This window comes from Streptomyces ruber (assembly GCF_014648075.1).
In the GTDB taxonomy this organism is placed as follows: Bacteria; Actinomycetota; Actinomycetes; order Streptomycetales; family Streptomycetaceae; genus Streptomyces; species Streptomyces ruber.
In genome coordinates, this window is the sequence record NZ_BMQK01000005.1 from 1 (window position 1) to 57671 (window position 57671).

The following is a 57671-nucleotide window of genomic DNA, read 5'->3' on the forward strand; positions in this document are numbered from 1 at the left end:
AGAAGAAGGCGGGTCTGCAGTTCTCCGGCACCTCCCCGGACGGCAAGCTGGTCGAGTACGTCGAGTACCCGCGGGACGTCCACCCCTACCTGGTCGCGACCCAGGCCCACCCGGAACTGCGCTCCCGCCCGACCCGCCCGCACCCGCTCTTCGCCGGACTGGTCAAAGCCGCCGTGGAGCGCAAGACGGGCGCGACGGCCGAGTAAGACCAGGTGACACGAGAGTTGTACGGTGACCGGGGTACGCGCCCTTCGCGGGGCGCGTACCCCGGTTCACTTTTTGCACGGCCGGCCCGCCCGGCACACTCGGAAGGACAGGGCATGACCATCAAGGACACCGCCGAGGAGTGGGAGGTCCGGGCGAGCGAGACGCCGTTCACGGGCAACAAGACCTCCGTACGCACCGACGACGTGGTCATGCCCGACGGCTCGGTCGTCCGCCGCGACTACCAGGTGCACCCCGGCTCCGTGGCCGTCCTCGCCCTCGACGACCAGGACCGGGTCCTGGTGCTGCGCCAGTACCGCCACCCGGTGCGGCAGAAACTCTGGGAGATCCCCGCCGGGCTCCTCGACGTCCCCGGCGAGAACCCGCTGCACGCGGCCCAGCGGGAGCTGTACGAGGAGGCCCACGTCAAGGCCGAGGACTGGCGGGTGCTGACCGACGTCTACACCACGCCCGGCGGTTGTGACGAATCCGTGCGGATCTTCCTCGCCCGTGATCTCTCCGAGGCCGAGGGGGAGCGGTTCCTCGTCGAGCACGAGGAGGCCGACATGGAGCTGGCGCGGGTGCCCGTCGACGAACTCGTGCGCGGTGTCCTCGCCGGCGAGCTGCACAACAACTGCCTGGTGGTGGGTGTGCTGTCGCTGGTGGCCGCCCGCGGCGGGGACGGGCTCGAGGCGCTGCGCCCGGCGGAGGCGCCATGGCCCGCACGGCCGTTCGACGCCTGAGCGCTCCGCCGCGGGGCCGGTTGCGCAGTTCCCCGCGCCCCTCGGCTTCGGGCGCGGGGCTGCCGCCCACGCGCCCGACCCCGCCGGTCCTACGATCGGCTGATCCGATCGAGGGACCTCTCCGCCGCGCTCCACGGGTTCGTCGCAGAGCGTGAACTAGGCTCTACCAAACGCCCGGACCGGAGTCCCGGCGGGCTCGCACGTGCAGTGGGACGGGAGCGTGACCCGTGACGGATCAGGCGGTCGACACGGAGAGCACCGGGATGGCCGAGGAGGGACGGGCCGCGGCCGACGGCGCCACGACCGGGCACCGGTTCCTGGGCCGCACACGGGAGCTGAAGGAGCTGTGCGCCGACATCGAGCGCGCGGGTCTCGACACCATCTCCGGCCGGAAGGCGCCCCGCGCGCGCGTGCTCCTCATCGCGGGACGCCCCGGCTACGGCCGGACCGCGCTGGCCGAGGAGTTCGTCCGGCAGGTGTCCGGCCGCTATCCCGACGGCGTCCTCCGCGCCCGTCTGACCGAGCCCGGCGGCACGCCCGTACCGACCGAGCGCACCGCACGCGACCTGCTCACCGCGCTCGGCCTGCCCGCCCCGGCCGGTGCCGACGAGGACGACCTCGCCGCGGCTTTGCGCGAGGCCCTGGCCGGCCGCCGGGCCCTGCTCCTGCTCGACGACGCGGCCGACGCCGAGCAGGTCGACGCGCTGCTGCCGGACACACCCGAGTGCCTGGTCGTCGCGGTCTCCGACGGCCCGCTCACCGGCATCGCCGACGTCCGCCCCTGCACCCTGGGCGGGCTGGACACCAAGTCCGCGCTGGAGCTGCTGACGCGGGCCATCGGTTCCGTGCGGATCACCGTCGACCCGCGCGCCGCGGAGAGCCTGGTCGAGGAGTGCGCGGCCCAGCCCGCCGCGCTGACGCTCGCCGGGGGCTGGCTCGCGGCGCACCCCAAGGCCGCCGTCGCCGACCTGACCAGGCACCTGCACGCGGAGGACGCGGAGGGCCCGCCGCTCACCCGGCTGCTGCGCCTCTCCCACGACTCGCTGCCCGGCGCCACCGCCCGGATGCTGCGGCTGCTGTCGCTCGCCCCGGCGGGCCTGGTCGATCCGCAGACCGCGTCCGGACTGGCAGGCTGTTCGGTGGACGCGGCCCGCGCCGCGCTGGAGGACCTGGCGGACCTCGGCTTCCTGCACGCCGTCGACTCGCCGCTGCCCAGCTACGAGGTCCCCGGCTGTCTGCACCCTTTGCTGCGCCCCCTCGCCGAGACCCACGACCGCCCGGCCGAGCTGCAGCTGGCCCGCGCCCGGATGCTGGAGCGCACCCTGCGGCTGCTGCAGTCCTGCCGGGCCATCACCGAGACCGACAACCCGCAGGCCCGCGAGAAGCTCCTCGGCATGCCCCGCGCGCTGCGCTTCCCGAGCCCCAGGGCGGCCGAGGACTGGCTGCGCGTGCGGCGGCCCGCACTGCTGGCGGCGGCCCGGCTCGCGGTGGCCGACGGTGAGCTGGACACCCTCGCCCGGCGCCTGATGTCCCAGCTCGTGCGGGCGATGGTCGCCCACTTCGGCACCCACGCCGCCGCGCCCGACCTGTACGGCATCCACCAGCTCGTCCTCGGCGTCGCCGAGCGCCGGAACCTGCCCCGGGAGAAGGCCGCCGCACTGCTGAACCTGGGCGACCTGGACGCCCGCACCGGCCGTACCGCCGCGGCGCTGCGCCGTTACCGGGCCGCGCTGGACGCCGGACGGCAGGCGAACGACCCGTACGCGACCGGCCGTGCGATGGAGTCCGTGGGCGGCGCCCACCAGGATCTCGGGGACCACGACCGGGCCGCCGACTGGTACGGGCGGGCGCTCGCCCAGCGGCTGGCCCGCGACGAGCGCGCCGACGCCGCCCGGCTGCACGGCCGCATCGCCACCGCCCACACCTACGCGGGCCGCTACGGGGAGGCGCTGCGCAACTGGCGGTCGGCCCTGGCCGGTTACCGCCGGCTCGACGACGTGGCCGGCCAGGCGCGGGCGCTGAGCGAGATGGCCCGGGTGCAGGAGTACGCGGGGCGGCCCGAGGAGGCGCTGTACACCTGCCAGGAGGCCGTGGAGTGGGCGCGGCGGGCCGACGACGCGCGGTTGCAGGCGGCGCTGCACCTCCGGCTCGCGGACACGCTGGAGCGGCTCGGTGACCCGGCGGCGGCCCGGCTGCACCGGGGGACGGCCGAGCGCATGCTGGGAGAAGAGCTCAGCGACAACGACAACAAGAACAACCAGAACAACGAGGACTGCGAGGACTGCGAGAACAACGACAACAACCACGGCGACGGCGTCGGTGACGGCGAGATCGCGACGGAACACGAAGCTAACGCCTAAGAAACCTGTAGTGCGTCCAGCGAAGATTGGTGCATTGGAAGGCTAGACAGGGAGAAGACCTTCATTAGACTGGGTGCGCCGCCGGTTCTTCCGCGGTGTCTCCCGGTGCGCTCCTGTGCGTACGGGTTTGTCTGCAACGTTCTGGCATGCGACGCGTGGGTGCGCGTGCGTGCCGGCCCACCCCTAACGAGCCAAGGACCGTGATCCACGTGAAGGTCGGCATCCCCCGCGAGGTCAAGAACAACGAGTTCCGGGTGGCCATCACCCCGGCCGGCGTGCACGAGCTGGTGCGCCACGGGCACCAGGTCGTCGTCGAGCGGAACGCCGGCGTCGGTTCCTCCATCACCGACGACGAGTACGTCGCCGCGGGCGCCCGCATCCTCGACACCGCGGACGAGGTGTGGGCCACCGCCGACCTGCTGCTGAAGGTCAAGGAACCGGTCGCCGAGGAGTACCACCGCCTGCGCAAGGACCAGACGCTCTTCACCTACCTGCACCTGGCCGCCTCCAGGGAGTGCACGGACGCCCTGCTGGAGTCGGGCACCACGGCCATCGCGTACGAGACCGTCGAACTGCCGAACCGGGCGCTGCCGTTGCTCGCCCCCATGTCGGAGGTCGCGGGCCGGCTCGCCCCGCAGGTCGGCGCCTACCACCTGATGCGCCCGGGCGGCGGCCGCGGCGTGCTGCCCGGTGGTGTGCCCGGGGTGGCGGCGGGCAGGGCCGTGGTCATCGGCGGCGGTGTCTCCGGCTGGAACGCCGCGCAGATCGCCATCGGCCTGGGCTTCCACGTGACCCTGCTCGACAAGGACATCAACAAGCTCCGTGAGGCGGACCGTTTGTTCGGCACCCGGATCCAGACCGTCGTCTCCAACTCCTTCGAGCTGGAGAAGGCCTGCCTGGAGGCGGACCTCGTGATAGGCGCCGTCCTCATCCCGGGCGCCAAGGCGCCGAAGCTGGTCACCAACGAGCTCGTGGCGCGCATGAAGCCGGGAAGTGTCCTTGTCGACATCGCGATCGACCAGGGCGGCTGCTTCGAGGACTCGCGCCCCACCACGCACGCCGAACCGACCTTCCCGGTGCACGGATCGGTGTTCTACTGCGTCGCCAACATGCCGGGCGCCGTGCCGAACACCTCGACCTACGCGCTGACCAACGCCACGCTGCCGTACATCGTGGAACTGGCGGACCGTGGCTGGGTGGAGGCGCTGCGCCGCGACCCCGCGCTGGCCAGGGGCCTCAACACCCATGACGGCAAGGTGGTGCACAAGGAGGTGGCCCAGGCGCACGGGCTGGACCACGTGGAGCTCGCCGCCCTGCTCGGCTAGGCCGCGCGGTCGGCCGGCCCGCCCGCGCGTTCGGGCGGCCGGTCGACCCGCACCAAAAGGCGATACGTCAACACGGCGCGTCAACGTCGTCCACCCGGCCGGACCTTGCCCGACAAGGTCCGGCCGAATGTGTGTATGTTCACTGACCTGCGCCGGGTCAACTCGCCTCGAACGTAACCCTTCAACCCTTTCGCGCAACGGTGAAACCTGCCATGCGACGGCCGTACGCCCTTGACAGCGCCATGTTTCAATGCCGACACATCGGGCCGGGTCCGGCGGATTGTGTTGCTGCGGACCGGTGACACGCCATAGAGTCGCCAACCGTCGGCATGGTGCCACGCTGACCTATCTAGATGTTTCCTGGTCACCAAGGAGGTAAGACGACTTGTGAATGAGTCGACATTTGCTCCCGGGGGTGGGGAACCAGGAACGCCCGCGCAGGGTCATCGGCCCACGGGGCTTCAGGCTGTCGGCTCCGTCGCTGTGCGCACCTTCGCAGCCCACCAGGGTCACCAAACACCGGGGGTGACTCAGCCAGGACACCAGAGCATGGATGGCCATCACGTGAACGCCATGGCCGGCGACGGAAGTGGCGAACTCCGCGACCACTTCGCCGACTACGACGAATTGCCCGAGGGACACTTCTACGACCCCGACGCCGAGTACGAGCCCGATCCGGAGTACGCGGCCACGCTCGCGCCCGACGCGGCCCGCCAGCGCCGGGAGCGGATCGGCCCGACGGGACGCCCGCTGCCGTACTTCCCGATCCCGGGACCGCTGACCGACCACGGCCCGGCGAAGATCATCGCGATGTGCAACCAGAAGGGCGGCGTCGGCAAGACGACGTCGACCATCAACCTGGGCGCCGCGCTCGCCGAGTACGGGCGGCGCGTGCTGCTGGTCGACTTCGACCCGCAGGGCGCCCTCTCGGTCGGCCTGGGCGTCAATCCGATGGAGCTCGACCTGACCGTCTACAACCTGCTCATGGAGCGGGGCATGGCGGCCGACGAGGTCCTGCTGAAGACCGCGGTCCCCAACATGGACCTGCTGCCCAGCAACATCGACCTGTCCGCCGCCGAGGTGCAGCTGGTGAGCGAGGTAGCGCGCGAGTCGACGCTGCAGCGCGCCCTGAAGCCGCTCATGGCGGACTACGACTACATCGTGATCGACTGTCAGCCCTCGCTCGGCCTGCTCACGGTGAACGCCCTGACGGCGGCCCACAAGGTGATCGTTCCGCTGGAGTGCGAGTTCTTCGCCCTGCGCGGTGTGGCGCTGCTCACCGAGACCATCGAGAAGGTCCAGGAGCGGCTCAACCCGGAGCTGGAGCTCGACGGGATCCTCGCCACGATGTACGACTCGCGCACCGTGCACAGCCGCGAGGTGCTCGCGCGGGTCGTCGAGGCGTTCGACGACCACGTGTACCACACGGTCATCGGGCGCACGGTCCGTTTCCCGGAGACCACGGTCGCCGGAGAGCCGATCACCACGTACGCCTCCAACTCCGTCGGTGCCGCCGCCTACCGCCAGCTCGCCAGGGAGGTGCTCGCCCGGTGTCACGCCGAGTGAGTCTGCCCGGGGCCGACGAACTCTTCCGTACGACAGGGGGCATGGCGCTCCAGGCGTCCACGCCCCGGCGCCAGGCCAATGGTGAGGCCCGGGTGCCCGCACCCGCGGCGGAGAGCGATCCCGCCGACGGGGACGCGCCGCCGTCGGTGCCCGCCCAGGGCGGCGACGGAACCGAGCACGCGGCCGCCGAGGCCGAGCCGGCCGGGGCGGGGGAGTCCCGCAGCCGGGCCGCCGCCGAACCGCAGGACAAGACCGCGGGTGCCGTGCCGGGCACACCACGTGCCGCGAGACGGCAACCGGCGCAGGACGGTACCGGTGCGGCCGCGCCCGCGTCCCGGCGGCGCGGGCGCAACCCCGCGCGCCGCCCCAGCGGGCGCGAACGGCACGACGAGAAGATCACGGTGTACGTGTCCGCCGAGGAACTCATGGACCTCGAGCACGCCCGCCTGGTGCTGCGCGGCGAGCACGGGCTGGCGGTCGACCGGGGCAGGATCGTGCGGGAGGCCGTCGCCGTCGTCCTGGCCGACCTGGAGTCCCGGGGGGACGCGAGCATCCTCGTCCGCAGGCTGCGCGGACGGTAGGCGCACGGGCAGGGGGCGGACAGGGCGGTAGTCGGCTTCAGGGACCGTACGCGGTAGCCTGCGACCGCCATGACCTCCCACGACACGACAGCCTCCGGCGGCGCCACCAGCCGTCGGCGCGCGCTGGGACACGGACCCGGGACCGCGCCCGCGCGGCCCCCGCGGGAGGCCGAGCCGGAGCCGGAGTACGTGATCGAGGGGACTCCGGACGCGGACGCGGACGCGGAGGGGAACGGGGAGGGCCCGGCGGCCCGGGCCGCCGAGGACGGTTCGCCAATGCCTCCGGCCACGGCCGCGCACGGGTCCGGAGCGGTGGACGAGCCCGCGCGGGCGGCCGGGTCCCGGGGCGCCGGTGGCGGTGCCGGGGCGGGCGTCTTTGGCCGTCTTGCCGCTCCGGAGGCTCCTGGTGTGCGGCCGGGGCATGGAACGGTGCCCGTGGCCCCGTCGGACGGAGCGCACGGGCCGGACAAGGCGGGCGAGCGTGTGCGGGCGGCCGGGTCCCGGGGCGCCGGTGGCGGTGCCGGGGCGGGGGCTCCTGGCCGTCTCGCCGCTCCGGAGGCCTCCGGCGTGCGGCCGGAGTCGGGGACGGTGCCCGTGGCCCCGTCGGACGCGGTGGACGGGGCGGACGGGGCGGATTCGGAGCTCGCGGGCGACGCATCCGGTGACGGGGTCTTCACGGTGCGGCTCGCCAACTTCGAAGGCCCCTTCGATCTGCTGCTCCAGCTGATCTCCCGGCACAAGATGGACGTCACCGAGGTCGCGCTCTCTCGGGTGACCGACGAGTTCATGGCGCACATCAGGGCCATGGGGCCGGACTGGGACCTGGACCGGACGACCGAGTTCCTCGTCGTGGCGGCCACGCTGCTCGATCTCAAGGCCGCGCGGCTGCTGCCCGCCGCAGAGGTCGAGGACGAGGCCGACCTGGCGCTGCTGGAGGCCCGTGACCTGCTGTTCGCGCGGCTGCTCCAGTACCGCGCGTACAAACGGATCGCCGAGATCTTCAGCGGGCGGCTGGAGGAGGAGGCCCGGCGGCACCCCCGCACCGTCGGGCTCGAACCGCACCACGCCGAGCTGCTGCCCGAGGTCGTCATCAGCATCGGCGCGGAAGGGTTCGCGCGGCTCGCCGTGAAGGCGATGCGGCCGAAGCCCGAACCGCAGGTGTACGTGGACCACATCCACGCGCCGCTGGTCAGCGTGCGGGAACAGGCCGGGGTCGTCGTGGCGCGGCTCAGGGAGCTCGGTGAGGCGGACTTCCGGACGCTGGTCGCGGACACCGACGACACGCTGACCGTCGTCGCGCGGTTCCTGGCGCTGCTGGAGCTGTACCGGGAGAAGGCCGTCGCGTTGGAGCAGGAGGCCGCCCTCGGCGAGCTGCTGGTGCGCTGGACCGGCGGTGACGGGGACGGGACGCCGCAGGTCACGGACGAGTTCGACCGGCCGCCCGAGGACCGCGGGTCCGAGTGCAAGAGCGACAGCAACGACAAGAACGATAAGAACGACAAGAACGACAAGAACGACAAGAACGACAAGAACAGCAAGAACGGCAGGAGCGAGGAGAAGGCGTGAGCGAGGAGAGCACCGGAGATCCGGCGGGCCCCGGCCCGCAGACCGTCGCCGCCCTCGGTCTCAAGCCCGCCCTGGAGGCCGTCCTCATGGTCGTGGACGAGCCCGTCGGCGAGGAGCACCTCGCGCGCATCCTGGAACGCCCCCGGCGGCAGGTCGCGGACGCGTTGCGGGAACTGGCCGACGAGTACACCGCGCAGGGCCGCGGTTTCGAGCTGCGGCCGGTGGCCGGGGGCTGGCGGTTCTACACCCGGCCGGCGTACGCGGCCGCCGTCGACCGTTTCGTCCTGGACGGGCAGCAGGCCCGGCTCACCCAGGCCGCGCTGGAGACGCTGGCCGTGGTCGCGTACCGGCAGCCGGTGAGTCGCAGCCGTGTCTCGGCCGTACGAGGGGTCAACTGCGACGGGGTCATGCGCACCCTTCTCCAGCGCGGTCTGGTCCAGGAGGCGGGCACGGAACCCGAAACAGGTGCGATCCTGTACAGGACGACGAACTACTTCCTGGAGCGGATGGGCCTGCGCGGCCTGGACGAGCTCCCGGAGCTCGCGCCCTTCCTCCCCGAGGCGGAGGCGATCGAGGCCGAGACCCAGGAGGGCGTACCGTCGTTCGATCCGGACGCACCGGACGCAGACGACGATCACCCGACGAAGACGACGACGGAACTTTGATGCGAAGCAGCGGCAGCGGCAAGAGCGGCGGGCGCGGTAACTACCGCGGCGCCGGCAACAACAGGGACCAGAAGCAGGGGCAGGGCCGCCCCCGCAAGCCCCGCCCGGAGGAGCGCCGCTACGACGTGGGTCCCGGCGCCTCCCAGGACGGCCCGAAGTCGGGGCGTGGCGGCGCGGCCCGTGGTGGCCCGAAGGGCGGCCCCAAGCGGCCCCAGGAGCCCCGGCGCGGCGCCGGGCAGGGCCGTACGGCCCCCGCGCGCTCCCGCGAGTACGAGGCGCGCGCCGAGGAGCGCAACCGGGAGCGGTACGCGGGCAAGAAGGACGTCAAGCTGCCCAAGACCTTCCCGGGAGCCGAGCAGGAGGGCGAGCGGCTGCAGAAGGTGCTCGCGCGCGCGGGCTACGGTTCGCGCCGCGCCTGCGAGGAGCTGATCGAGCAGGCCCGGGTCGAGGTCAACGGCGAGATCGTGCTGGAGCAGGGCCTCCGCGTCGACCCGGAGAAGGACGAGATCCGTGTCGACGGGCTGACCGTGGCCACGCAGTCGTACCAGTTCTTCTCGCTGAACAAGCCCGCGGGCGTCGTGTCGACGATGGAGGACCCCGAGGGGCGCCAGAGCCTCGGCGACTACGTGACCAACCGCGAGACGCGGCTGTTCCACGTGGGCCGGCTCGACACCGAGACCGAGGGCGTCATCCTGCTCACCAACCACGGCGAGCTGGCGCACCGGCTGACCCACCCCCGGTACGGCGTGAAGAAGACCTACCTCGCGCACATCGTCGGGCCCATCCCGCGCGACCTGGGCAAGCGGCTCAAGGACGGCATCCAGCTGGAGGACGGCTACGCGCGCGCGGACCACTTCCGCGTCGTCGAGCAGACCGGCAAGAACTACCTGGTCGAGGTCACCCTGCACGAGGGCCGGAAGCACATCGTGCGGCGCATGCTCGCCGAGGCCGGCTTCCCGGTCGACAAGCTGGTGCGCACCGCCTTCGGGCCGATCACGCTCGGCGACCAGAAGTCCGGGTGGCTGCGCCGCCTGTCCAACACCGAGGTGGGCATGCTGATGCGTGAGGTGGACCTGTAGCAGGCACGGGCACGCGGCGGCTCCTCTCGCCGCCGCATCCCGCCGCGAACGCGCCTCGACGGCCGGTCCCGGACTTCCGCGACCGGCCGTCGAGGCGCGTTCGCGTTCCTGCATGTCTCCGTTCCCCGTCTACCGTTCCCCGTCCCCCGTCTCTCCCCCCTCTTCCTCTCCCCCCTCTTCCTCTCCCCCCTCTTCCTCTCCCCCCTCTTCCTCTCCCCCCTCTTCCTCTCCCCCTCTTCCTCTCCCCCTCTTCCTCTCCCCCTCTTCCTCCCCTCTGTCCCAGGCGCTTCAGGTGTCCCAGGCGCTTCAGGTGTTCCAGGGCTTGTGGTGAGCCGTCCGCTTTTTTATAGTCGTCTCGACCATTAATGGTGCCGCCGTCGGGCGCGGCGCGCGGGAGCAGGGCCCACGGGGGTGGTCCCGGTCCCGCGCGCCGGCGCCCGGCGGCGGCACGGACAAGGGGGCGGACATGGAGGGCTACGACAAGTACGCCTTCGAACCCTTCGCCGTCACCGTCGACCTGGCGGTCCTCACCATCCGGGAGGGCCGGCTCCAGGTCCTGCTGATCGAGCGCGGACAGGAGCCGTACGCGGGCCGCTGGGCGCTGCCCGGCGGCTTCCTGCTGCCCCACGAGTCCGCCGGGACCGCGGCCCGGCGCGAACTCGCCGAGGAGACCGGCCTCGCGGACGTCTCCGGGCTGCACCTGGAGCAGTTGCGCACCTACAGCGAGCCGGACCGCGACCCACGGATGCGGGTCGTCTCCGTCGCGTACACCGCCCTCCTGCCGGACGCACCCGAACCGCGCGGCGGCGGGGACGCGGCGCGCGCCCGCTGGCTGCCGTACGACGAGGCGGGGCCGCTCGCCTTCGACCACGACCGCATCCTGGCCGACGCCCACGACCGGATCGGCGCCAAGCTCGAGTACACCTGCATCGCCACGGCCTTCTGCCCGCCGGAGTTCACCCTCGGAGAGCTCCAGCAGGTGTACGAGACGGTGTGGGGCACGGCACTGGACCGGCCCAACTTCCGCCGCAAGGTCCTCGCCACCGACGGGTTCGTGGCGGCGGTGCCCGGTGCCGCCCGGCTGACCGGCGGGCGTGGCAAACCCGCCGCGCTGTACCGCGCGGGCCCCGCCACGGGCCTGCATCCGCCCCTGCTGCGACCACCCCGAGAAGGACGCCCATGAGCACGATATCGACCAAGCGCGCCGCCACCGGGGCGCTCGCCGGCCTTGCCCTCGGCGACGCGCTCGGCTTCCCGACGGAGTTTCACGACGTGCCGTCGATCCTCGCCAAGTGCGGTCCCTGGCGGGGGACGGAGCTGCCGAGACCCGCGATCGTCACCGACGACACGCAGATGACGCTCGCGCTGGGCCGGGGGCTGCGGACGGCCCTGGAGCGCGGCCCCCTCGCCCCTGAGCCGCTGGAGCGCACGGTGCGCGAGGAGTTCGTCGCCTGGTCCCGTTCGCCCGAGAACAACCGCGCCCCCGGCCGCACCTGCCTGGTCGCCTGCGGTCTGCTCGGCGACGGGGACCGGCCCTGGCAGGACGCCTCACAGATCCACTCCAAGGGTTGCGGTGCCAACATGCGCGTCGCGCCGATCGGGCTCGTCCCCGGCCTGGACGACGACCAGCGCGCGGGCGCCGCCCAGCTGCAGGCCGCCCTCACCCACGGCCACCCCACGGCGCTCGCCGCCTCCGACCTCACGGCGCACGCGGTCCGGCTGCTGGCCGCGGGCACGGAGCCGACCGGCCTGGTCGGGCTGCTGCGCTCGTACGCCTACGACAACCGCACCCGCTACCACGAGCACTGGCTCGGCGACCTGTGGACGCGGAGCCAGGACCCGGGCCCCGAGCACTTCATCGCGCGCGGCTGGGACGAGTGCCTGGCCGTCCTCGACCGCCTCCGGCAGGCCCTGCGCGACCCGTCGCCCGAGACCGACCCGTGTCTGGCCACGGGGGAGGGCTGGATCGCCGAGGAGGCCCTCGCCACCGGTCTGCTGTGCTTCCTGCTCTTCCTCGACGAGCCCGTCACCGCCCTGCGCCGGGCCGCCTGCACCTCGGGCGACTCGGACTCGATCGCCTGTCTCGCCGGGGCGTTCGCGGGCGCCCACCACGGCCCGGACGCCTGGCCCGCGGAATGGGCCGACCGCATCGAGTACCGGGACGACCTCCTGGCGCTCGGGGCGCTCTGGGACGCCTGAGAAATGACGAACGCCCTCTCGGTCTCCGGCCTGGACATCGACCTCGCGCCCGTCGTCGCGGAGCAGCCCGATCCCCTGTCACGCCCCCTGTCACGCACGCCCTGCGCAGGTTCGTCCGGCTGATGCTCAGGCGCAACGGTCAGGTGCTCGAACAGTCGCTCTCCCCGCTGGTCGTGCACACCACCGACACCCACCGGGAGCTGGCCGCCCTGGCCCCCGGTGTCCTGACCAGCCACCACGGCCACCACTACCGGGGCTTCGCGACGACCCAGTGGAGGCTGTCCGAGAAGACGGGCGGGCCGAAGCGTTGCTCCTCACCTTCCGGGTGCTGGTCCACACCTTCCGGGTGCTGCTCCTCACCTTCCGGGTGCTGCTCACCGGTATCCACCTGATGCGCAGCGGCGAGGTGCGGGCGCATCTTCCCGCGCTGCTGGAGGAGGTCGACGCGCCCGCGTACCTGCCCGGCCTCGTCCGTGCCGAGGCCGAGCGGGAGCACGGTGCCGCCGACGTCGACCACGCGCGCGTGCGGGCCGACGTGGAGCGGTTGCACGTGCTGCTGGACGAGCCGCAGGCCGCCTCAGGGCTGCCGGACGTCCCGGTCGGGTACGACGCCCTGTACGGCCTCGTCGTCCGGGTGCGGCCCCAGGGGGACGGTCTCCCGCAGGGCTGAGGCGCGACGGGTGCGTACGAGGAAGTCCTCCACGCGGGCGCGGTCCGGTTCGGGCGGGAGTGGGGAGCGGGTGGCCGCCTCGTCGGTCTCCGCCGCCAGCCGGGTCATCCACGACTCGGCCTCGGGCCACGGCACCTCGCCGCGCCTGACCGCCAGGAGCCGCTCGCGATCCCCGCCCACGTCGATCACGAGCTCGCCCGTGCGGAGCGCGTCGCGGCAACTGGTCAGCAGGCGCAGCAGGTGCATGGCGTGCTTCCAGCGCGGGGCGCCGTGCGTGCGGACATCGGCGTCGATCTTCTTGCGCTGGGCGAGGGCGTACCTGGCGAAGGTGTCGTGTATCCGGCGGGAGAGGAACGCGTCCCGCAGGGAGAGCAGCTCGCGGCCGGTGGCGTCCACGTGTTCCACCAGTGGGGAGTGGAGGCACTCCAGGATGTTCGGGTTCGCCCGCAGGGCGAGCGAGCAGAAGTGTTCCAGTTCCCAGCTGAACTGCTCCTCGGCCGGTCCCTCCACGTGCGTCGGCGGCTTCTCGAAGCGCCAGTACAGGGAGGTGGGGGCGAGGAAGACGCCCCTGCGGTCGGTGTCGCTGCCGTCCGTGGCCAGGCCGAAGGCGCGCGAGCCCATGACACAGGAGTAGATCGTGTGGTCGCGGACCAGGGCCTCGGGCTGCATGCCCGGGAGCGTACGCGGTCGATCACTGCAGGCGGATCGAATGTCCCGTCACCGTGATCTTCTCCTCCGGCAGTGCCCTCGTCGCCGGTCCGGCCGTCACCGAGCCGTCCGTGGCGCTGAACCTGCTGCCGTGGCAGCCGCAGGTGATCGCACCGCCGGAGACGCCGGTCACCGTGCAGCCCTGGTGGGTGCAGACCGCGGAGAACGCCTTGAAGTCACCCTCCTCGGGCTGGGTGACCACGACCTTCCGTTCCCCGAGGATCTTCCCGCCGCCGACCGGGACGTCGTCCGTTCTCGCCAGTTCCTCGCTCTCGGCCGGGGACTCCCCGCCGCCCCCGTCACCGTCGCCGCCGCATCCCGCGAGCAGCACCGCCGCGCCTGTCACCAGGACGGTGCGCCGTGTCGATCCCGTCGTCATGCGGGACATCCTGGCAGCGAAGGACGCGAAAGCTGCGGTGATACGGGTGGAAATCGGTGATACGTGTGTTTCGTACGCCCGGCAGCCGTACGGCCGCCGTCTCGGCAGGCGGGCGCCCGTCACCGGTGCGTGCCGGGCTGACTACGCTGGTGGGACGAGTCGTGTACGTACATCAGCGAGGAGCACAGCCGTGGCGGTACGAGCTGTCCGGGGCGCCGTCCAACTGGAGCGGGACGAGGCCGGTCACATGGACGAGCAGGTCGGCGCGCTCCTCACCGCCATACTCGAGCGCAACGGACTCACCCCGGACGACCTGATCAGCATCTGGTTCACGGCCACGCCCGACCTGCACAGCGACTTTCCCGCGGCCGCGGCCCGGGGGCTCGGCATCGTCGACGTACCGCTCATCTGCGCCCAGGAGCTCGACGTCGAGGGCGCCATGCCCCGCGTCGTGCGGATCCTCGCCCACATCGAGTCGGACCGGTCCCGCGCCGAGATCGCCCACGTCTACCTCGGCGCCGCGGCCGCACTCCGCAAGGACATCGCCCAGTGAGGACCGCACTCGTCCTCGGCACCGGGCTGATCGGCACCTCCGCGGCCCTCGCGCTCGCCCAGCGCGGTGTGACGGTGCACCTCGCCGACCGCGACCCGGAGCAGGCCCGTACCGCGGCCGCGCTCGGCGCCGGGACCGACGAGGCGCCCGACGGCCCGGTCGACCTCGCGATCGTGGCCGCCCCGCCCGCGCACGTGGCCACGGCCCTCGCCGACGCGATGCGGCGCGGCCTCGCCCGCGGCTACCTCGACGTGGCCTCCGTCAAGGGCGGCCCGCGCCGCGAGCTGGAGGCGCTCGGCCTCGACCTCTCCGCGTACATCGGCACGCACCCCATGGCGGGCCGGGAGAAGTCCGGCCCGCTCGCCGCCACCGGTGACCTCTTCGAGGGCCGGCCCTGGGTGCTCACGCCCACCGCGGAGACCGACACGGAGGTGTTGAACCTCGCCCTGGAGCTGGTGTCGCACTGCCACGCGGTGCCGGTCGTGATGGACGCCGACGCCCACGACCGCGCGGTCGCCCTGGTCTCCCACATGCCGCACCTGGTGTCGAGCATGGTCGCGGCCCGTCTGGAGCACGCCGAGGAGGCGGCCGTACGGCTGTGCGGCGGGGGCATCCGCGACGTGACCCGGATCGCGGGCTCCGACCCGCGGATGTGGATCGACATCCTGTCCGCCAACCCGGGGCCCGTGGCCGACCTGCTCACGGAGGTCGCCGCCGACCTCGAGGGCACCGTCCAGGCCCTGCGCGCCCTGCAGTCCGCCGACGAGGACAAGCGCCGGGAGGGCGCCGCCGGCGTCGAGAAGGTCCTGCGCCGCGGCAACGCCGGCCAGGTCCGCGTCCCCGGCAAGCACGGCAGCGCCCCGCGCGTGTACGAGGTCGTGGCCGTCCTCATCGACGACCAGCCCGGCCAGCTGGCCCGCATCTTCGCCGACGCCGGGCGTGCCGGGGTCAACGTCGAGGACGTCCGCATCGAGCACGCGACCGGCCGGCAGGCGGGTCTGGTCCAGCTGCTGGTGGAGCCGAAGGCGGCGGCGGTGCTGACCGCGGCCCTGCGGGAGCGGGGCTGGGCGATCCGCCAGTGACCCGGCCGGGAACCGGGCGGGCGGGGAACAAGTAACCTTGTGCGGGGCGCGTTCGCGTCCCGCGCACACCGCCCCCCTGCACCAGGAAGGTCTCCAGACCGTGGAAAACGGCGCCGCCCGGACCGCCCCGGCAGTCATTGTCGCCATCGACGGCCCCTCCGGCACGGGCAAGTCGAGCACCTCGAAGGCCGTGGCCGCGCAGCTCGGGCTGAGCTACCTGGACACCGGTGCCCAGTACCGGGCGATCACCTGGTGGATGGTGACCAACGGGATCGACGTCGACGACCCCTCGGCGATCGCCGCCGCGGCCGGCAAGCCGGACATCGTCTCGGGCACCGACCCGGCCTCGCCCACCATCACCGTGGACGGCGTCGACGTGGCCGGCCCGATCCGCACCCAGGAGGTCACCTCCAGGGTCAGCGCGGTCAGCGCGGTGCCCGAGGTGCGGACCCGGATCACCGAGCTCCAGCGCGCCATCGCCGCCGGCGCGGTGACCGGCATCGTCGTCGAGGGCCGGGACATCGGCACCACCGTGCTGCCGGACGCCGACCTGAAGATCTTCCTCACGGCCTCCCCGGAGGCCCGCGCCGCCCGCCGCAGCGGCGAGCTGAAGGACGCCGACGTGGCCGCCACCCGGGAGGCGCTGCTCAAGCGCGACGCGGCCGACTCCACCCGCAGGACCTCCCCGCTGGCCAAGGCGGACGACGCGGTCGAGGTGGACACCTCCGACCTCACGCTGCAGCAGGTCATCGAGTGCGTGGTCACCCTCGTCGAGGAGAAGCGGGCCGCGAAGTGACCGAGGCGCCTTCGGTACGCGGTGCCGAGGTCGGCCGCCGCATCGGCGTCGGCCTGATGTACGGGCTGTGGAAGCCGCGCGTCCTGGGCGCCTGGAAGGTTCCCGTGACCGGCCCGGTGATCCTCGCCGTCAACCACTCCCACAACATCGACGGCCCCATGGTCATGGGCGTGGCGCCGCGGCCCACGCACTTCCTGATCAAGAAGGAGGCGTTCGTCGGTCCCCTCGACCCGTTCCTGCTCGGCATCGGGCAGGTGAAGGTGGACCGCTCGTCAGCCGACCGGACCGCGATCACCAGGGCCCTGGGCGTCCTGGAGAACGGCGGCGTCCTCGGGATCTTCCCCGAGGGCACCCGGGGCGAGGGCGACTTCGCCTCGCTGCGGGCGGGGCTGTCCTACTTCGCGGTCCGCAGCGGGGCGCCGATCGTGCCCGTCGCGGTGCTGGGAAGCACCGAGCGGCGCGGACGGTTGATCAAGGGGCTGCCGCCGCTGCGCAGCCGGGTCGACGTCGTCTTCGGCGAGCCGTTCGACGCGGGCGACGGCAGCGGGCGGCGGACGCGCAAGGCGCTGGACGAGGCGACCGAGCGCATCCAGAAGCAGCTCGCCGCCCACCTGGAAAACGCCAGGCGCCTCACCGGGCGCCAGGAGACACTTGAGTAGTGGATCTCCCGCCCCCGGGCGGTCCACCGATCACCACGATGAACGAGGTACGCACTTCATGAACGACCACATTCCCTCCGAGGGCTCGGAGCACGAGCACGGGGCACTTGGCGACGCCGAGTTCGCGGAGTTCATGGAGCTCGCCGCCGAGGAGGGCTTCGACGTCGAGGACGTCGAGGGCGCGATCGAGGCGGCCGGTCACGGACCGCTTCCGGTGCTCGCCGTCGTGGGCCGCCCGAATGTCGGCAAGTCGACCCTGGTCAACCGGATCATCGGCCGCCGCGAGGCCGTCGTCGAGGACAAGCCGGGCGTCACCCGGGACCGGGTCACCTACGAGGCCGAGTGGGCGGGCCGCCGCTTCAAGGTCGTCGACACCGGCGGCTGGGAGCAGGACGTCCTCGGCATCGACGCCTCCGTGGCCGCGCAGGCCGAGTACGCGATCGACGCGGCCGACGCGGTCGTGTTCGTCGTCGACGCCAAGGTCGGCGCCACCGACACCGACGAGGCCGTCGTGCGGCTGCTGCGCAAGGCGGGCAAGCCCGTGGTGCTGTGCGCCAACAAGGTCGACGGCCCGAGCGGCGAGGCCGACGCCTCCTACCTGTGGAACCTGGGCCTCGGCGAGCCGCACCCGGTCTCCGCGCTGCACGGCCGCGGCACCGGCGACATGCTGGACGCCGTCCTGGAGGCGCTGCCCGAGGCACCGGAGCAGACCTTCACCGCCGCGGTCGGCGGCCCGCGCCGCATCGCGCTGATCGGCCGCCCGAACGTGGGCAAGTCCTCGCTGCTGAACAAGGTCGCGGGCGAGGAGCGCGTCGTCGTCAACGAGCTCGCGGGCACCACCCGCGACCCGGTCGACGAGCTGATCGAGCTCGGCGGCGTCACCTGGAAGTTCATCGACACCGCCGGTATCCGCAAGCGGGTCCACCTCCAGCAGGGCGCCGACTACTACGCCTCGCTGCGCACGGCCGCCGCCGTGGAGAAGGCGGAGGTCGCGGTCATCCTGCTGGACGCCTCGGAGTCGATCTCCGTGCAGGACCAGCGCATCGTGACGATGGCCGTGGAGGCGGGCCGCGCGGTCGTCCTCGCCTTCAACAAGTGGGACACCCTCGACGAGGAGCGCCGCTACTACCTGGAGCGTGAGATCGAGACGGAGCTCGGCCAGGTGGCGTGGGCGCCGCGGGTCAACGTCTCCGCGCGCACCGGACGGCACATGGAGAAGCTCGTCCCGGCGATCGAGACCGCTCTGGCGGGCTGGGAGACCCGCGTCCCCACGGGCCGGCTGAACGCCTTCCTGGGCGAGCTGGTCGCCGCTCACCCGCACCCGATCCGGGGCGGCAAGCAGCCGCGCATCCTGTTCGGTACGCAGGCGGGCACCAAGCCGCCGCGGTTCGTGCTCTTCGCGTCCGGCTTCATCGAGGCGGGTTACCGGCGGTTCGTGGAGCGGCGGCTGCGCGAGGAGTTCGGCTTCGAGGGGACGCCGCTGCACATCTCGGTGCGGGTCCGCGAGAAGCGCGGCAAGAAGAAGTAGACGCGGGTCGCGTCAGACGGGCACGGACGAGGGCGGCTCCCCGGAAACTCCGGGGAGCCGCCCTCGTCCGTGCGGTCATCGCGGGGCGGGCCGGTTGTCGGGGGCCTTCAGGGCGGGCCCTCGGGTGTTCCGGTCAGTGCCCGCGGCGGGGACCCGGTGGCAGCGCGGCGGCGGAGAACTGGTGCGTGCCGGTGTGCCCGGTGGGCATCCGGCCCACCGGCTGCCAGACGGACGCCGCCTGGGGCGGGTGACCGGACTGCTCGCGCCGGGTGCCGTGCTGGGCGGCGAGACGCCCGGTCGCGTACGCGGCGGTGCCGTGGCGGCCGTCGTACGCACCGGGGGAGTACGTGCCCGGGGGGTACGAGTCCGAGGAGTACGTGTTCATGGAGTACGTGCCCGTGGAGTACGACCCGTAGGCGCCGCCGAGGTGCGGAGAGATGCCGAAGGCCGTGAAGCCCAGCTCCTCCTCACCGTGGCGGTCTCCGGGCAGGGCCCGGAAGGACCTGTTCCACTCCGCGTAGAGCGCGTCGTAGATCGGTGTGACCGAGGGGCTGCCCGGTGGGTCCTGGGCCGACCGCATGGCGGGAATCGGCTGGTAGGACTGGCGGCGGGGGACGTCGTAAGCGTGCACGTAACCTCAAACGAACCCGCCGGGCAAGGGATGCGGTCCGGCCGCGCCGCCCGGCGGGGTGCCGCCCGTACGGCCCACATCCCGGGCCGGCGGGGGCGGTCAGGTCCCGGCCAGCGGCAGCATGGCGGCCACCAGCTTGCCGTTCGCGGCGGCCTTGTCGAGCGCGTCCCGCAGCAGGTCCTCGCGGGGCTGGCGGCCGATGGAGCCGACCGGGGCGGCGAACAGCAGCACCCGCTGGTGCTTGGCGGCGGCCGCCCGCCAGGTGTCGGCGGCCTGGAGCGGCTGGTGCGCCTGCCACCAGGCGACCGGCGAACCGCCGTCGGTGCCCGGCTGGAGGATGGCGTGCAGCTGGCCCGCGGCGAGCAGCACCGACCAGCCCTGCAGGACCGGCGGGACGCGCTCGACCTCGTCCAGCGGCACGAAGCCCTGCTCGACGAGGAGCGGCAGGAAGTCGTCGTCCGTGCCGGACGAGCCGGGGCGGGTGATGGGGGCGGTGGGCTCGACCACGAGCGCGGGGTACAGCTCGCCGCCGATCAGCACCAGTCCGCTGGTGACGCCGAGCACGGCCTGCTCGGGCGAGGTCCTGGCGGGTTCGCCGTCGGCCGTGATGGACCGGACGGCGCCCTGCAGCTGCTCCTCGGTGACCTGGACGACCTGGGAGGGCAGACAGGTGGCGTGGGCGAAGGCGAGGACGGCGGTCTCGTCGCCGATGAACAGCACGGTGCTGGTGCGCTCCTGTGCGGAGTCGCCCGGGGTGCGGCAGGACGTGCAGTCGTAACTGCCCGGGGCGTTCTCTCCGGCGAGCAGCCGGTCGGCTTCCTCGTCGCCGATCTCGGCACGTACCTCGTCGCTGACGTCGAGCATGCGCGGCACGGGGGGCTCCTCGGGATGTGGTGCGTGGCGGGGCCGGGCGGCTCCCGGCCCATGAGCGCGGGGGCCCCGGCTCATGCAGAAGACAACGGGCGATCTGTGGCCGGAGTCACGCCCGGGCGCGAACGGAATCGAACCATCGGGAGCGCACCGTGAGAGCCGGGGCGGAATCACTCACTCCACGTCAACTTCTTGTAGTTCCAAGCAAGTTCGACTGGTGAGGTGGGTCACAGATCACCGGAACCGGTGGCCGACAAATCCGGAAATCAGGGAATGAAGTGGGTGGCCGAAAATAGACGATACCTGCGGTAATGGCGAACTGGCCTGTGGGGACAGGGGGCTGGTTGATACGGGCGTCGCGGCTCCCTACATTCCTCGGCCGTGTGCAACGAGCACCGCTCGGGTACGTCCGCCGGCCGCGTCAGACAGCCAGCCAGCACCACCACCGCCGGCGGACGGGCGGAGCGCACCGGCCGCGTCCGTACGACGTGGCCCGCGTTCCGCTCAGGGGGACCCCGGGTCCGTCGAGAGGGAAATACATGTCCGCATGTGCCGACAGCGCCCACGACGACAACACCCGTAGGAAGCGCACCACGGCGGTCCTCGCCGGAGCCGCGCTGCTCGCCCCGCTGGGGCTCCTGGCCGCGACGGGCAGCGCCGCGGCGTCGGACGGTGGAGTGTGGGACCGCATCGCGCAGTGCGAAAGCAGCGGGAACTGGAGCATCAACACCGGCAACGGATACTACGGCGGACTCCAGTTCTCCGCGCAGACCTGGAACGGTTTCGGCGGCTCGGCCTACGCGCCCACCGCCGACCGGGCCACCAAGGCCGAGCAGATCGCGGTCGCCACGAGGGTCCAGCGGGTCCAGGGCTGGGGCGCCTGGCCGAACTGCTCGGTACGCGCCGGGGCGTACGGCAGCGCCCCCGCCGCGCCGTCCACCGGCTCGGTGGCCCCCAGGTCGGCGCCGGCCGAGCGGCCGGCGAAGGCCCCGTCCCGCGCGTCGGGCCACACGGACCGCGGCACCGCCCGCGGTGACTACACCGTGCGCGGCGGTGACACGCTGAGCGCCATCGCGGCCCGGTACGGGACCAGCTGGCAGCAGCTCTACGCCGCCAACGAGGCCGTCATCGGCGCCGATCCCCACTCGATCGTGCCCGGTCAGCGGCTCGACCTCTGAGCCGACCCCCGGTCCCGGGCACGGGTTCCGCCCGGTGGGCCGACCGGGCGGAACCCTCGTGAACGCCGACGATCCCTGCGGGCCGCCGGACCGGACCGGTCCGGCCGCCTCGCCGGCGTTCGCCACGGAGCCGCGGCGCTGTTCCCACACCGGCGCCGCGGCTTCGCGCGGTACGCGAAACATTCCCGAAATGGGCTACCCATCGCATGTCTGTTCTGACACAAGATGGTGTTGCAGCGTGACAGACGGTGGTGCGGCCCGACCGAGGGCACCCGAGGAAGCCGGGGGACGTATGCACATCTCTTTCCTCATCCACAACGCGTACGGCATCGGGGGCACGATACGGACCACGTACAACCTCGCCGAAGCGCTCGCCGAGCAGCACGACGTCGAGATCGTCTCCGTCTTCCGCCACCGCGAGGCGCCCGTCTTCACTCCCGGCCCGCGGGTCGGGATGCGCCACCTCGTCGACCTCCGCCCGGACGGCGCCGACAGCGACCACCCCGAACTGGCCCTGCCCGCCCGTGTGTTCCCGAGCGCGGACGGCCGGCACAAGCAGTACAACGCGCTCAGCGACCGGCGCATCGCGGAGTACCTCGCCACGGTCGACGCCGATGTGGTGGTGGGCACCCGGCCCGGTCTGAACGTGCACCTGGCGCGCCAGACCCGCCCGGGCCCCGTCCGTGTCGGCCAGGAGCACCTCACGCTCGACAACCACTCCACGGCCCTGCGCACCACGCTGCGCGACGCCTACCCGCGCCTCGACGCGCTCACCACGACCACGGAGGCCGACGCCCGCTCGTACCGCAGGAGCGTACGGCTGCCCGGCGTCCGGGTGCTGGCCGTGCCGAACCCGGTGCCCGCCCCCGTGATCCCGCCGGCGGACGGTTCCGGCAAGTGGGTCGTGGCGGTCGGGCGTCTGGCCCCCGTCAAGCGGTTCGACCTGCTCGTCCGCGCCTTCGACAAGGTGCGCGCGCAGCGGCCCGACTGGCGCCTGAGGATCTACGGGGGCGGCGGCCAGAAGGGCAGGCTCCGGTCACTGATCGACGAGATGGGCCTCTACAACCACGTCTATCTGATGGGCCCCGTGCACCCCATCGAGCAGGAGTGGGTCAAGGGTGCCGTCGCCGTCGCCACCTCCAGCATGGAGTCCTTCGGCATGACGCTCGTCGAGGCCATGCGCTGCGGGCTGCCGGTGGTCTCCACCGACTGCCCGCACGGCCCCGGCGAGATCATCGACGACGGCGTCGACGGCCGGCTGGTCGAGGTGAACGACGTCGGCGCCATCGCCGCCGGACTGCTCGAACTGATCGACGACGACGCGCTGCGGCAGCGGATGGCGCACGCGGCGCTGCGGGCCTCCGAGCGCTTCGACCCGCCCCGCATCGCCGAGCGCCACGAGTCGCTCTTCGCCGCCGTGGCCGCACGCCGCGGCAGGAGGCTCGGAGGACGGCTGCGCGGCACGCTGCACCGCACCCGGGGCGCGCTGCTCGTCGGCGCGTACGCCGTGCGGGACGCCCGGCGCCAGGCGGTCGGGAAGGGGCGCAGCGCATGAGCGCGACGGCCCCGCGGGCGGCGCGCGCCGCCACCGGCGGGCTCCCCGGGGAGACGGGCGCCGCGGACACCGCCGTGGCGCCGCGCGCCGACTGCGTCGCCGACCGCGCGGGCGGTATCACCTTCACCGTCACCGGTCCCGGCGGCACGGGGCCGGCCCGTCTGCTGCTGAGGCTGCGCGGCGGCGAGCGGGAGACCGGTCTGCCGCTCACCCCGGACGGCGCCGGCCGGCTGCGCGGCGTGCTGCCCGCCGGAGCCGAACTCGCCGAGGGCCGCTGGGACGTCCACCTCCAGCGGGCCGACGGCGCGGCGCGGCGTCTGGTGGCCGGCCTCCAAGACCTGCGCGCGCTGGTCGACCGGGTGCCGGCCGACTCGCGCGCTCCCGTCGCCGTGCGTCTCCCGTACACCACCAAGTACGGCAACCTCACCGTGCGGAGCTGGCTGCGTGCCCCGCACGCCGAGGCGGGCGAGCTCCGTGTCGGTGCGCGGGAGCTGGGCGTGCGCGGGCGGGTGTACGGCACGTCGCTCACGCCGGACGCGTACGTCGAGGCCGCCGACCGGGCGGGCGTGGCCCCCGCGGCGCGTACCGGACTGGACGCCGACGGGGACGTGTTCCGCTGCGCCGTGCCCCTCGGGTCACCGGCTCCCGGCATCCGGGACCTGTGGCTGCGCCCGGCGGGGGAGGCCGGGCCGCGGGTGCGGATCGCCCGGCTGCTGGACGACGTCGCCGACAAGAAGCACATCTTCGCGTACCCGAAGGTCACCCTGGGGACGGCGCACGGTGCCGTCCTGGCCGGGCCGTACTACACGGCCGACAACGACCTGTCGATCGTGGTCGTCGCGGCCGGGTGACGAGCGGAGGGCCGGGGCTCTCAGAGCGGCTCGTGGCCGTCCGCCGGCCGCTCCTGGCCCATGTGGATCGGGGTGCTCCGCTCCTGGCCGGACCGGGTCTGCGGCGGTGTGATCGCCGCGAACGCGGGGTGGTGCAGGTCGAACGCCGGGGACTCGGAGCGGATCCGGGGCAGCGTGACGAAGTTGTGCCGCGGCGGCGGGCAGGAGGTCGCCCACTCCAGGGACCGCCCGAAGCCCCAGGGGTCGTCCACCCCGACCTTCGCGCCGTACTTCGCGGTCCGCCACACGTTGTAGAGGAACGGCAGCGTGGACAGGCCGAGCAGGAACGCGCCGGCGGACGAGAGGGTGTTGAGCGCCGTGAAGCCGTCGGCGGCCAGGTAGTCCGCGTACCGCCGGGGCATGCCCTCCGCGCCCAGCCAGTGCTGCACCAGGAACGTGGTGTGGAAGCCGATGAAGAGCGTCCAGAAGTGGATCTTGCCGAGCCGCTCGTCGAGCATCTTGCCGGTGAACTTCGGCCACCAGAAGTAGAAGCCGGCGAAGGTCGCGAAGACCACCGTGCCGAACACCACGTAGTGGAAGTGCGCCACGACGAAGTAGGTGTCCGTGACGTGGAAGTCCAGCGGCGGCGAGGCCAGGATCACCCCGGTCAGCCCGCCGAACAGGAACGTCACCAGGAAGCCGGCCGACCAGAGCATCGGCGTCTCGAAGGACAGCGACCCCTTGATCATCGTGCCGGTCCAGTTGAAGAACTTCACGCCCGTGGGGACGGCGATCAGGAACGTCATGAAGGAGAAGAACGGCAGCAGCACCGCGCCCGTGGCGAACATGTGGTGCGCCCACACCACCATCGACAGCCCGGTGATCGCCATCGTCGCGCCGACCAGAGCCGTGTAGCCGAAGATCGGCTTCCGGCTGAAGACCGGGATGATCTCCGTGACGATGCCGAAGAACGGCAGCGCGATGATGTACACCTCGGGGTGCCCGAAGAACCAGAACAGGTGCTGCCACAGCAGCGGGCCGCCGTTCTCCGGGGCGAACACCACCGCGCCGAACCGCCGGTCCGCCTCCAGCACCAGCAGCGCCGCCGCCAGCACCGGGAACGCCAGCAGCACCAGGATCGACGTGAACAAGGTGTTCCAGACGAAGATCGGCATCCGGAACATCGTCATGCCCGGGGCGCGCATGCCGATGATGGTGGTCAGGAAGTTGACCGAGCCGAGGATCGTGCCGAACCCGGCCAGCGCGAGTCCCATGATCCACATGTCGGCACCGATGCCCGGTGAACGTTCGGGGCCGCTGAGCGGGGTGTAGGAGGTCCAGCCGAAGTCGGCGGGCCCCGACGGCGTCAGCATCGAGCCGAGCACGATCAGGCCGCCGAACAGGAAGAGCCAGTACGACAGCATGTTCAGCCGCGGGAAGGCGACGTCCGGCGAGCCGATCTGCAGCGGCATGAGCTCGTTGGCGAACCCGGCGAACGTGGGCGTCGCGAACAGCAGCAGCATGATCGTGCCGTGCATGGTGAACAACTGGTTGAACTGCTCGTTGTCCATCAGCTGCAGGCCGGGCCGGGCCAGCTCCGCCCGCATCAGCATCGCCATCAGCCCGCCGACGAGGAAGAAGGCGAACGAGGTGATGAGGTAGAGGTGCCCGATCTTCTTGTGGTCCGTCGTCGTCAGCCAGTCGACCACCAGTCTCCCCGGCCGCTTCGCCGGTACCGGTGGCGCCGTCGCCTGTGCGGTGTCCGTGCCCATCGCTCGCCCCTTCGCGTCGCGTCCCGGGCCTGTTCGAGCTCACGCCATGATGCTCGCGTCGCCCGGCGCTCCGACAGGGGGTGTACGGCGGCGGTCCGCGGGGCCACGCAATTCCCGTCCGGTGGGCGGCTCGCGGGCCTCATGGGAATCGGCACGGAAAGCGGTGGGCCGTACGGTGGCCTCCGGCTATTCGCGGGGCTATTCCGGACGGTGCGGTGTGCGGCCGGAATTCATGGAGAACAGGACGGCGGGGAGATGACGGAACCGCCCGTATGTGTGACCCGGATCGGCCGAAACCACATGTCGCGATTCTGTGACACAAGTGTGATCACCCCACGGCGGTGACCCTTCGTGTCGGACCTGGACTTCCGCGGCCGCATCCCGCCGCCTAACGTGGCGTCATGGCACCCAATTTCCCCCCGTCCCCCGAGCCGCAGGACATCCTGGACACCTATGTGGGACTCGACGAAGGGAGCGCGGAACGCCGCGCCCGTGAGCACGGCTGGTCCACCGTCAGGTCGCTGCCACCAGGGGCCATCATCACCATGGAGTACCGCGTGGGCCGGCTCAACTTCGAGGTGCAGGGCGGCCGGGTGACGCGCTGCTGGAAGGGTTAGTACCGGACGACGGCGAAGGCCCGGCTCCAGGGGAGCCGGGCCTTCGCCGGTGTGTACCTGCCGGACCCGTCGCCTCGTGTCAGCCTCCCGTGAGCGGGCGGGACGTGGCCGAGCCGCGCGGTGCTCTGTCCGAGTGCGGCGGGCGGCGGCTGCCGCCCGGAGCGGCCGGCGACCGCTCCGAACGGGCCGGGTGCGGGCCCGGCGGTGCCAGGTGGTGCAGCGGTGGACGGACGGACCGCGGTACGACGGAGCCGTCGCGCGCGACGGCGGGTTCCCCGGCGGCCCCGCGCGGCGCGGGCTCGACCGGGCCCCGGGGCGCCGGTCCCGCCGCGGGCTCGTGCAGCGTGGGCGCGGGCACCGGCGGGGCGGCCGGAGCCTGTGGCGCGGCCGGTGCCGGGGCGGCCGCCGTGCGGCCGCGCACACGGTCGCGCAGCGAGAGGATCCAGGCCTCGGCGCGGGCGATCAGCGGCTCGAACCAGGGCAGCGCGAGCAGGATCAGCAGACCGGCGGCCCAGCCCAGCAGCACGTCGCTCAGCCAGTGCGTACCGATGTAGACCGTGCTGAGGCCGACGCCGAGCGAGATCACGGCGGAGAGGGCGGACAGCCAGCGCCGCGCCCTCGGAGTGGAGGCGAGATAGGCGAGGATGCCCCAGGTCACGACGGCGTTCGCGGTGTGGCCCGAAGGAAATATGTCACCGCCCAGCCACATCTCGTTGGACCCGATCTCGGTCGCGTAGTGCGGTCCGAGGCGGCCCATGCCGTACTTCGCGGCGCCGACCGTGGCGTTCAGCAGCAGCAGGGACACGCCGAGCGCGAGCATCGGGCGCAGGGTGCGCTGCCGCCAGGAGCGCCAGCCCAGCCAGGCCGCCACCATGACGGCGGTGGGTCCGCGCTGCCCCAGGACCACGTAGTAGTCGATGTAAGCGTGGACCTGCGGCCATTGCTGGTACGGCCGGAAGAACATGAGCTGCCAGTCGAGCCGTACCAGCCACGAGGTGATGAGGACGGCCCACACGATGGCGGCGTAGAAACCCAGGGTGGCGAGGAAGAGCGCGACCCGGTGCCGGCTCATCGACGGCACGTCGATATGGGCCGGCCGTTGCGGCTCGCGGTCCAGCCGGGCAAAGACCCGCTCCAGACGGGTCAGCGATCGTTCGGTACGCACGTCAATCGACGTTACAGCGAGTGAGCTCCGATCCGGTCCGTATCACTCGGTTCGTGATGACGATGTGATGTGGGAAACCTCTCAGGCCACGGCCCTTTTTCATGGATTCGCTATTGAGCGGCCGAGTGCGGCCTGCATTTCCGTGGAGTGTCGGACGCCTGCAGTTTCGAATCGCTTTTCAATTCGTTCACCTGGGGATGGCGCTGATTTACCTCGGTGATCACTCGGCGTGCACGGAGCGACGGAGAGCGATCATGGCGGACCCGAGCCGTTCAGCCAGAGCGCCCCGTACACCGCCGACCCCGCCGCGAGCGCCGCGACGACCGGCGCCGACCTGGCGGTACGCAGCCGGGACAGCGCCGTGGCGAGGGGGAGGAGCAGCGGGAAGGCGGGCATCAGCAGGCGCGGTTTCGAGCCGAAATAGCCGGACGCGCACAGGGCGAGCACCGCGACCACGCCCGAGTAGACGAGCAGCGGCAGCGGCTGCCGCCGCCGGACGCCCATGACGTACAGCCAGACGACCAGCGCGACGCCGGCGACCAGAGCCGGGCCGGCGAGCGCCGACGGGAAGGGCAGGGCGAACCGGCCGGCGACGAAACGGGCGAAGGCGAGACCGCCGTCGAAGCCGTTGCCCCAGCCCGCCTGTACGTCCAGGTAGCCGAACGGCCCGCCGCCGGTGCGGTGCCCGACCCACAGCACGTACCCCGCCGCGCCCAGCGGCGCGAGCAGCATGCCGAGGGCGCGCCGCGGCACGGAGGCGCCGCCCGGCCGCCGTCCGCGCGTGCCCCCGCCGTTCCCGGGCGCCCGCCGCTCCCGCACGTACGAGGCGATCGCCGCCGCCCACACCGCCGCGGCCACCGCGACGCCCACCGGGCGGGTCAGCCCGGAGAGCGCGGCCAGCGCGCCCGCGGCGACCCAGCGGCCGGTCAGCACCGCGTACAGGGACCACGCGGCCAGCGCCGTGAACAGCGCCTCGGTGTACGCCATCGACTGCACGACCCCGACCGGCAGCGCGGCCCACAGCAGCACCGCGCACGTCCCCGCCCGTCTCCCGTACAGCCGGTCCGTGACGGCGAAGATCCCGCAGGCGGCGGCGAGCGAGGCCGGGACCGTGACGAGCAGGCCCGCGTCCGCGTACGGCAGCCCGGTCACCGCGGACACGGCCCGCTCCAGCCAGGGCAGCAGCGGGAAGAAGGCGAGGTTCGAGTGCACCTCCCCGTTCGGCAGGCGGACCTCGTACCCGTAGCCGAACTCGGCGACGCGCACGTACCAGAGCGAGTCCCAGCGGGCCGACAGCAGGGCGCGCGCGCTCTCGCCGCGCGCCGCGCTCCACGCGGTGAGGACGGCCAGGCCCAGGACGCGTACGGCGGCGTACCCGAGGAGCGCGGGGGCGGATCTGCGCACCGTGCGCAACAGGGGTGACACCGGACGCAGATCAAGATCGGTCACACGCTCGATTATCGGTGCGGCACGGAACCGGACGGCCGCGCCGGAACGTGATGGACCCTGACGAGTGACCGGAGGGCGACCGGTGGACGACCGGACCGGCCCCTGCCGAATCGGCCCTACCACACCTTTGCTGAAAGTCCCATGAGAGGCCCGCCACTCGACCTTGGCGGGAACTCGCGTACGCTGACGGCTCACTCGCCTTCGTAGCGCGGGTCCGGGACGCCGCTCAGCCCGGGCCGTAGCCGCCGGGAGTCCCCACCCGCGGTCCCGCCGGACGCGAGGGAACATCTGGGAGGTACGTACATGTCCGGGACGAGCACGGCCGCAGCGCGGTGCCGTCGGGAGGCCGGGCCCGGTGCGAGCCGCTGGGTCGTCCTCCTCGTCCTCTGCGTCAGCCTGCTGCTCGTCGCGCTCGACGCGACCGTCCTGCACGTGGCGGTGCCCGCCGTCACCGAGGACCTCAAGCCCGGCGCCATCGAGCTGCTCTGGATGGTCGACGTCTATCCGCTGGTCTGCGCCTCGCTGCTGATCCTCTTCGGCACGCTGGGCGACCGGATCGGCCGCAGACGCGTCCTCCTCCTCGGCTACGGCCTCTTCGGCGTCGCCTCCGGACTCGCGGCCTGCGCGGACGATCCGGGCGTGCTGATAGCGGCCCGCGCCCTGCTCGGGGTCGGCGGCGCGATGATCATGCCCGCGACGCTGTCCATCCTGCGGCAGGTCTTCCCCGACCGGCGCGAACGCGCGCTGGCGATCGGCATCTGGAGCGCCGTGGCCGCGGTCGGCGCGGCCGTCGGCCCGCTGCTCGGCGGGTTCCTGCTGGAGCACTTCTGGTGGGGTTCGGTCTTCCTCATCAACATCCCGCTGATGCTGGTCAGCCTGCCGGTCGGGCGGTGGCTGCTGCCCGAGTCGACCGGCGACCGCGACGGCCCCTGGGACGTGGTGGGCGCGCTCATGGCCGCCGCCGGTCTGTTCGGCCTGGTGCTCGGCGTGAAGCGGCTCGGGGGCGGCGAGTCGCCGCTGGACCCCTGGACCGCGGGGCCGCTCCTCGTGGGCGGAGCGCTGCTGCTGGCCTTCGTCCGGCGGCAGCGGCGGCGTACGCACCCGCTGGTCGACCTGCGGATGTTCCGGCGCCCCGCGTTCAGCACGTCCGTCGGCTGCATCGTGCTGGCGATGCTCGCACTGGTCGGCCTGGAGCTGATCGCGGCCCAGTACCTCCAGCTCGTCCTCGACCTGTCACCGCTCCAGACGGGCCTGCGGCTGCTGCCGCTCACCGTCGCGGCGATGGCGGCGGGACTGGCCGGCTCGCACCTGCTGCAGCGCTTCGGGCCGCGCCGCATGGTGTCGCTGGGCTTCTGCCTGACCGCGGGGGCGGTCGTGCTGCTGACGGCGATGGGCCACGAGGACCGGCCGGTCCTGCTGCTCGCCGGTTTCGTGTTCCTCGGCTTCGGTCTGGAGACGACGCTCTTCGGGGCGTACGAGTCGATGCTGAGCGAGGCGCCCCCGGACCGGGCGGGCGGGGCGGCGGCGATCGGTGAGACGTCGTACCAGCTCGGCGCCGGCATCGGCATCGCCCTGCTGGGCAGCGTCATGAACGCGGCCTACGCACCGGGCCTCAGCTCGGTGCCCGGCGTTCCCGGGCCGGCCACGGCCGCGGCCGGCCACTCGCTGGGCGAGGCGTACGAGGTGGCGGGGCGGCTCGGCGGCACGTCCGGCGAGGCGCTGCGCCGGGCAGCCCAGGACGCCTTCGTGCACGGTCTGCACGTCACGCTGCTGGTCAGCGCGGGTCTGCTGCTGCTCGGCGCGGCGATGGCACTGCGGTTGCCGCGGTTCATGGAGGGCCAGGGCCAGGGCCAGGCGGCCGCCGGCCCGGCCGGGGAGGGCGCGGGGCCGTCCGCGGCCGTCGGCCCGGCCGAACTGCCGGCGCCCCGGGAGGCGACCGCGAAGGTGCGCGCGGAATCCGTGCGTTGAGCCGGGTCGGGGTGCCGTCCCGGATTGGGGTGCCGTCCGGGATCGGGGTTTCGACCGGTTCGGGGTGCCGCCCGGGATCGGGGTTTCGACCGGTTCGGGGTGCCGTCCCGAATTAGGGCGCCGTCCCGGATAGGGGTGCCGCCCGGATCGGTGCGTCGAGCCGGGTCCGGGCCCCGCTCCGGATTGGGGTGCCGCCTTGGATTGGGGTGCCGCCCGGGTTCGGGGTGCCGACCGGATCGGTGCGTCGAGCCGGGTCCGGGCCCCGCTCCGGATTGGGGTGCCGTCCTGGATCGGGGTGCCGACTCGGATCGGTGCGTCGACCGGGCCGGGATGTCGACCGGACCGGTGCGTCGACCGGACCGAGGTGCCGCCCCGGACCGGCGCGTCGGGCCGGGGCGGCCCGTTCACGGTGTGTCCGCTGCCACGGTTCCCGCGGGGCGCGTCCCTGGACGTGCGGGAAGACCGCGTCGTACCGTCGGCGTCGACCCGCTACTAGCGCTGCTAGTTTCCAGTGCGCCCGGAGTGCCCGGAGGCTGCCCATGACCGCGTCCCCGAAGCTGCCGCCCTTCGACCCCGCCGATCCGCTCGGCCTCGACGACCTGCTGGACGCGGAGGACCTCGCGATCCGTGACACCGTGCGCGGCTGGGCGGCGCGGCGGGTGCTGCCCCACGTCGCCGAGTGGTACGAGCGGGGCGAACTGCCCGGCATCAGGGAACTGGCCCGGGAACTCGGCGAGATCGGCGCCCTCGGGATGTCCCTGAGCGGCTACGGCTGCGCGGGCGCCAGTGCCGTGCAGTACGGGCTGGCCTGTCTGGAGCTGGAGGCCGCCGACTCGGGCATCCGCTCGCTCGTCTCCGTGCAGGGCTCCCTCGCCATGTACGCGATCCACCGCTTCGGCAGCGAGGAGCAGCGGAGGGAGTGGCTGCCGCGCATGGCCGCGGGCGAGGTCATCGGCTGCTTCGGGCTGACCGAACCGGACCACGGCTCCGATCCCGCGTCGATGCGGACGTACGCCAGGCGCGACGGCGGGGACTGGGTGCTCACCGGGCGGAAGGCGTGGATCACCAACGGGTCCGTCGCCGGGGTGGCCGTGGTGTGGGCGCGGACCGACGACGGCATCCGCGGATTCGTCGTGCCGACGGACAGCCCCGGGTTCTCCGCCCCCGAGATCAGGCACAAGTGGTCCCTGCGCGCGTCCGTCACGAGTGAGCTGGTCATGGACGACGTACGGCTGCCCGCGGACGCCGTACTGCCGGAGGTCACCGGACTCAAAGGGCCGCTCGGCTGTCTGTCGCACGCGCGCTACGGCATCGTGTGGGGGGCCATGGGAGCGGCCCGGACCTGTTTCGAGGCCGCGGTCGGCTACGCGAAGTCGCGGGAACAGTTCGGCAGGCCCATCGGCGGCTTCCAGCTCACCCAGGCCAAGCTCGCCGACATGGCGGTGGAACTGCACAAGGGGATCCTGCTCGCCCACCATCTGGGGCGGCGGATGGACGCGGGACGGCTCCGTCCCGAACAGGTGAGCTTCGGCAAGCTGAACAACGTCCGCGAGGCGATCGGCATCTGCCGCACCGCCCGTACCGTCCTGGGCGCCAACGGGATCTCCCTGGAGTATCCCGTCATGCGGCACGCCACCAACCTGGAGTCCGTGCTCACCTACGAGGGCACCGTCGAGATGCACCAGCTGGTGCTGGGCAAGGCGCTCACCGGTCTCGACGCCTTCCGGTGACCCGCCCCGCCTCAGCTCTGGTTGAAGAAACCGTCCGAGCCGCGGCTCGCCGCCTGGCCGCTGACGATCTCCGTGTCGGCGGGCGTCAGCAGGAACACCCGGCTGGAGACGCGCTCGATGGAGCCGCGCAGACCGAAGATCAGGCCGGCCGCGAAGTCGACGACGCGCTTGGCGTCGGCGCCCTCCATGTTCGTCAGGTTGATGATGACCGGGACCCCGTCACGGAAGAGCTCGCCGATGTGACGGGCGTCCCGGAAACTGTCCGGGGCGACCGTGCCGATCCGGCGGCCCTTCTCCTGGGCCGATTCGGACGCGACCTTCACCCGCGGGTCGGTGACCCAGGCCTCGCCCTGCTCCTGCTGCCCCTCGGCGTAGTCGTCGTCGTAGTAACGCTCGTCATCGTTGTCGTCGACGAGGCCAAGCCAGGCACTCGCCTTGCGCACCGATCCCATGGACGCCTCCTCTCACAGCGGTCTTTATCTGCTTTCCGCACCCCTATGGTCGTCCATGATGCGGATGGCGCGCCAAGTGGATAGACGCCGCGCGGGGGTTTCGTGACGGTACTGGTGCAGAGCGGATCCGTACAGAGCCCGTGTGCCCCAAGGCCTTTCGCACACACTGCTGCTGACTGTGAGTGAAATAATATTTCTCGCGGCGGACGGGTGACGGGCGGTGCGTCCGGGTGATCGGCGCAGGTCCGCCGTGGTGCGCAGACACCGGATCGGCGTCGGGGTGCGGAGGAGTGTCGTTCACGGGAGGGCCGGGCATTCCGGTGTTGACGGAGGCTCAGAATTCTCCGGCCCCGGTGGAACGGACGGTGCGCGAGGGGAGGGAAAGCGTGTGAAGGCGTGAGCAAATCTCCGGTGCGGTCCACTTGTGCGGTCTGCTCGTGTGTTCCGCTCGGTGTCCGGTACAGGCAGGGGGTCGGCTCAACAGGAGGAGGACCACACGCGACCGAAGTCGATGTGGGAGCGCTTGACCAGCCACTGCTGCGGATGCATGGGCCAAGTTGAACAGGCATCCGGTTCCGCGTCAACCGGCCCGGGATGTACGGCTCACAGTGCGGACGGCCTTGACAGCGCGGGGAAACGTCCCCGTACTCTCGGCGGACGGCCCTGCTGAGGGGCTCGGCCGTACGGCGCCCACCGGGCGCCCCCGTGTGAAGGCGACGACCGCGTCTCAACGTACCGACCGTCGCGCCACGGAGCCTTCGCATGTCCCCCTGCCTTTCCGCCCGCGTCGCCCCCTTCCGCGTCGCTTCCTTCCGTAACGCCGTCTCCCGCGTCGCCCACGCCGCGCCCGTCCGGGAGCGCACCCGATGAGTGCTTCCGCCGCCGGGCGGCCGTCCCTGGTGATCGTGGGGGCCGGGCCGCGCGGTACCGGTCTGCTGGAACGGATCGCCGCCAACGCGCCCGAGCTGTACGCGGACGCCGGACTCGACGTGCACCTCGTGGACCCGCACCCGCCGGGCGCCGGCCGTGTCTGGCGGCGGGCGCAGTCGCCGCTGCTGTGGGCGAACTCCGAGGCGCAGGACATCACCATGTTCACCGACGAGACGGTGGACATGGCCGGACCCGTCCGCCCGGGACCCACCCTGCACGAGTGGGCGGCCGTCGACGGACGCTCCTTCAGCGACCGCCGGCTGCTCGGCTCGTACCTGACCTGGGTGTACGAGCGGACGGTCGCCGCCCTGCCACCGGGCGTCCGCGTCCACCACCACGCCCGGCGCGCCCTGAGCGTGGGCGGACCGCGCGAGGGACGGCAGCAGGTGTGGCTGGAGGGCCGCCCCCGGCCCCTGCTCGCCGACCTCGTGGTGCTCACGCTCGGGCACCTCGACGCCGAACCCGACGACGAGCAGCGGGAACTGGCCGCGTACGCCCGTGAGCACGGCCTCGTCCACCTGCCGCCGGACTTCACCGCCGACAGCGACCTCACCGCCCTGGCGCCGGGCGAGCCCGTCCTCGTCCGAGGCTTCGGGCTCGCCTTCGTGGACCTGATGGTGCTGCTGACCGAGGGCCGCGGCGGCCGGTACCAGGACGACGGACGCGGTGAGCCGGTGTACGTGCCCTCCGGGCGGGAGCCCGTGCTGTACGTCGGGTCCCGGCGCGGCGTGCCGTACCACTCCAAGATCGGTTACGACTGGGAGGGCGAACGGCCGCCCCTGCCCCGGTTCCTCGGACCCGCCGAGATCGACGCCCTGCTCGCCCGCCCGGACGGGTTCGACTTCCGGCGGGACGTGTGGCCGCTGGTCGCCAAGGAGCTCGGGTTCGCGCACTACCACCGGCTGTTCACGGCCCATCCCGAGCGCACCACCGTGCCGTGGGCGGACTTCCAGAAGGGGTACGCGGCCGCCGGCGACGCCGCCGGGGCGGCGGCGCTCGTCGCGGCCGCCGTGCCGGACCCGGCGGACCGGCTCGACCTGGACGCGCTGGACCGCCCGCTGGACGGCGTCCGGTACGGGTCGTACGACGAGGCGCAGCGCGAGCTGCGCGCGTACATAGAGGACGACCTGGCCAGACGGCACAACCCGTTGCGCAGCCAGGACTTCGCCGTCTTCTTCGGGCTGCTGTCCGTGTACGGGCAACTGGTACGGCTCGGGGACGTCGGGCCCTGGTGGCACGGGTTCTTCAGCTGCCTCGCGTCGGGGCCGCCCGCACCCCGGCTGCGCCAGATGCTCGCGCTGTCCCGGGCCGGGGTGCTGCGCTTCCTCGGCGCCGGGACGACGGTCGAGGCGGCCGACGGGGTCTTCCGGGCCCGCAGCGCCAGTGTGCCCGGGGACTTCGTCGAGGCCCGTGCGCTGGTCGAGGCGCGGCTGCCCGGTCCCACGGTCGAACGCACCCGTGACGCGCTGCTGCGCGGCCTGTACGCCGACGGTGCCGCCGCCACCGCCGGGGGACTGCTCGCCGTGGACCCCTCCGACGGACGGGTCCTCGACCGCTCCGGCACCCCGCATCCGCGGCGCTTCGCGCTGGGCCCGCACACCGACGCGCGGGGCTCGGGCGCCTTCACCCGGCCCCGCACCGGCGGCCCGGCGTTCCGGCAGAACGACGCGACGGCGCGGGCCGCGCTCGCCTTCCTCGGCGCGCTGTCCTGTCGTACCGCTGCCTGAGCTCGGCCACTGTCCGGGCCCTGCCCCTGTCCGGTACCTGCCCGTCGTACCGCGCTGCCCCTTACCCCGATGAAAGGTCTCCCTCCCATGACCGCACCGTACGGCCGGGGGCTGCTGCGCCTGGCCGCCGCCGTCGACCAGCGGGCGGCGCACGACGTCGGCGCGTACGCCGAGTCGGCGCGGCTCGCCGAGCGTGGCGCGCTGGACTTCGTGACCCTGCACGACTCCCTCGCCCGCCCCGGTCCGGACGCGCTCGACGTCCTCGCCCGGGTCGCGCCCGCCACCGACCGGATCGGCCTGGTGCCGACCGTGCCCGCCACGCACACCGAGCACTTCCGAGTGCGGGCGGCCGTGGCGGAACTGGACCGGGTGAGCGGGGGACGGGCCGGCTGGCGGATCGACGTGGCGGCATCCGAGGGCGGGACCCGCGCCGCCGGGCGCCGCCGTACGGCCGCGGCGGAGGCGCTCCGGCGGGAGGCCGGTGAGGTCGCCGACGTCGCCGCGCGGCTGTGGGACGAGCCGCTTCCCGTCGACGTCGACGGCGGCGTGTCCGCCGTGGGAGGGCCCGCGATCGTGCCGCGGTCCCCGCAGGGGCACCCCGTCCGTGTCGTCGACGCCACCGACCGGCACGCCCGGCGGGTCGCGGCCCGGTACGCGGACGTCGCGCTCGTCCAGGCCGACGGACCGGAGCGGGCCGGTGCCGTGCGGGACGAACTGCGGTCCGCGGCGGCCGCGTCCGGGCGTGACCCCGGCACGCCGCGCGTCTTCGCGCACCTCGTCGTCGACCTCGGCGGCGGCGAGTACGCGGCCGATCCGGGCCACGGCGGGGGCGGGCCCCGCTGGACCGCGCACGGACCGCTGTACCGGGGCGGCCCGGTCGATTTCGCCGAGCTGATCACCTCCTGGCACCGGGCCGGTGTCGTCGACGGCTTCCACCTGGTGCCCGCCGAGCCGCGCCGTGACCTGGAGCGGCTGGTCAACGGAACGGTGGCGCTGCTCCAGCACCGTGGTCTGTTCCGCACCTTCTACCCGGGCCGCACGCTCCGGGAGCACCTCGGGCTGGCCCGGCCCGCGAAGCGGTACGCGGTGGGGGAGACGGGAGTGACGGGGGCGGCGTCGTGACCTCGCGCGGAACGGAACAGAGGTCTGGGGCGTGAGCACGCGGGGCCCGTGACGACGGGATCGCCGCTCGTCCTGCCCGGCGGCAGCCGGTCGTTCCGGCGGCGTGCGATCCGCGTCGATCCGCGTCGATCCGCCCCGGGCGCGGGCAATCGGCGCCGACCGAAGCAAAGACAACACTCCGTACGCCCCTTGTTCCCTCACGTAATCTTCACATGTGCGTCGACGGGCTCAACGTCCGCTGGTGGCGGGCCGGTTGCCCGCCGCGCGGCCGAAAGGCCCCCTTGCGTCACTCGGTCATGCGGCCGAATACTCCCCCACAGCGCCTTGTCAGGGTCACGGCGTGTTCGTAATCCGGACACGTTTCTTGACTTGCGCCTCACGGGCCCCACCCCACACAAGCGGGCCCCCGACTTCCCCAGGAGGGAACGAACAGTGAGGATCAAGCGCACCACCCCCCGTAGCGGCATCGCGAGACGGACCCGGCTGATCGCCGTGGCCGCCGGTTTCGTGGCCGCGGCTGCCGTCACGGTCCCCACCGCGAGCGCGAGCGACGCGCAGACCTTCAGCACCAACGAGCTCAAGCAGGCCAGCTCCTCCATACTCGAGGCCGACGTGGCGGGTACGGCCTGGGCGGTCGACGAGAAGACCGGCAAGGTCCTCGTCACCGTCGACAGCACCGTCTCCCAGGCGGAGCTCGCGAAGATCCAGAAGGCGGCCGGCGACAAGGCCGGGGCCCTGGAGGTCAAGCGCACTCCGGGCAAGTTCAGCAAGCTGATCCAGGGCGGCGACGCCATCTACTCCGGCAGCGGACGGTGCTCCCTCGGCTTCAACGTCCGCAGCAGCAGCGGGGTCGACTACTTCCTGACCGCCGGTCACTGCACCTCCGGCTCGGGCACCTGGTACGGCAACTCCGCCCGCACCACGGTCCTCGGCCCGGCGGCCGGCACCAGCTTCCCGGGCAACGACTACGGGATCGTCCGGTACAGCAACACGTCCATCGCCAAGCCGGGCACCGCCAACGGTGTCGACATCCGGAGCGCGGCCACCCCGTCGGTGGGCACCACCGTCACCCGCGACGGTTCGACCACGGGCACCCACAGCGGCCGTGTCACCGCCCTCAACGCCACGGTCAACTACGGCAGCGGCCAGATCGTCTCCGGCCTGATCCAGACCACGGTCTGCGCCGAGCCCGGCGACTCCGGCGGCCCGCTGTACAGCACCAGCGGCATCGCCTACGGCCTGACCTCCGGCGGCAGCGGCAACTGCTCCTCCGGCGGCACCACGTTCTTCCAGCCGGTCACCGAGGCCCTGAGCGCCTACGGCGTCAGCCTCACCTGACCGGCCGGCGGTGCCGGACCTCCCGTGTCCCGGCACCCGCGCACCACTGCCACTGGACTGCAGCCAGCAGCAGGCGAGCCCCCGCACGGCACATGCCGCGCGGGGGCTCGCCCTCGTCCGGCGCCGGGACTACGGTCGAAGAGCGTGCGCGACACGCAAGCACTGTCCTCAGACGTCCGCTTCGGGCCGGGGGGGCCGGCATGGTCGAGGATCTGGTGACGGCGGGGGTGACCCTCGCCTGCGTCGGCGCGGTGTACGGGATGGCGGCGGCGCGCGTGGTGAAGCAGTACGAGCGGGGGGTGGTGTTCCGGCTCGGCCGGCTGCGGTCGAAGGTGCGCGGGCCGGGGTTCACGATGATCATTCCCGTGGTCGACCACCTGCACAAGGTCAACATGCAGATCGTGACGCTGCCGATCCCCGCGCAGGAGGGCATCACGCGGGACAACGTCACCGTCCGGGTCGACGCCGTCGTCTACTTCAAAGTGACCTCGCCGGCCGACGCGGTCGTCCGGGTGGAGGACTACCGGTTCGCGGTCTCCCAGATGGCGCAGACCTCGCTGCGGTCCATCATCGGCAAGAGCGAGCTCGACGATCTGCTGTCCAACCGGGAGAAGCTCAACCAGGGGCTGGAGCTGATGATCGACAGCCCGGCCGTGGAGTGGGGCGTCACCATCGACCGGGTGGAGATCAAGGACGTGTCGCTGCCCGAGACCATGAAGCGGTCCATGGCCCGGCAGGCCGAGGCGGACCGCGAACGGCGCGCCCGGGTCATCAACGCCGACGCCGAGCTGCAGGCGTCGAAGAAGCTCGCCGAGGCGGCCCAGCAGATGGAGGAGACCCCCTCGGCGCTCCAGCTCCGGCTGCTGCAGACGGTGGTGGCGGTCGCGGCGGAGAAGAACTCCACGCTGGTCCTGCCGTTCCCGGTGGAACTGCTGCGCTTTTTGGAGAGGTCCCAGTCCGACCCCGGAGCTTCGTCGGCCACTCGGCGGGACCCGGCCGTGAGCTACCCGGCCGTGAGCCCTGAGGTGCCGACCGCCGCGAGCCCGGAGGCGCCGCGGGAGCGGCCTCCGTCTCCGGGCGCATTACCCGACTCCCGGCCGGAACCAGGTGTCGAGGGGTGAGTTCAAGACAGGACTAGACCTCACGCGCTGTCGAAGGAATCATCGCGGCACGTGTTTGCAATGGCTACCGGAAGGTGATGGCACCGGACCGGGGCGGCCTCGGGGGCGTGCGCCCCCGAGGCCCCGGTGACTCGGCGCGCGGCCTGAAGTCGACCTTGTGTGCTCCTGGGGCCCCTAGGAATAGTGGGCGCCGCACAGTTGGCATGGACGCGGCTTTTTTTGTGGTCCGTCGCCTCCGTGCCGAACGCCTTCGGACCGAAGACGCGTCCCCACCCGCCCTTCGGTCAACCCCCCACAGGAGGACGTGAGTTGAAGCACCGACGCATATCCGGGCGGCGTGCCGCCGTGGCGGTCGCGGGCATCACCGCACTGGTCGCCACGGGAGTCACCTTCCAGACTGCGAACGCGAACGAGGCCGGTCCCGCCCCCGAGCCGCGCACCCTCTCCGCGGCAGCGGCCGGAAAGCTCGCCTCGACCCTCGGCCAGGACCTGGGCTCCGACGCCGCGGGAACGTACTACGACACGAAGACCGGGCAACTCGTGGTGAACGTGCTCGACGAGACGGCCGCCGACACCGTCCGGCAGGCCGGCGCCCGGGCGAGAGTCGTGGAGCACTCCCTCGCCGAGCTGGCGAGCGCCCGTACGACGCTGAAGCAGGACGCCACCATCCCCGGCACCTCGTGGGCGACCGACCCGCGGACCAACAAGGTCGTCGTCACCGCGGACCGCACGGTCTCCGGGGCCGACCTCGACCGGCTGGCCGAGGTGGTCGAGGGGCTCGGCGCCAAGGCGGAACTGCGACGCACCGAGGGCGAGTTCAAGACCTTCGCCGCGGGCGGTGACGCCATCACCACCGACGGGGGTGGCCGCTGCTCCCTCGGCTTCAACGTGGACGTGGGCGGCGAGCCGCACTTCCTGACCGCGGGCCACTGCACCGAGACGGCCACCACCTGGGCCGACTCCTCCGGCCAGGACATCGGCGCCAACGTGGACTCCAGCTTCCCCGGGGACGACTACGGCCTGGTGAAGTACACGTCCGACGCCGACCACCCGAGCGAGGTCAACCTCTACGACGGCTCCACGCAGGCCATCACCGGGGCGGGCGAGGCGACCGTCGGGCTGGAGGTGACCCGCAGCGGTTCGACGACGCAGGTCCACGGCGGCACGGTCACCGGCCTGGACGCCACCGTGAACTACGGCAGCGGCGACGTCGTCAACGGGCTCATCGAGACCGACGTCTGCGCCGAGCCCGGGGACAGCGGCGGCTCGCTCTTCTCCGGCGACACCGCCATCGGCCTCACGTCCGGCGGCAGCGGCGACTGCGTCTCCGGCGGTACGACGTTCTTCCAGCCGGTCACCGAGGCGCTCTCGGCCTACGGAGCCACGATCGGCTGAGGCCGGGACCGAGGAAGGACCGGCCCGGCGCCGGTCACCCCCATCGCGGGCGGTGACCGGCGCCGGTCGCGTTGCGGGGCGCCCCGGCCCGCACCGCCGCGTGCGCGGGCCCGTCACCGGGGTCACGGCGAGCCCGGTGGCAGAGCCGGGCCGCCGGGCGTTTCCGCAGGTGGGATGGGTCTGAACGGATGTCGTACGTTCGTTCGACAATGGAGGTATGGTGAGGGTGGGGGTATTGGGAACTAGTGTTCGATAGCGTCGGCAGGGAGCGCGGGCGCGGAGGAGTACGGAGGTGCGTGTGCCGGGTTTCACGCATCTGCACACCGTGTCCGGGTTCTCCCTGCGGCACGGCGCCTCGCACCCGGAGCGGCTCGCCGAGCGTGCCTCCGAGCGGGGCATGGACGCCCTCGCCCTCACCGACCGGGACAGCCTCGCCGGAGCGGTGCGGTTCGCGAAGGCCTGCGCCCGGGCCGGCGTGCGGCCGCTGTTCGGGGTGGAACTCGCGGTGGAGGAGGCGCCGGCGGAGGAGCGCGGCACCGGAGGAGGGCGGAGGCCCGCGGGGGAGAGGCGCCGGACGCCCGTCCGGGGCGGCGCCTTCGTCGACGAGTCGGCACCCCGGGTGACCTTCCTCGCCCGGGACGGCGCGCAGGGGTGGGCCGAGCTGTGCCGCCTCGTCTCGGCGGCGCACGCGGGCGGCGGCGAGGGTCCGCCGGTGCTGCCCTGGCGGCAACGCGCCGCGGAGGGCCTGACCGTCCTGCTCGGCCCCGGCTCCGACGTGGGCCGCGCGCTCGCCGCGGGCCGCCCCGACCGCGCCGCACGGCTCCTCGTGCCCTGGCGGGAGGCGTACGGCGACGCCCTGCGCCTCGAAGCCGTGTGGCACGGCCGTACGGGCACCGGGCCCGGCTCGCTGCGGCTGGCCGCCCGTACCGTCGGCTTCGCCGCCGAGCAGCGGGTCCGGCCGGTGCTCGCCAACGCCGTCCGCTACGCCGACCCCGGCATGGGCCCGGTCGCCGACGTCCTGGACGCCGCCCGCCGCCTCGTGCCCGTCGACGCGAGCCGCGAACTCGACTCCGGTGAGGCCTGGCTCAAGGACGCGGACACGATGCTCGCCGTCGCCGAGCGGATCGTCGAGGCCGCCGGGTTCCGCCGCGAGACCGCGTACCGGCTCCTCGAACAGACGCAGGCCACGGCCGCCGAGTGCCTGGTCGACCCGGAGGACGACCTCGGCATCGGCAGCGTGCACTTCCCCGAGCCGCATCTCGTCGGCGCGGGCGGGCGCACCGCGCAGCGCGTCCTCGCCTCCCGCGCCGCGGCGGGCATGGTGCTGCGCGGCTACGACGGGCGCCGCGACTACTGGGAGCGGATGCACGACGAACTGGACGTCATCGCCCACCACGGCTTCGCCTCCTACTTCCTCACCGTCGCCCAGGTGGTCGACGACATCCGGGGCATGGGCATCCGGGTGGCCGCCCGCGGCTCGGGCGCGGGTTCCCTGGTCAACCACCTGCTCGGCATCGCGCACGCCGACCCCGTCGCGCACGGGCTGCTGATGGAGCGCTTCCTGTCCAAGCGGCGCCCGGTGCTGCCCGACATCGACATCGACGTGGAGTCCGCGCGCCGCCTCGACGTCTACCGCGCGATCATCGACCGCTTCGGCACCGAACGGGTCGCGACCGTGTCGATGCCGGAGACGTACCGCGTCCGGCACGCCGTCCGCGACGTCGGCGCCGCCCTCGGCATGGACCCGGCCGAGATCGACCACATCGCCAAGTCCTTCCCGCACATCCGGGCCCGTGACGCGCGCGCGGCGCTGGAGGAGCTGCCGGAGCTGAAGAAGCTGGCGGGAGACGCGGCGGGCGGGGAGAAGTACGGCCGGATGTGGGACCTGGTCGAGGCGCTCGACGCCCTCCCGCGCGGCATCGCCATGCACCCGTGCGGGGTGCTGCTCTCCGACTCCTCCCTGCTCGCCCGTACGCCGGTGGTGCCGAGCGGCGGCGAGGGGTTCCCCATGTCCCAGTTCGACAAGGAGGACGTGGAGGAGCTCGGGCTGCTCAAACTGGATGTGCTGGGCGTGCGGATGCAGTCCGCGATGGCGCACGCGGTGGACGAGGTCGAACGGGCCACGGGCGCCCGGCCCGACCTGGACGCCCTCGACATCGACGCGGGCGACGAGAAGACGTACGGGCTCATCCGCTCCGCCGAGACGCTGGGCTGCTTCCAGATCGAGTCGCCGGGCCAGCGGGACCTGGTCGGGCGGCTCCAGCCGTCGACCTTCCACGACCTGGTGGTCGACATCTCCCTCTTCCGGCCCGGCCCGGTCGCCGCCGACATGGTGCGGCCGTTCATCGAGGCCCGGCACGGCCGGGCGCCGGCCCGCTACCCGCACCCGGACCTGGAGGAACACCTCAAGGACACGTACGGGGTGGTGGTCTTCCACGAGCAGATCATCCACATCGTGGACGTGATGACCGGCTGCGGGCGGGGCGAGGCGGACCGGGTGCGGCGCGGGCTGTCGGACCCGGAGGCGCAGGGGCGGATCCGGGTGTGGTTCGCGGGGGCCGCGGCCGCCCGGGGGTACGACGCGGAGACGATCGCCCGGACCTGGGAGATCGTCGAGGCGTTCGGCAGCTACGGCTTCTGCAAGGCGCACGCGGTGGCCTTCGCGGTGCCGACGTACCAGTCGGCGTGGCTGAAGGCCCACCATCCGGCCGCCTTCTACGCGGGGCTGCTCACCCACGATCCCGGGATGTACCCGAAGCGGCTGCTGCTGGCGGACGCGCGGCGGCGCGGGGTGCCGATCCTGCCGCTGGACGTGAACCGGTCGGGAGTCACGCACCGTATCGAACTGGTGTCTGACTCGGAATCGGGTGGACCGGAGAAGTGGGGCGTCCGGCTGGCCCTCTCCGACGTGCACGGCATCAACGAGGCCGAGGCGGCGCGGATCGCGGACGGACAGCCGTACGTCTCGCTGGTCGACTTCTGGGAACGGGCCCGCCCGAGCAGACCGCTGGCCGGACGGCTGGCCCAGGTCGGCGCGCTGGACTCCTTCGGCGCCAACCGGCGCGACCTGCAACTGCACCTGACCGAACTGCACCGGGGCGCACGGGGCGGCGGCCTCGGCGCGGGCGGTGACCAGCTGCCCCTCGCCGGAGGACGGCGCACCGCGTCCGCCGGACTGCCGGACCTCAGCTCGGCCGAGCGGCTCAGCGCCGAGCTGGGCGTGCTCTCCATGGACGCCTCGCACAACCTGATGGACGACTACAAGGAGTTCCTCGACGAGCTCGGCGTGCTGTCCGCGCGGCGGCTGCGCGAGGCGCGGAACGGGGAGACGGTCCTGGTCGCGGGCGCCAAGGCGGCGACCCAGACCCCGCCGCTCCGCTCCGGCAAGCGCGTCATCTTCACCACCCTGGACGACGGCACGGGCCTGGTCGACCTCGCCTTCTTCGAGGACTCCCACGCCGCCTGCGCCCACACCGTCTTCCACTCCTGGCTGCTGCTGGTGCGCGGGGTGGTGCAGCGGCGGGCACCGCGCAGCTTCAGCGTGGTGGGGGCGGTCGCCTGGAACCTCGCGGAACTCGTCGAACTGCGCCGCACCGGCGGGGTGGAGGCGGTCGCGGCCCGGCTGGCCCAGGGCGCGCGCGGGGCGGACGCCCCGGAGGGAGCGGCGGAACGGGCCCCGGAGGGCGGCACCGGGGACGGCGCGCGCCGGGCCCGGCTCGCCGGTTCGCACGGCCTGCCCGCGCCGACCGGCTCCGCGGCGCAGGACCCGATGGAGGAGGCGGTCCGCTCCCGCAGCATCCGCATGTCCACCGGCTACGAGATGCATCCGTGGGCGGACCTGAAGCCCGCGGGCGAGGAGCCCGGGACGGCGATGCGGAAGCTGTGGCACCGGAGCCCGGGGAGCGCGGGATGACTGTGTCCCCGGGGCCTTGCGCCCAGGCCAGGGCCCAGGCCCGGGCCCGGGCCCCAGGCCTGCAGCCGGGGCCTGGGGGTGGGGGTGGAGTTCGGGGTTTTGAGTCCGGAGCTGGGGTCTGGGGGGCGGGTGCGATGCCTGTGGTCCTGGGCCCGGAGCCTTGGGTCCGGAGCCTGGGCCTGGGGCGGGGGTCCGGAGCCCGGAACCTTGAGTCCGGAGCTGGGGCCTGCGGGTCGGGGGTGAAGCCCGGGGCCCTGAGTCCGAAGTCGGGCCCTGAACCCTGTGCCCGGCCCGGCGCCCGAGGCCCGGGGACCCCGGGTTCCGGTCCTCGATGCGGCACGGCCTCCGTGCGGCGATGGGTCCCGGTGCGGCGACGGGCGGGGGCCGTCCGGCCTGAGCCGCCGGGCGGCCCCCGGGCGTGACGCCGTCACGCGGCCGGCGTCAGCGGCTGTGGCGGCCGCCGCCGGTCGCCGTGCGTCGGCGGGCCGTGGCGAACAGGAGCGAGGAACCGGCCGCCAGGACGGCCGCGCCGCCGACGGCCACGTACGGGGTCATGCTGTCGCCGCCGGTCTCGGCCAGGTTCTCCGAGGCGCCCGCGGGCTGGACGTCGTTGCCGGAACCGGCGCCGGAGTCCGTCCCGGCCTCATCTGCCCCGGACCCGGCGCCGGAGTCCGTGTCGGAGAGGGCGTGCGCGGACTCCCCGTCCGCCGCCTCGCCGCTGTCCCCACCCTCGTGCGCGCCCTCGTGCGCCGCGGTCGGGTCCGTCGTCGTCTCGGGGTCGTCGTCCCCGTGGCCGCCGTGCTCGACGGTCGACTTGTCGTTGCCGTCCTCGATCTGCGCCTCGCTCGGGGCGGACGCGGACGGCGCGGGAGCCACGTTGTCCGCCGTGTCCGCCGCCCCGCTGCCGGTGGCGCCGCCGAAGGTCACGTCGGAGCAGGAGTAGAAGGCCTCGGGGCTGTCCGAGCGCTGCCACACCGCGTACAGGAGGTGCTTGCCGGAGCGCTGCGGGAGCGTGCCGGAGAACGTGTAGAAGCCGTCCACCGCGGCCGGGTCGGTGGCCGTCGCCACCGGGTTCGCCAGATCCAGGTCGTCCCAGGCGAGCGGCTGGGCCGGGTCGTACCCGTCCTTGGTCAGGTACACCTGGAAGGTGCCCTTGTGCGGGGCGGTGACCCGGTACCTGAACGTGTACGAGCCGCTGCTCACGCTCGTCGCCGGCCAGTCGGCGCGGGCAAGGTCGAGCCCCTCGAACGCCGCGTCGCCCGCGCTGCACAGCTTCCCGTCCGGGATGCGCTCCTGGTGGCGGCCGCCGACGTCGCCGATCCGCACGCCGTTCCAGTCGTACAGGGCCTGGGTGCCGCCGGCCGCGACCGCGGCCCTGCACGCGTCCGACCGCGGGTTCTCGGGGCCCTCCGCGAAACACTGCGAGACCCTGCTGACCGGGTCACCCATCGAACCGTGCGCGGACGCGGGCGCGGCGGCCAGCGCGCCGAGGGCGAGCGGGGTCAGGCCGACGGCGGCGACGGTGACGGCCTTGCGGCGTGCGGACATGCGAATCTCCTCGAAACGGTGCGGAACGGAAACGGTCCGGTGGGCCGGCGGAACCATGGGCGATGCGCCCCGCGCGGTGCCGCACAGGGCGGTGACGCGCGGGGCGGATCCCGTGGGGGGGATGTTCCGAAGCTAGCCCCGCCGGACCGCGGGATCGCCTGTTCGAGGCGGCTGGAGGAGATCCTTATGGCGGCGTTAAGGAAGCGATCAGGCTGCCCTCAGGTAGGTGTCGCTGTGTGCACGCTCGTGTACGCGGCAGGCTCAGCCGTCCGGCCACCAGGTCCGCGCGATGTCCTCGCGCACCTCCGGCCGCCCGGCCGGCCGCTCGTCGGCCTCGTCCCGCACCCGGCGGGAATCCGGCCGCTCGTCGGCCTCGTCCCGCACCCGGCGGGAATCCGGCCGCTCGTCGGCCTCGTCCCGCACCCGGCGGGAATCCGGCCGCCTCAGGGGCTTCTGCACGGTGCTGCGGCGCATGACTGCCTCCTCGTGGCCCACCCGGGTCCCGCGTTCCGGCAGGCCTTGTCCGGGCGAGGCCTTTCCGGGAGGCTTCCCCATCGCCCGGGGCCTGTCAGTGGCGGGTGTCACCCTCTGGCCGTCAGTGGCGGGCGTCACTCCGACGGTACGGCCGCCGGGAGCGCCTCACAGCGTGTCGAAGGCGTCCAGCGCGGCCAGACGTTCGAGCTCGTCCAGGGCCGCCCGGGCGGCCGCGGCGGCCGACGGGTCCCTGGCCGCGAGGCCGCTCGCCGCGAACTCGTCCTCGTCCAGACGCAGTACGGCGGTGCCGTCCGCGGAGCGCCACAGGTCCAGGTCGAGGTCCTCGACGACGAGTTCCCTGCCGGAGAGCACGGCCGGGCGGGTGACGTCGCAGTACCAGCCCTTGAGAGCGCCCCGGCCGTCGCGGACCTCCTTCACCGCGTACCACCGGTCGCGCCAGTAGTGCTCCGTGAAGACGTCGCCCGGTTCGAACCGTACGAAGCCGAAGTCGCGGACGCCGTCGCCCGCCCACGGGGCGCGGACCGTGACGCGGCTGCCGTCGTCGTGCAGGAGCTCGGCGGGGTAGCGGATCTTCGTGCGGCCCGCCTTGACGAGCACCACGTCCAGGGTGCCCTTGCCGTCAGCCGAGTTCGCGGACATGCCGTACCTCCGTCGCACAGATCTCGTACCCGAACCACTTGTTGATCGCGATCATCGGGTCGTTGCCCGCGTCGTTGCCCGTGAACGCCTCCGTGCAGCCGGCCGCGCGCGCCCGGTGCAGCGAGTGGCTCTTGACGAGCTTGGCCAGGCCCCGGCCGCGGTGGGAACGGGCGGTGCCGGTCATGCCGGAGTGGTAGCGGCCGTCGCCGTCCGTGTGGGCCACGCTGAAGGCCACCGGCCGGCCGCCGGCCACCGCGACCGAGGTCAGCTCCCGGTCGAGGAGGGGATGCCGCCAGGTCTCGTCGAGCCAGGCCTCGTAGTCCGCCAACTCGTGCTCGATGTCGCCCGGTTCGTCCGCCGACGCCTCCGCGTCCAGCTCGAACAGCGGGCGCGGATCGTCCGTGAAGTCGGCGGCCGTGCGCACCTCGACGCCCGGCGGGGTCTCCGGGAGCGGCGGCAGGGGGGCGTTCGCCAGGTCCAGGCGCAGGAAGTGCGCGGAACGGCTCGCCCGGTAGCCGCGCCGCTCGGCGAACGCGCGGTTCCCCGGCTCGTCCAGCACCCAGGAGAAGACCCTGGTCACGCCGTGCGCGGCCAGGTGCTCCTCCGCGGCGCGGACGAGGAGCGCGCCCGCACCGCGCCGTGTCCGCCCCGGGTGCACGTACACGTTGGCGTTGCCCTGGCCGGGCTCCGGGCTGTCATGGGCGACGTAGAGCTGCGCCGTGCCGATGACCTCGCCGTCCTCCTCGGCGATCAACTGCCGGAAGCGGGCGTCCGGGTGGGCGCGGGTGAGGCTGTGGACGACGGACTCCGGAGTGGCGAGCATGGCGGGGACGGCCAGTCGCCGCACCCGGGTGAAGCCCTCGGCGTCGGCCGGGACTTCGGGACGGAGAGCACGCACGATGACGGTCATGGGGCCGGACGCTACGGGGAACGAGCGGGCGGGTGCCTCTCATTTTCCGGCGGGTGCGGGACAATCGCCTCGTGACCTTGAAGATCGACATCACCGAGGGGCCCGCGCCGTACGAGCAGGTACGCGCCCAGATCTCCGAGCAGGCCCGTTCCGGCGGGCTGCCGGTCGGCTACCGCCTGCCGACCGTGCGCGGCCTGGCCGAGCGACTGGGGCTGGCCGCGGGCACGGTCGCCAAGGCCTACCGCGCGCTGGAGGCGGACGGGGTGATCGAGACGCGGGGCCGCAACGGCACGTTCGTCGCCGCGGCCGGCGCCGCCGCGGACCGTGAGGCCGCGGCCGCCGCGCAGGTGTTCGTGGAGCGGGTGCGGCGGCTCGGGCTGAGCGAGCCGGACGCGCTCGCCGCGGTGCGGGATGCCCTGCGGGCGGCTTACCGGGGGTGAGGTCCGGTACGTTCTCCGCGGGTGCGTCATGGCTGGTCGCGCAGTTCCCCGCGCCCCTTCGGGGCGCGTCGGCTACAGATACAGCCCCGCGTCCGCCCCGTCCCGCGGCTCCGGCAGCGACGCCGGAGGTGTCCCCCGGCGCAGCGCGTACAGTTCCGCAAGGGTCGCCCCGTCCCGGCCCACCCCCTCCTCGGTGCCGAGCCAGTCGACCGCCTCCCGCCGGGTGAGCCGTCCGACCTCGATGCGGGCGAGGCAGCGGCCGGGGCGGACCACGGCCGGGTGGAGGCGCTCCAGGTCCTCGTTGGTGGTGACGCCCACCAGGACGTTGCGGCCCTGGCCCAGCAGGCCGTCCGTCAGGTTCAGCAGCCGGGACAGCGCCTGGCCCGCCGTGTGCTTGGCCTCGCCGCGGATCAGCTCGTCGCAGTCCTCCAGGAGCAGCAGCCGCCAGCGGCCCTTGCCCTCGCCCGCCGTGTCCTCCTCGCCGATGGCGATGTCCATGAGGTAGCCGACGTCGGAGAAGAGCCGTTCGGGGTCGAGGACGCAGTCCACCTGGCACCAGTCGCGCCACGAGCGGGCGAGCGTGCGCAGGGCGGAGGTCTTGCCCGTGCCCGGCGGGCCGTGCAGCAGCAGGAGCCGGCCCGCGATGTCCTGCGGGGTCGTCTTCATCAGCCGGTCCAGGGCGTCCGCGACCGGGGCCGTGTAGTTCGCCCGGACCTCGTCCCAGGAGCCCGCCGAGATCCGGCGCGTCGTACGGTGCGGGCCGCGCCGCGGCGACACGTACCAGAAGCCCATCGTCACGTTGTCCGGCTGCGGCTCCGGTTCGTCCGCCGCGCCGTCGGTGGCCTGGCCGAGCACCTTCGCGGCCAGTTCCGGAGTGGTCGCCGTCACCGTGACGTCGGCGCCCCGGTTCCAGCGGGAGACCAGCAGCGTCCAGCCGTCGCCCTCCGCGAGGGTCGCGCTGCGGTCGTCGTCACGGGCCGAGCGCAGCACCCGGGCGTCCGGCGGCAGCAGGGACGCCCCGGACCGCACCCGGTCGATGTTCGCCGCGTGCGCGTGCGGCTGCTCTCCCGTGGCGAAGCGGCCGAGGAACAGCGCGTCGACGACGTCCGAGGGCGAGTCGCTGTCGTCGACGGTGAGCCGGATCGGCAGAACCTCGTGCGGTTTCGCAGACATGCCGCCATGATCCGCCACGGGACGCGCCCGTGCATCCGCTTTCTCCAGTGCGCCGGATGTGTCGCGCGTGCACCGGGGGCACCGGAACCGTTCTCGTGGGACCGGTGGTTGCCGGTGCGCCGTGCCGTTACGAGCCTGTCGCCCGGCTCGCCCTGCCCAGTCCCTTTCCGGGCGGTTACTGTTGCCCTCGATGGGACGTCATGAGTGGTGGGACTCGGGGGAACTGCGGTGGCGGATCGCCGCGTTGCTCGGCGTGGCGGTGGTGGCCCTGGCCCTGGTGCTGACCCTGGTCCGCACCCTGCCCGGGGACGGCGGCGGCACCGCGGGCACCTCACGTGAGGGGGACAAGGTGCACGGCACTCCGGCGGTCCCGCCCGAGGACCTGGGACCCGACGTCGGCTGGGGCTTCACCCACACCCAGTTCAGCGCCGACCGGGGCAGCGACGAGGCCACGAAGCGGGTGACGGACCTGCTCGGCGAGCGGCCCGTGCCGCAGATCCAGCACATCATGGGCTGGGGCGCGGGCAACCCCGAACCGGTCAAGGGGCACTACGACTTCGACGACCTGGACCGGCGTGTCGACCTCATCCGGGCCTCCCGCGGCATCCCGGTCGTCACCCTGTGCTGCGCACCGGACTGGATGAAGGGCGGCGAGTCCGGCTCCGGCAACACCAACTGGAGCCTGAAGTCCCTGGAGTCGGCCCCCGACCCGGAGCACTTCGACGACTTCGCGGCGCTCGCCGCGACCATCGCCCGACGCTACCCGGACGTACGGCACTTCATCGTCTGGAACGAGTTCAAGGGCTTCTGGAACGACGCCGAGGACCGCTGGGACCACGAGGGCTACACCGAGCTGTACAACCGGGTCCACGACGCCCTGAAACAGGTCGACGACAAGATCATGGTGGGCGGTCCCTACCTGGTGATGGACAGCCTCGACCCGCGCGACCACGAGGCGTCCACGTCGCTGAAGGGCCCGTGGGGCGCCCTGGACCACCGGGTCCTCGACGCCTTCGACTACTGGAACGCGCACAAGGCGGGCGCCGACTTCGTCGTCGTCGACGGCGCCAGCTACACCAAGGACGACGAGCTGCTGCCCGACGAGTTCGCGGCCACCGACAAGTTCACGGCCGTCGGCCGCTGGGTGCGGGAGCGGACCGGCGACCTGCCCCTGTGGTGGGCCGAGTACTACGTCGAGCCCGCCGACGCGAATGACGACCGCGACGGCTGGTCCGAGCCCCACCGTGTCGCCGTGCACGCCGCCGGCCTCATGGCCATCGCCCGCGGCGGCGCCGGCTCCGCCTCCTACTGGAACCCGGAGAAGGAGAACGGCCCCGGCTGCGCCGGCTGCCTGTGGACCCCGACTAACACCCCGGGCGGCGGCCGGCCGCTGCCGATGTACGACCTGCTCGCCCGGTTCGGCGGGGAGTTCCCGCCGGGGACGGTGTACGAGTCCGTGTCCGTGGCCGGCCGCGACAGGGCCGCGGTCCGCGTCCTCGCCGACGACAAGGCGGTGCTCGTCGTCAACACGCTCGACCGGTCGGTAGAGGCGGAGGTCGACGGCCGGCGGCTCCGGATGGGCGCGTACGACGTGCGGTGGCTCGGCCGCTGAGCCGCCGCACCCCGTACGCGCGCCTCAGGCGCCCCCCATCGTCAGGAACCGCTGCACCAGCGCGGCCAGCAGCACCGCCAGCAGCGGCAGGGAGAACCAGAAGCTGCCCTGGAGCCACCGCAGCTGCCGGACCCCCGGCGGCACCGCGACCCGGACGACCTCACGGGCCGACAGCAGCACGATCAGCGCGAGGGCCGCGAGTCCGCCCACCACCGACCACGGCGTCCACGTCACCCGGGGCCCGGCCGGTCCGGGATCCGCCCGCGGCACCTCCCCCTCCGGCTCCTCGCGCAGGGCGTACATCGTGACGTCCTCGTTGGAGAACACCCGCGTCAGCTCCTCGCGCCGGTCGAGGTGGCGCAGCAGCCGGGTCTCCCACGTCGCCGAGTAGCCCGCGTCGAGCTGGAGGTAGACCACCTGGCTGCGGTTGACCATCAGGAAGGAGTTGGGTCCCGCGTCCCTCAACTCCTTGACCAGGCCCGACACCAGCACCGGATCGCCGGGCGCGAGCGTGGGCACGTACTGGACCTTCTCCATGTCCCGCGCGCCCCACGGCATCGCGGGCGTCACGTCGTCCACCGGATCTGTGCTCAGCCACAGCAGCCGCACCGTCGGATCGTCGTGCGCGTACACGTACTCCATGGCCGCGACCTCGCCCGTACGGGTCCGCTCGAAGCCCTCGTTGCCCCAGCGGGCCACCAGGAAGCCGCCCAGCAGGACGAGCCCGGCCAGAGCCGCGGCCAGCGGGGCGAGGCTCACCTGGTCCTTGTCACGCTCCTGCGCGGTGACCCCGGTGCGCGGGAACAGGGCGAGGCCCGCGAGCAGCGCCGCGCCGGGCAGCGCGAACATGAAGACGCGCAGCGCCATCTCGCCGCCGTACGACTGCATGCCGAAGCCCAGAAACGGGACGAAGGCGAGCACGGGCAGCGACCGCTCGCGGTAGCCGTTCTCGCGGCGGCGCCACCACCCCCAGCAGGCCAGCGCCATGACCGTGCCGGCCAGCGCCACGCGCGCGTACAGCACCAGCTTGTGCGTGGAGCTGCCCTCGGCGATACGGCCCGAGACGGACGAGGAGACGTTGCCGCCGACGCCGCCGATCCCGCCGAACAGCTCGTCGAGGTGCCCGGACCAGTAGGGCTCGGCCATGAAGCCGATCCACGCGGTGACCAGCACCCCGAACAGGATCGGCAGCCCGCGCAGCTCCGAGCGGCCCGCCAGGACGAGGACCGTGAGCACGCCCAGCATCACGAACGGGGTGAGCTGGTGCGCCGGGACGGTCGCCGCGAACAGCGCGATCAGCACCACGAGCAGCACCGTGCGCTGCCGCCGGTCGGTCCGCTCGACCTCCGCCTCGCCCGGGCGGGCCCTGCCCCACAGCACGCGCGGGGCGCGGAACCACACCAGCAGGATCGCCACGAAGACCAGGTAGAGGAGGTAGGTGAAGCCCTGCGGGGAGAAGTAGTCCTGGCCGACCCAGCCGCCCAGGACGAAGATCCACACGCCGGTCCACCTGGCCCGCCAGCTCGCCCGCATCGAGCGGGTGAGCAGGAACATCGGCGCCAGGTAGAGCAGTTGCACGGTCAGCGGCCACCAGCGGATGACCTCGGTGAGGTCCGTCACCCCGCAGGCCCTCGCCACGAACGCGGCCGCCGCGAAGAAGCCCGGCCAGCTCCAGCGCGCGTCCAGGTCGGGCACGGCCTCGCCGGTCCGGCCGATGTAGTCGAGGAACCCCAGGTGCTGCCAGGCCGTCGGGAACCGCGGCTCCGCCTCGATCACCGCGGGCAGCGCGTGCAGCGACACCACGGTCGCCAGCAGCGTGACGAGCAGCAGCCCCCGGTGCTCGCGGGCCGTCCACAGCAGCGAGGCGAACACCACGGCCAGCAGCCCGGCGCCGGCCAGCGTCGGCACCGGCAGCACCGAGACCAGACCGAGCCCGCCCATCCGGTCCAGCGCGGCGTCGCCGAGCGTGAGCGCCGGCACCCAGTACAGCAGCAGCGCGGACGCGAGCAGACAGCCGAGCACCACACCCGTCCGGGTGGGACGCGTCCGCTCGCGCGCGGAGGGCGGTTCCCCGGGCGGCGGGGAAGACGGTTCCTTCGCGGGCGGCGCCCGGAACGCCCACGTCGGCCGGTGCTCCGTCCGTCCGGTGGGTGTCCCGGCCGGCGGGGTGCCCGGGCCGGGGCGTACGTCCGGCCGCCGCTCCAGGTGGTCGAGGTCGAGGTGGAGGCCGAGGGAGAGGGTCTGCGCGTCGCGGCGGCGCGCCCAGCTGGGGCCCGGCCGCCTCGCCACCGCGCCCATGTCGGCGAGGTCGCCGTCCGGCGGCGCGTCCTCGGGCAGCACGGCGGGCGGCGCGGTGCGCAGGATCGCGTACAGCTTCGGCGCGGCGATCAGGACGATCACCGTGAGACTGGAGATCTCCGCGACACCCGCGCCGGTCAGGCCCATCCGGGGCAGGAGCAGCAGCGTCAGACCGAGCACCAGCACGCACAGCAGCCCCTGCAGCCAGGCGAGTCCGGCGGTACGGCTCTGGGCGCGCAGCACCGCGAAGTACGTCTCCATCACGACCCGCAGCAGCGACCCGACGGCGAACCAGCGCAGCAGCGGGGTCGCCGCGTCCGCGTACCCCTGCCCGAACACGGCGAGGATCCAGGGCGCCCCGAAGAACATCACCCCGCAGACGGGCAGCATGATGCGGGCCATCCGGCGCAGCGCCGCCCGGGTGTTCGCGGCGAGCCTCGACGGGTCGTGGGCGCCCTCCACGGTCAGCGAGGCGCCCATGTTGATGGCGAGCAGGTTGACCGTGCCGCCGATGGTCGTGGCGATGTAGAAGTACGCGTTGTCGGCGGCGCCGACCTTGGCGGCGACGATCACCGGGACGAGGTAGACGACGGCGAGCGAGAACAGCGAGCCGGTGTAGTCGCCCGCGAGGAACCGCCCGATCTCCCGCAGCGACGGCGGGCTCGCGTGGTCCTCCGTGGCCGCCACGTGCCGGGGCACCAGCCGCCGGAACACCAGCCAGCCCAGGGGCAGCACCGACACCGCGATCGCCGCGACCCACGACACGAACACGCCCATGACCGGGATCGCGCCGGCGAACGCGACCAGCAGCACCAGCTTCACCGCGGAGAAGACGGTGTTGCCCACCGGCACCCACAGCGCGTTGCGCAGCCCGGTCAGCACCCCGTCCTGGAGGGTGAGCAGCGACCAGGCGACCACCGCGAGCACGAACACCACCGCGTACAGGGGGTCGTGCAGGAAGCGGTAACTGGGCCCCCACAGCGGCAGGGTCAGCAGGAACACCCCCGCGGCCAGCGCCACGGCCACCGAACTGCCCGCGTACGTACGGAAGATGAGCCGCCCCGTGTGCCGGCCCGCGACGGGGATGAACCGCGCCAGGGCACCCGTCAGGGTCAGCGCAGCCAGCCCCGCGAGGAACTTCATCGCGGCGATCGCGGCGGAGCCCTGGCCGACCGACGCCTCGGAGTAGTAGCGGGCGGCGGCCAGCCAGAAACCGAGCCCCAGCACCCCGGAGATGCCGGTGTTCAGCATCAGGGCGTAGGCGTTGCGGAGCAGCTGGCTGCCGCCGCCCGGCCGCTGTGCGTGCTCCTCCGTGGCGGTGGCGGCCCGGGCCCGGTCGGTGGTGGTCGTGTCAGACACGGGAACGGACGGCCTTCCGGACCTGTCGTGCTCTGCGGACCACGGCGTACCCCTTGGTGAGGGCGCGGTCCCGGGCGAAGTTGCGGCCGATGGCGCGGCCCTCGACGAGCCGCTCGAACTCGTCGGCCGAGGTGGACCGCCGCACGGTCACCCGCTGCAGGGCGTACGGTCCCTGGCGGCGCCGGGCGAGGCCGTTGCCGACCGCGAGCGCCTGCGCGAAGCCCGCCGCGCGCACCGCGCGCCGCACCCGGCGGCTGGAGTAGCCGTAGGGGTAGGCGAACGAGACGGGCCGGGTGCCCAGTTCGTCCGAGACGATCTCCGCGCAGCGCAGCAGCTCGGAGTCGAGCGCCTCGTCGGAGAGCTGGTCGAGCTGGGGGTGCGTGTGGCTGTGGCCGCCGATCTCGACGCCCGCGTCGGCGAGCCGGCGGACCTGCTCCCAGTCGAGCATGACGTCGGGGGCGCCGCCGCCCGCGTGCGCGCCCTCGATCCACGCCGTCGAGACGAACAGCGAGGCCGTGAAGCCGTGCTCGGCGAGCACCGGCAGGCAGTGCCGGTGCACGCCCTCGTAACCGTCGTCGAACGTGATGAGGACCGGCCGCTCCGGGAGCGGGCTCCCGGAGCGCCAGCAGCGCGCCAGCCCGGCCGTGGTGAGCGGGGTGAAGCCGCGGTCGCCGAGCAGCGCCATCTGCTCGGCGAACGCCTCGGGGGCGACGGACAGGCCCAGGGTCTCCTCGTTCGGCGCGGTGGCGACCGCGTGGTACATCAGGACGGGGACGGCCGGTTCGCTCATGCGGTACCCTCCTCGGCCGCCGGGACCCCGCCCGCCGGGATCTCCACGACGGAGAACGTCGTACCGCTCCGGCGCGCCCGGACACTGCCGACGGCGTACCCGCCCGCCGCCGTCAGCACTCCGGCGACGATCGCGCCCGCCCGCCCCGCGCCGCCCGGCCGGGCCAGCAGCGCGTCGCGCAGGCCCCGCGCCACCCCGGCGGGCAGGACGCGCGTGGCGTACCGGCGCTCCGACTCCAGGCCCTTGTCCGCGCCGACGCTCCGGGCGACCAGCGCCTTCGACAGGCCCTCGGCGTAGGTGCGGGTGCGGAAGTACGCGAAGCGCTCCCGGGCCGCGGGCACCCGGTGGTGGATCACCGCGCGGTTGTCGAACAGCAGCACCGCGTCCGGTCTGGCCCGGGACAGCCGGATGCACAGTTCCGTCTCCTCGCAGCCCAGCGGCCGTTCGCCGCCGTCGCGCCCGAGGCCGGTCGCGAAGCCGCCGGCCGCGTCGAACGCCGTACGGCGGAAGGAGGCGTTGCCGCCGAGCACATTGCGGACCCGGGCGCGGCCGGGCGGCAGGCCCTTGTACGCGGCGCCCACCACCCAGTCGAACTCCTCGGGGAACCACAGCGGGCGGCGGCCCGATGCCCAGACGGGCACCGTGCGCCCGCCGACGGCCATCACCCGCGGGTCCGCGTACCCCTCGGCGAAGTACCGCAGCCACTCCCGCTCGGCCACCGCGTCGTCGTCGAGGAAGGCGACGATCTCGCCGCGGGAGGCGGCGATCCCGGTGTTGCGGCCGGCGGACAGGCCGCGGGGGCCCGCGTTGGCGAGCACCCGCACCTCTCCCGTCCCCGCGCTTCCGTCGCTCTTCTCGTACTCCTCGGCCAGCCGTTCCAGGAGCACCTGGTTGTGGTCGACGACCAGCAGGATCTCCCGCGCGGGCCGGGACTGCGCCCGTACCGAGGCGACCGCCGCGAGGATGTCCTCCCAGCGGTCCTCGGTGTAGACGCAGATGACGACCGAGACGTCCGGCTCCCTCAAGACGCCTCTCCCCGCCTGACGGAGAGCATCGTTCCGTGCGGACGGCGCCGCAGGGCACGGCGGTTGGAGCGCTCCTTGAGGATCACCTTCAGCACACGCAGCCCGTCGCGCACGGCCCGCAGGTTGCTGGTGCCGTGGATGCGCAGGTACTCGTGGCTCGGGATCTCCTGCACCCGCAGGCCCGCCTTGACGACCCGGATGTTCATCAGGGTCTCCACCTCGAACCCGGTGCAGTCGAGGTCGATCTTGTCCAGGCAGTGCCGCCAGAAGGCGTTGTAGCCGTAGCACAGGTCGGTGTAGCGGGCGCCGAACTTGCGGTTCACCACCGCGCACAGTGCCCGGTTGCCCAGCTTGCGGACCGGTGTCATGTCGTCCGTGCCGCCGCCGTTGGCGAACCGCGAGCCCTTGGCGAAGTCCGCGCCGGAGACCAGTGCGGAGACATAGCTGAGGATCTCGTGGCCGTCGGCCGAGCCGTCCGCGTCGACCATCACGATGATGTCGCCGGTGCACGCCTCGAACCCGCTGATCAGGGCATCCCCCTTGCCCCTGCCGCGCTGCGGGACGACCTTCACGTCGGGCCACAGTCCGCGCGCCACCTCGACGGTGCCGTCGGTGGAGTTGCCGTCCACGAGCACCACCTCGTGGATCCAGGACGGCAGCGTCTTGAAGACGTACGGAAGGTTCTCCGCCTCGTTCATGGCCGGGATCACCACGCTCACCGGCGGCGCGATGGCCAGATGGGTGGAGACGGGCCGGTACTTGCCGGCCTCGACCGCCGCGGACGGTTCCTCCGTGGTGGTACCGGAGACCGCCGGGCGCAGAGCTGAGGTCATGAGTCTGGTCCCTCTCGTCCGGTGGACCGCCCGCCCCTTGGGCGGTCCGGTTCTTGGTCCGGTTCGAAAGGGGGGTCCTCACTCACGGCACGGCGAAGTGGATCTCACGTGCATGCCGGAGCG

The 57671-nt window shown here is 73.1% G+C and carries 46 protein-coding genes and 2 pseudogenes; 31 read left to right on the top strand and 17 right to left on the bottom strand.

Going from position 1 to position 57671, the window contains the following annotated elements:
- The 12 genes and pseudogenes from IEZ04_RS13985 to IEZ04_RS14040 form a co-directional block, all read left to right on the top strand.
- Positions 1-206 (top strand): annotated as a pseudogene (locus IEZ04_RS13985) (CTP synthase); the annotation flags it as partial.
- 114 nt (positions 207-320) lie between these two features.
- Complete coding sequence (locus tag IEZ04_RS13990; RefSeq protein WP_189217165.1) at positions 321-947, top strand: NUDIX domain-containing protein; 627 nt, start codon at positions 321-323, stop codon at positions 945-947.
- 227 nt (positions 948-1174) lie between these two features.
- Positions 1175-3307, top strand: a complete 2133-nt coding sequence (locus IEZ04_RS13995) for a tetratricopeptide repeat protein (RefSeq protein ID WP_373296309.1) — start codon at positions 1175-1177, stop codon at positions 3305-3307.
- Between the two features lie 200 nt (positions 3308-3507).
- Positions 3508-4632: an alanine dehydrogenase gene (ald, locus tag IEZ04_RS14000; protein ID WP_189217166.1), complete on the top strand. Its 1125-nt coding sequence runs from the start codon at positions 3508-3510 to the stop codon at positions 4630-4632.
- Between the two features lie 387 nt (positions 4633-5019).
- The gene (locus tag IEZ04_RS14005) at positions 5020-6198 is read left to right on the top strand and encodes a ParA family protein (RefSeq protein ID WP_189217167.1); all 1179 of its coding nucleotides are present in this window, start codon (positions 5020-5022) and stop codon (positions 6196-6198) included.
- Positions 6183-6779: a hypothetical protein gene (locus IEZ04_RS14010; RefSeq protein ID WP_189217168.1), complete on the top strand. Its 597-nt coding sequence runs from the start codon at positions 6183-6185 to the stop codon at positions 6777-6779. The genes IEZ04_RS14005 and IEZ04_RS14010 overlap by 16 nt, the downstream gene beginning before the upstream one ends.
- A gap of 276 nt (positions 6780-7055) precedes the next feature.
- Positions 7056-8345, top strand: a complete 1290-nt coding sequence (locus tag IEZ04_RS34800) for a segregation and condensation protein A (RefSeq protein ID WP_373296316.1) — start codon at positions 7056-7058, stop codon at positions 8343-8345.
- Complete coding sequence (gene scpB / locus IEZ04_RS14020) at positions 8342-9010, top strand: SMC-Scp complex subunit ScpB (protein WP_189217170.1); 669 nt, start codon at positions 8342-8344, stop codon at positions 9008-9010. Before IEZ04_RS34800 ends, scpB begins: the two co-directional genes overlap by 4 nt.
- Positions 9010-10089, top strand: coding sequence for a pseudouridine synthase (locus IEZ04_RS14025; protein WP_189217171.1), 1080 nt, complete (start codon positions 9010-9012; stop codon positions 10087-10089). The genes scpB and IEZ04_RS14025 overlap by 1 nt, the downstream gene beginning before the upstream one ends.
- 466 nt (positions 10090-10555) lie before the next feature.
- Positions 10556-11272, top strand: coding sequence for an NUDIX hydrolase (locus IEZ04_RS14030; RefSeq protein ID WP_189217172.1), 717 nt, complete (start codon positions 10556-10558; stop codon positions 11270-11272).
- Positions 11269-12288, top strand: a complete 1020-nt coding sequence (locus IEZ04_RS14035; protein WP_189217173.1) for an ADP-ribosylglycohydrolase family protein — start codon at positions 11269-11271, stop codon at positions 12286-12288. The genes IEZ04_RS14030 and IEZ04_RS14035 overlap by 4 nt, the downstream gene beginning before the upstream one ends.
- An 89-nt stretch (positions 12289-12377) precedes the next feature.
- A pseudogene (locus IEZ04_RS14040) lies at positions 12378-12958 on the top strand (nucleotidyltransferase domain-containing protein); the annotation flags it as partial.
- On the opposite strand, the gene IEZ04_RS14045 reads toward IEZ04_RS14040, so the two are convergent.
- Together IEZ04_RS14045 and IEZ04_RS14050 are read right to left on the bottom strand one after the other, a co-directional pair.
- Positions 12866-13627, bottom strand: coding sequence for a nucleotidyltransferase domain-containing protein (locus IEZ04_RS14045; RefSeq protein ID WP_189217174.1), 762 nt, complete (start codon positions 13625-13627; stop codon positions 12866-12868). The pseudogene IEZ04_RS14040 and the gene IEZ04_RS14045 overlap by 93 nt on opposite strands.
- A gap of 22 nt (positions 13628-13649) precedes the next feature.
- On the bottom strand, positions 13650-14045 hold the full coding sequence (locus IEZ04_RS14050) for a Rieske (2Fe-2S) protein (protein ID WP_189217175.1): 396 nt from the start codon (positions 14043-14045) through the stop codon (positions 13650-13652).
- 190 nt (positions 14046-14235) lie between these two features.
- On the opposite strand from IEZ04_RS14050, the gene aroH reads away from it, so the two are divergent.
- The 5 genes from aroH (at position 14236) to der (ending at position 18663) form a co-directional block, all read left to right on the top strand.
- Complete coding sequence (gene aroH, locus IEZ04_RS14055) at positions 14236-14598, top strand: chorismate mutase (RefSeq protein WP_189217176.1); 363 nt, start codon at positions 14236-14238, stop codon at positions 14596-14598.
- The gene (locus tag IEZ04_RS14060; protein ID WP_189217177.1) at positions 14595-15680 is read left to right on the top strand and encodes a prephenate dehydrogenase; all 1086 of its coding nucleotides are present in this window, start codon (positions 14595-14597) and stop codon (positions 15678-15680) included. Before aroH ends, IEZ04_RS14060 begins: the two co-directional genes overlap by 4 nt.
- A gap of 100 nt (positions 15681-15780) precedes the next feature.
- On the top strand, positions 15781-16476 hold the full coding sequence (cmk, locus tag IEZ04_RS14065; RefSeq protein WP_189217178.1) for a (d)CMP kinase: 696 nt from the start codon (positions 15781-15783) through the stop codon (positions 16474-16476).
- On the top strand, positions 16473-17135 hold the full coding sequence (locus IEZ04_RS14070) for a lysophospholipid acyltransferase family protein (protein WP_189217179.1): 663 nt from the start codon (positions 16473-16475) through the stop codon (positions 17133-17135). The genes cmk and IEZ04_RS14070 overlap by 4 nt, the downstream gene beginning before the upstream one ends.
- A gap of 58 nt (positions 17136-17193) precedes the next feature.
- A complete protein-coding gene (der, locus tag IEZ04_RS14075; protein WP_189217180.1) occupies positions 17194-18663 on the top strand; it encodes a ribosome biogenesis GTPase Der in 1470 nt (489 codons plus the stop codon).
- Between the two features lie 133 nt (positions 18664-18796).
- Here der and IEZ04_RS14080 read toward each other — a convergent pair whose 3' ends face one another.
- Together IEZ04_RS14080 and IEZ04_RS14085 are read right to left on the bottom strand one after the other, a co-directional pair.
- Positions 18797-19294: a hypothetical protein gene (locus IEZ04_RS14080; protein WP_189217181.1), complete on the bottom strand. Its 498-nt coding sequence runs from the start codon at positions 19292-19294 to the stop codon at positions 18797-18799.
- A gap of 99 nt (positions 19295-19393) precedes the next feature.
- On the bottom strand, positions 19394-20167 hold the full coding sequence (locus IEZ04_RS14085; protein WP_189217182.1) for a DUF8842 C-terminal domain-containing protein: 774 nt from the start codon (positions 20165-20167) through the stop codon (positions 19394-19396).
- Between the two features lie 536 nt (positions 20168-20703).
- Here IEZ04_RS14085 and IEZ04_RS14090 point away from each other — a divergent pair.
- The 3 genes from IEZ04_RS14090 to IEZ04_RS14100 all read left to right on the top strand — a co-directional run bounded on the left by IEZ04_RS14090 (position 20704) and on the right by IEZ04_RS14100 (position 23748).
- Positions 20704-21342, top strand: coding sequence for a LysM peptidoglycan-binding domain-containing protein (locus IEZ04_RS14090; RefSeq protein WP_189217183.1), 639 nt, complete (start codon positions 20704-20706; stop codon positions 21340-21342).
- Between the two features lie 292 nt (positions 21343-21634).
- Positions 21635-22897: a glycosyltransferase family 4 protein gene (locus IEZ04_RS14095; protein WP_189217184.1), complete on the top strand. Its 1263-nt coding sequence runs from the start codon at positions 21635-21637 to the stop codon at positions 22895-22897.
- A complete protein-coding gene (locus IEZ04_RS14100) occupies positions 22894-23748 on the top strand; it encodes a hypothetical protein (protein ID WP_229821037.1) in 855 nt (284 codons plus the stop codon). The genes IEZ04_RS14095 and IEZ04_RS14100 overlap by 4 nt, the downstream gene beginning before the upstream one ends.
- Positions 23749-23768: 20 nt before the next feature.
- On the opposite strand, the gene ctaD is transcribed toward IEZ04_RS14100, so the two are convergent.
- Complete coding sequence (gene ctaD, locus IEZ04_RS14105) at positions 23769-25499, bottom strand: aa3-type cytochrome oxidase subunit I (protein ID WP_189217185.1); 1731 nt, start codon at positions 25497-25499, stop codon at positions 23769-23771.
- Between the two features lie 401 nt (positions 25500-25900).
- On the opposite strand from ctaD, the gene IEZ04_RS14110 reads away from it, so the two are divergent.
- Positions 25901-26116, top strand: a complete 216-nt coding sequence (locus IEZ04_RS14110) for an I78 family peptidase inhibitor (RefSeq protein WP_189217186.1) — start codon at positions 25901-25903, stop codon at positions 26114-26116.
- Between the two features lie 79 nt (positions 26117-26195).
- Here the strand turns inward: IEZ04_RS14110 and IEZ04_RS14115 are convergent, their stop codons facing one another.
- Entirely contained in the window at positions 26196-27281 is a 1086-nt protein-coding gene (locus IEZ04_RS14115) for a phosphatase PAP2 family protein (protein ID WP_189217187.1), read from the bottom strand.
- Positions 27282-27533: 252 nt separating this feature from the next.
- The gene (locus tag IEZ04_RS14120) at positions 27534-28730 is read right to left on the bottom strand and encodes a glycosyltransferase family 39 protein (RefSeq protein ID WP_229821038.1); all 1197 of its coding nucleotides are present in this window, start codon (positions 28728-28730) and stop codon (positions 27534-27536) included.
- A gap of 303 nt (positions 28731-29033) precedes the next feature.
- Between IEZ04_RS14120 and IEZ04_RS14125 the strand changes: the two genes are divergently transcribed.
- Both IEZ04_RS14125 and IEZ04_RS14130 read left to right on the top strand, forming a co-directional pair.
- Entirely contained in the window at positions 29034-30698 is a 1665-nt protein-coding gene (locus tag IEZ04_RS14125) for an MFS transporter (protein WP_189217189.1), read from the top strand.
- Positions 30699-31237: 539 nt separating this feature from the next.
- Positions 31238-32428, top strand: coding sequence for an acyl-CoA dehydrogenase family protein (locus IEZ04_RS14130; RefSeq protein WP_189217190.1), 1191 nt, complete (start codon positions 31238-31240; stop codon positions 32426-32428).
- An 11-nt stretch (positions 32429-32439) separates the two neighbouring features.
- Here IEZ04_RS14130 and IEZ04_RS14135 read toward each other — a convergent pair whose 3' ends face one another.
- Entirely contained in the window at positions 32440-32880 is a 441-nt protein-coding gene (locus IEZ04_RS14135; protein ID WP_189217191.1) for a cell division protein SepF, read from the bottom strand.
- A gap of 866 nt (positions 32881-33746) precedes the next feature.
- Between IEZ04_RS14135 and IEZ04_RS14140 the strand changes: the two genes are divergently transcribed.
- The 6 genes from IEZ04_RS14140 (at position 33747) to IEZ04_RS14165 (ending at position 44426) form a co-directional block, all read left to right on the top strand.
- Complete coding sequence (locus tag IEZ04_RS14140) at positions 33747-35537, top strand: FAD/NAD(P)-binding protein (RefSeq protein WP_189217192.1); 1791 nt, start codon at positions 33747-33749, stop codon at positions 35535-35537.
- Between the two features lie 87 nt (positions 35538-35624).
- The gene (locus IEZ04_RS14145; protein WP_189217193.1) at positions 35625-36659 is read left to right on the top strand and encodes an LLM class flavin-dependent oxidoreductase; all 1035 of its coding nucleotides are present in this window, start codon (positions 35625-35627) and stop codon (positions 36657-36659) included.
- A 432-nt stretch (positions 36660-37091) separates the two neighbouring features.
- A complete protein-coding gene (locus IEZ04_RS14150) occupies positions 37092-37997 on the top strand; it encodes a S1 family peptidase (RefSeq protein ID WP_189217194.1) in 906 nt (301 codons plus the stop codon).
- Positions 37998-38197: 200 nt separating this feature from the next.
- Positions 38198-39118, top strand: a complete 921-nt coding sequence (locus tag IEZ04_RS14155) for a slipin family protein (RefSeq protein ID WP_189217195.1) — start codon at positions 38198-38200, stop codon at positions 39116-39118.
- A 309-nt stretch (positions 39119-39427) separates the two neighbouring features.
- On the top strand, positions 39428-40513 hold the full coding sequence (locus IEZ04_RS14160; RefSeq protein ID WP_189217196.1) for a S1 family peptidase: 1086 nt from the start codon (positions 39428-39430) through the stop codon (positions 40511-40513).
- A gap of 298 nt (positions 40514-40811) precedes the next feature.
- The gene (locus tag IEZ04_RS14165) at positions 40812-44426 is read left to right on the top strand and encodes a DNA polymerase III subunit alpha (RefSeq protein ID WP_189217428.1); all 3615 of its coding nucleotides are present in this window, start codon (positions 40812-40814) and stop codon (positions 44424-44426) included.
- A gap of 441 nt (positions 44427-44867) precedes the next feature.
- Here the strand turns inward: IEZ04_RS14165 and IEZ04_RS14170 are convergent, their stop codons facing one another.
- From IEZ04_RS14170 to IEZ04_RS14185, 4 genes are all read right to left on the bottom strand, one after another.
- Entirely contained in the window at positions 44868-45974 is a 1107-nt protein-coding gene (locus IEZ04_RS14170) for a lytic polysaccharide monooxygenase auxiliary activity family 9 protein (protein WP_189217197.1), read from the bottom strand.
- 261 nt (positions 45975-46235) lie between these two features.
- On the bottom strand, positions 46236-46448 hold the full coding sequence (locus IEZ04_RS14175) for a hypothetical protein (protein WP_189217452.1): 213 nt from the start codon (positions 46446-46448) through the stop codon (positions 46236-46238).
- Positions 46449-46613: 165 nt separating this feature from the next.
- Complete coding sequence (locus tag IEZ04_RS14180) at positions 46614-47108, bottom strand: ribonuclease FAU-1 family protein (RefSeq protein ID WP_189217198.1); 495 nt, start codon at positions 47106-47108, stop codon at positions 46614-46616.
- Positions 47089-48018: a GNAT family N-acetyltransferase gene (locus IEZ04_RS14185; RefSeq protein ID WP_189217199.1), complete on the bottom strand. Its 930-nt coding sequence runs from the start codon at positions 48016-48018 to the stop codon at positions 47089-47091. Before IEZ04_RS14185 ends, IEZ04_RS14180 begins: the two co-directional genes overlap by 20 nt.
- A 71-nt stretch (positions 48019-48089) precedes the next feature.
- Here IEZ04_RS14185 and IEZ04_RS14190 point away from each other — a divergent pair, with 71 nt between their 5' ends.
- The gene (locus IEZ04_RS14190) at positions 48090-48458 is read left to right on the top strand and encodes a GntR family transcriptional regulator (protein ID WP_189217200.1); all 369 of its coding nucleotides are present in this window, start codon (positions 48090-48092) and stop codon (positions 48456-48458) included.
- A gap of 72 nt (positions 48459-48530) precedes the next feature.
- On the opposite strand, the gene IEZ04_RS14195 is transcribed toward IEZ04_RS14190, so the two are convergent.
- Positions 48531-49631 carry a DUF5925 domain-containing protein gene (locus tag IEZ04_RS14195; protein WP_189217201.1) on the bottom strand — a complete coding sequence of 367 codons (1101 nt, stop codon included), beginning with the start codon at positions 49629-49631 and terminating at the stop codon, positions 48531-48533.
- A 190-nt stretch (positions 49632-49821) separates the two neighbouring features.
- Between IEZ04_RS14195 and IEZ04_RS14200 the strand changes: the two genes are divergently transcribed.
- Positions 49822-51243 (top strand): GH39 family glycosyl hydrolase, encoded by a 1422-nt coding sequence (locus tag IEZ04_RS14200; protein WP_189217202.1) that lies wholly within the window; start codon positions 49822-49824, stop codon positions 51241-51243.
- Positions 51244-51267: 24 nt separating this feature from the next.
- Here the strand turns inward: IEZ04_RS14200 and IEZ04_RS14205 are convergent, their stop codons facing one another.
- The 4 genes from IEZ04_RS14205 to IEZ04_RS14220 are packed head-to-tail and all read right to left on the bottom strand — an operon-like array spanning position 51268 to position 57548.
- Complete coding sequence (locus tag IEZ04_RS14205; RefSeq protein WP_373296310.1) at positions 51268-54900, bottom strand: lipopolysaccharide biosynthesis protein; 3633 nt, start codon at positions 54898-54900, stop codon at positions 51268-51270.
- Complete coding sequence (locus IEZ04_RS14210) at positions 54893-55690, bottom strand: polysaccharide deacetylase family protein (RefSeq protein ID WP_189217203.1); 798 nt, start codon at positions 55688-55690, stop codon at positions 54893-54895. Before IEZ04_RS14210 ends, IEZ04_RS14205 begins: the two co-directional genes overlap by 8 nt.
- Positions 55687-56715 (bottom strand): glycosyltransferase family 2 protein, encoded by a 1029-nt coding sequence (locus tag IEZ04_RS14215; protein WP_189217204.1) that lies wholly within the window; start codon positions 56713-56715, stop codon positions 55687-55689. The genes IEZ04_RS14210 and IEZ04_RS14215 overlap by 4 nt, the downstream gene beginning before the upstream one ends.
- Positions 56712-57548 (bottom strand): glycosyltransferase family 2 protein, encoded by an 837-nt coding sequence (locus tag IEZ04_RS14220; protein ID WP_189217205.1) that lies wholly within the window; start codon positions 57546-57548, stop codon positions 56712-56714. The genes IEZ04_RS14215 and IEZ04_RS14220 overlap by 4 nt, the downstream gene beginning before the upstream one ends.
- Positions 57549-57671: the final 123 nt, after the last annotated feature.

Excerpts from the sequence above, each read along its gene's own strand:
- IEZ04_RS14050 (WP_189217175.1), bottom strand. The coding sequence starts at position 14,045 with ATGACGACGGGATCGACACGGCGCACCGTCCTGGTGACAGGCGCGGCG.
- IEZ04_RS14185 (WP_189217199.1), bottom strand. The coding sequence starts at position 48,018 with ATGACCGTCATCGTGCGTGCTCTCCGTCCCGAAGTCCCGGCCGACGCC.
- IEZ04_RS34800 (WP_373296316.1), top strand. The coding sequence starts at position 7,056 with ATGCCTCCGGCCACGGCCGCGCACGGGTCCGGAGCGGTGGACGAGCCC.
- IEZ04_RS14135 (WP_189217191.1), bottom strand. The coding sequence starts at position 32,880 with ATGGGATCGGTGCGCAAGGCGAGTGCCTGGCTTGGCCTCGTCGACGAC.
- IEZ04_RS14195 (WP_189217201.1), bottom strand. The coding sequence starts at position 49,631 with ATGTCTGCGAAACCGCACGAGGTTCTGCCGATCCGGCTCACCGTCGAC.
- ctaD (WP_189217185.1), bottom strand. The coding sequence starts at position 25,499 with ATGGGCACGGACACCGCACAGGCGACGGCGCCACCGGTACCGGCGAAG.
- IEZ04_RS14125 (WP_189217189.1), top strand. The coding sequence starts at position 29,034 with ATGTCCGGGACGAGCACGGCCGCAGCGCGGTGCCGTCGGGAGGCCGGG.
- IEZ04_RS14155 (WP_189217195.1), top strand. The coding sequence starts at position 38,198 with ATGGTCGAGGATCTGGTGACGGCGGGGGTGACCCTCGCCTGCGTCGGC.
- IEZ04_RS14090 (WP_189217183.1), top strand. The coding sequence starts at position 20,704 with ATGTCCGCATGTGCCGACAGCGCCCACGACGACAACACCCGTAGGAAG.
- IEZ04_RS14140 (WP_189217192.1), top strand. The coding sequence starts at position 33,747 with ATGAGTGCTTCCGCCGCCGGGCGGCCGTCCCTGGTGATCGTGGGGGCC.
- IEZ04_RS14145 (WP_189217193.1), top strand. The coding sequence starts at position 35,625 with ATGACCGCACCGTACGGCCGGGGGCTGCTGCGCCTGGCCGCCGCCGTC.
- der (WP_189217180.1), top strand. The coding sequence starts at position 17,194 with ATGAACGACCACATTCCCTCCGAGGGCTCGGAGCACGAGCACGGGGCA.
- IEZ04_RS14045 (WP_189217174.1), bottom strand. The coding sequence starts at position 13,627 with ATGCAGCCCGAGGCCCTGGTCCGCGACCACACGATCTACTCCTGTGTC.
- IEZ04_RS14210 (WP_189217203.1), bottom strand. The coding sequence starts at position 55,690 with ATGAGCGAACCGGCCGTCCCCGTCCTGATGTACCACGCGGTCGCCACC.
- IEZ04_RS14095 (WP_189217184.1), top strand. The coding sequence starts at position 21,635 with ATGCACATCTCTTTCCTCATCCACAACGCGTACGGCATCGGGGGCACG.
- IEZ04_RS14175 (WP_189217452.1), bottom strand. The coding sequence starts at position 46,448 with ATGCGCCGCAGCACCGTGCAGAAGCCCCTGAGGCGGCCGGATTCCCGC.
- IEZ04_RS14025 (WP_189217171.1), top strand. The coding sequence starts at position 9,010 with ATGCGAAGCAGCGGCAGCGGCAAGAGCGGCGGGCGCGGTAACTACCGC.
- IEZ04_RS14035 (WP_189217173.1), top strand. The coding sequence starts at position 11,269 with ATGAGCACGATATCGACCAAGCGCGCCGCCACCGGGGCGCTCGCCGGC.
- IEZ04_RS14100 (WP_229821037.1), top strand. The coding sequence starts at position 22,894 with ATGAGCGCGACGGCCCCGCGGGCGGCGCGCGCCGCCACCGGCGGGCTC.
- IEZ04_RS14030 (WP_189217172.1), top strand. The coding sequence starts at position 10,556 with ATGGAGGGCTACGACAAGTACGCCTTCGAACCCTTCGCCGTCACCGTC.
- IEZ04_RS14110 (WP_189217186.1), top strand. The coding sequence starts at position 25,901 with ATGGCACCCAATTTCCCCCCGTCCCCCGAGCCGCAGGACATCCTGGAC.
- IEZ04_RS14170 (WP_189217197.1), bottom strand. The coding sequence starts at position 45,974 with ATGTCCGCACGCCGCAAGGCCGTCACCGTCGCCGCCGTCGGCCTGACC.
- IEZ04_RS14200 (WP_189217202.1), top strand. The coding sequence starts at position 49,822 with ATGGGACGTCATGAGTGGTGGGACTCGGGGGAACTGCGGTGGCGGATC.
- IEZ04_RS14220 (WP_189217205.1), bottom strand. The coding sequence starts at position 57,548 with ATGACCTCAGCTCTGCGCCCGGCGGTCTCCGGTACCACCACGGAGGAA.
- IEZ04_RS14130 (WP_189217190.1), top strand. The coding sequence starts at position 31,238 with ATGACCGCGTCCCCGAAGCTGCCGCCCTTCGACCCCGCCGATCCGCTC.
- IEZ04_RS14180 (WP_189217198.1), bottom strand. The coding sequence starts at position 47,108 with ATGTCCGCGAACTCGGCTGACGGCAAGGGCACCCTGGACGTGGTGCTC.
- IEZ04_RS13990 (WP_189217165.1), top strand. The coding sequence starts at position 321 with ATGACCATCAAGGACACCGCCGAGGAGTGGGAGGTCCGGGCGAGCGAG.